Genomic DNA, 42,206 nt, shown 5'->3' with positions numbered 1-42,206 from the left:
TGAAGAAGTCCGGGCTCGGGTAGCCGTCCTGCTTGTGCCAGATCGACTTGTAGCCCGCCGTGCAGCTGTTGCGCACGAACTCGCCCGTCAGCTGCGAGACGACCCAGTCCGTCGCTTCGGTGAACCGATCGGTCGCCTCGTACACCTCCGGCGCCTCGTTCAGGATCTGCCACACCTTGGCGATCATCCACTCCGACGAGATCTTGCCGCCGTAGCGCGGCAGGAACCTCTCGCCCCGCTCCGCCGCGATCGCGTTCAGGCGATCCGCCTCGTCCTGCGCGGCATGATGCTTCCACAGCTTGACCCAGCCGTGCGGGTTGTCCTTCCACTCGGGGAGGAAGCTAAGCGGCGTGCCGCTCGCGTCCACCGGCAGCATCGTGCAAGCCGTGAAGTCGATGCCGAGGCCGATGACGTCCGCCGCCGCGACGCCGGATGCCTGCAGCACGGCCGGCACCGAGCGTCGCAGCACCTCCAGGTAATCGTCCGGGTGCTGCAGCGCCCAGTCGTGGCCGAGCTCGATGCCGGAGCCCGGCAGCCGCTCGTCGATGACGCCGTGCGGGTATGGCGTGACGTGGTCCGCGATCTCGTGCCCGTTCGACAGATCGACCAGCACCGCGCGGCCGGACTGCGTGCCGTAGTCGACGCCGATGGCGTATTTTGCGCTCATGATATGAACCTCCTCGTAGGATGGATGGCTATGAATTGCCGTCGTTACGCTTCTCTTGCCTATCGCTCAGTGCTGATCGCCGGGCTGACCGTAGTAGGCGTTCGCGCCGTGCTTGCGCAGATAATGCTTGTCGAGCAGTTCCTGCTGCATGGACGGAATGCCGGCGTTCAGCTGCCGCGTGTGGTACGCCATCTTGGCGACCTCCTCCAGCACGACGGCATTGTGCAGCGCGTTCATCGCGTTCTTGCCCCAGGCGAACGGCGCATGGCTGTACACCAGCACGCCCGGCACCTGCTGCGGGTCGATCCCGCGGAACGCCTCGACGATCACGTTGCCCGTCTCGCGCTCGTACGCGCCCTCGATCTCCGCCGGCGTCATCGCCCGCGTGCACGGGATCGTCCCGTAAAAGTAATCCGCCTGCGTCGTGCCGAGCGCCGGGATGCCCTGGCCCGCCTGCGACCAGATCGTCGCCCACGGGGAGTGCGTGTGCACGATGCCGCCGATGCCGGGGAACGCGCGGTACAGCACGAGATGCGTCGGCGTATCCGAGGATGGGCGCAGCTCGCCCTCTACGACGTTGCCGTCCAGATCCAGTACGACCATCTGCTCCGGCCGCAGCTCCTCGTAAGGCACGCCGCTCGGCTTGATGACCATGAGGCCGGCATCGCGGTCGAAGCCGCTGACGTTGCCCCAGGTGAACGTGACGAGCCCGTACTTCGGCAGCTCGGCGTTCGCTTGGCATACTTCCGCTTTTAATTGCTCGAGCATGAACGCACATCCTTTTGTATGGTGAAAATAAAATCATGGCGCGGACGCGTCCCTCGAGAAACCTCGAAAGCGCGGAACGTCCGCATCCAACGCGTTCAGTTGACTTTACGACTGCGGGTTTTGGCTCCGTTTACATTATAACTTGTACGTACATGTGTGTCGAGTGAATTAACGCCGACGGGATTAGGCGCGAACGCCTAAAAAAGGGGCCCGCATCGCTGCGGGCCAAGTCTTCCTATATTAATGAGGGGGTTGAGATCATATTACCCCCGGCGGCTTAAATTGAAATGAGCGCCGGCTGAACGCTACCTTAAAAAGCTGGGCGGCGCCGTCGAGGTCCGCTGAACGAGCTGCGGCTCGTAGACGTAGCCCGCCGTACGCCCGGCCGCGTCCTTGTCCAGCATCGCGACCAGCATGTCCGCGGCGCGCTCGCCCAGCTCGGCCTTCGGATGCGAGACCGTCGTCAGCTTGATCTCGGCGGCGGTCGCGAGGAACGAGTCGTCGAAGCCGACGATGGACAGGTCCTCCGGCACGCGCAGCCCCTCCTCGCGGATCACGTCGAGCAGCGACACGGCGAGCTGATCGTTGTAGCAGACGATCGCCGTCGGCGGCTCGGGCCGCGCGAGCAGCTCGCGCAGTGCCTCCTGCGGCCGCGTATCCCGGTTCTCCGTCCGGTAGCGGACCAGCAGGTCGGGCGGCACGGACCGGCGGCGCTCGCGGTGCGCCTGGACGAAGCCCTTCATCCGGTGCACGCCCTGCAGGTCGTCGGTCTTGAAAAACCCCGCGATCGCGCGGTGCCCCGCGGCGAGGAGATGCTCCGTCGCCAGGACGCCGCCCGCCTCATCGTCCACCTTCACGCAGGGCCAGTCCAGATCCGGATACTGCTCGTTGATCATCAGCATCGGGATGCCGTGGTACTCGAGCGCCATGAACGACTCGTAATTCGGATTGCCCTCCGCGCTCTTCGTCGGCTCGACGATGAGTCCGCACACGCCCTGCGACAGCATCGTCTCCAGGCTCTCCCGTTCCTTGTCCTTGCTGCCCTCCGTGCTGGAGAGCAGCAGCCGGTAGCCCCGCTCTTTGAGCGCGGACTCGACGCCGCGCACGATGGAAGGGAAGATGTAATCCGATATATGCGTCGTGATCAGGCCGACCATCCTGCTGGCGCCCGGCCCCCTGCGGTCGCCCTGGAGCCTGGCCACGAAGGTGCCCTTGCCCTGCTCGCGGGACAGCCAGCCTTCGCTGACCAGCTCGCCGATCGACTGCCTGACCGTCTGGCGGCTCAGGCCGAACTGCTCGGCCAGCTCGTTCTCGGACGGCAGCTTGTCGCCGGGACGGTACTTGCCGCCCGCGATCCAGGAGGCAATCTCTTCCTTCAGCCGCTGATACTTCGGGTATTGCGGATTCAACCCTGTCACCTCGCGCAAAACGTATAGCTGCTATTATAGCATAACGCCGCACTTGTACGTACATTTAAACCTGGCCCGTCGGTTAACCGTTCCACCGCGCGACCAGCATCTCCAGCTTCTGTCCGTCCAGCGTCGGCACGACGAGATCCGCCTCGGCGAAGTCCAGACCGGCCGTCATGGCGTTCGGCACGGCGATGCCGTACAGTCCCGCGGCCTTGGCGGCTCTAAGCCCGTTCAGCGAATCCTCGATGGCGACCGCTTCGCCCGGCTCCACGCCCAGAGACTGCACCGCCAGCCGGTACAGCGCGGGATCCGGCTTTACCTTCTCCACGTCGTCCGCCGTATGGATCGCGTCGAAATGACGGCGCAGATCCAGCCGCTCCAGATGGGGCTCGATCCAGGCCCGGTACGAGCTGGTGGCGAGCCCGACCGCCAGGCCGAGCCGCTTGGCTTCCTCGAGCGCGTCGAGGATGCCGGGCAGCAGCGGCACCTGATGCACCATGCCGGCGTACAGCTCCCCGAACCGGGCGTCGAACCATTCGCGGTCGATGGTCTCTCCCGTGAACGCGGACAGCTCCGCGCAGGCGTCGAAGCCGTGCAGCGTACCGATCGCCCCGGCCCATTTGTCCATCGGCAGCTCGTGCCCCCGTTCTCTGAAGATGCCGTTCATCGCCTCGTATGTCACGGTTTCCGTATCCAGTATCGTCCCGTCAAAATCGAACACGACCGCCTTGATCATCGCTATCGTCAACTCCCTTTCCGTTCTGCCCGGCCACGCCCCGCCCAACCGGCGACAAAGCGCCCCGGCCTATGCCGGAGCGCTCCGCGCTTCCTATCGGTATGGAATGGGCTGGGCTTCAGCCCGCATTCTCGCGCATAAACAACGCGCCGATAATGAGCGCGCCGAGTATGCCCCACACCGCATTGATCTTGAGATACTGTACCATGATGAAGTAAGCCGCGGCAAGCGCGAACGGCAGGAATACGACCGGTCCGCCGCTGCGCTGGAACGCGTACTTGGCGAAGTCGTAGGCCAGCATCGCGAGCATGACGAAGATGACCGGCTGCACGCCTTTGATCATGCCTTTGATATACGGATTGCCCTCGAGCCTGTGCATCAGTCCGACGAGCAGTACCATGAGCAGCGCGGTCGGCAGCACGACGGCCGTCACCGCCATCAGCGCGCCCAGCCAGCCGGCGACCTTAAACCCGATATAGGCGGCCAGCTTGGTCGCGATGGGACCCGGAAGGGCGTTGCCGAACGCCAGCGCCTTGCCGAAGTCCTCGTTGCCCATCCACTGATACCGGTTCACGACCTCGTTCTGATACAGAGGGATGATCGAAGGTCCGCCGCCGTAGCCGAGCATCGTAGATCTCCCGAACGCGATAAACAAATCCACCAATTGCTTGATCATCATGTACAGCTCCCCCGTCGACGCGCATTTCCCCTATTTTAATAGAAGGACGCGCGCGCCGCCATGCCCCGGCAGGAATCGTTGTACGTCCGGACGAATCGGCCGGGACGGATTGGGGACCGCGTACAAAAGGAAAGCCCACGATGAAGGCGTACTGCGCTTACAGCCGATCGATCAAAGGTTGAGCAAGCCCGCGATCAGCTTCGCGCCCTCGGCGCGGGTCATCTTGCCTTGCGGCTCGAACCGATGCTGCCCCCGGCCCTCGATCAGATCGAGCCGCTCCGCCGCGCTCACGGCATCTCGGGCCCAAGGGCTGATCGCCGCTCGGTCCCCGAAGGAAGCCTGCCCCTCGGCGGGGAGCTTCGCGCCCGTCTTCCATTCGTAAGCGCGAACGATCATGACAGCCATCTCTTCCCGGGTGATCCGCTCCGATGGCGCATACCGCCCGTCGCCGCGTCCCGTCACGATGCCCGCCTCGCTGGCGGCATGGACGGCATCCGCATACCATTGCGAGGCGTCTACGTCCTCGAACCCGGATTCGCCTTGGACGCTCAGACCGAGCGCTCTTGAGAGCATGGCCGCGAACTCCGCTCTCGTCATAGAGCCGGCAGGAACGAAGGTCGACTCGGTGACGCCCTCGATGATATGCTTAGCCGCCATTTGCCGAATGACTCCGCTTGCCCAATGGCTCGGACCGACGTCTTCAAACCGCTTGTCGTAAGCCAGTACGGCGTATGTGCTAAAGTGGGTAATCGCGGCCGTCATCCTCCCGTCTTGCCAGGTGCCGCCCGCATACTGCAGCGTGCCGTCCCCCGCAATAGAGTAGATGCCGAGCAAGTCGCGGTCAGCCTTCGGGTCGGCCTCGAACGTCAAGGTCAAAGGCGCCTTAAACGCCGTGACCGGAAGGCTTGCCCCGTCCTTCGCGACGATCGACAGGCCGAAGTCATAGACTTGGCTTCCGACGGTCAGCTTGAGCGACCCGCTGCCGGCGGACGCTTGAACCCGGTTCGCGGTATCCGCCTGAGAGGCCGGGGTCGCCGTAAATCGGATTCTGGCGCCGTCTCTTTGATCGGCGGGAACCAAGGCCTTCAAGCTCTCCAGGCTTGCATGCTCGAAGGTAACGGACATCTTCTGGCCGGCTATAGTCAGCGAACGACCTCCGAGGAGATCGGCGGCCGCGATCGGCAGCTGCGCGGAACTCATGCCGTCGCGGAGCTGAACCGTCACGCTCGTTCCCGCGGGCGCCGTCAGATCCGCATCCTGGACGATGAGCTCGGTTGCCGGTGCGGACGGGGTCGGCGTCGGCGTTGCTGGCGCAGGCTCAGTCGGCTCGGGCGTCGGTGTCGGTGTCGGTGTCGGTGTCGGCGTCGGCGTCGGATCGGTTGCATCTGCAGGCGCCTTGTAGATCGTGAAGATCAGATCGCGGCCGCCGTTATTTTCCGCCGTCCAGGTCTGTCCGCCGTCGGACGATACGGCCTCGTAGCCGCCTGGATACGGATTGTCGTCGGCATAGGCGAATCCGTATTTATTGTCGGTGGAGCCGTTGTCGGCCGTGCCCGGAGACCGCAGCACGGCGCCGTAGGTTTTCTCCGTATCGAGGCCCGTGAGCCGCGGATAGATCGCGTACGGCGTCGGATCGCCCGGAATATTGTTCGAGGCCAGCGATGCCGTGAAGAGCGTCTTCGCAGGCTTGCGATTCCCGTCCAGCTCCACGATATCGATGTAATAGTTATCCTCCGGTACGGCGTTCACATAGCTCTCATAGAGATATAGATCCATCTTCGGCAAGCTCGAGGACGTCACCGTGAAGGTCTGCATCCGCTGCGTCGAAGCGCGAATATCCGAATACTTCGAATACGGGCCCGAGCTGTCGTCCTGGTCGATGACGAAACCGGTGTTGCCCGGGACGTTATAGATTTCCAGCTCCTTGATCGACGGCAGGAATCGGTTCTTATTCATAGACAGCCGGATCTTGGAGGTCGAGACCGTCGGGAAGTCGATGATGCGCTTGTCTCCCAGCGTGTAGCCCTTCGTCAGATCCACATAATCCGTACCGTTCCAATACTGAAGGGCATAGGTGACGTTGGGGAAATATTGATTGCCGCCGCCGTCCTCCTTAATGACCACGCGGTTCACGTCCGTCTCGGACGCCAGGTCGATCTCCAGCCATTGGCCGTTCACCTGTCCGTCCGCCGCGCTCCAGCGCGTTCCTTCATCCCCGTCTCTTGCATTCCATGCGGCGTACCAATAGGAATCGTATTCGGAGGAGGCGGAGGCCGGCTTGCCGAGCGCGAGGTTCGCCGGAGGCGACGGCAGCGCGGAGCTTGCGGGAGAGATCCGCAGAATAACCGACTCGCCCGCCTCCTGGCGGCGGGTATAGCCGCCCGTGTACGTACCCAGATTCGTGCCGCTGTACAACTCCGTTATCGTGTACGGCTCCGAGGGACTGAGTCCGATATCGGTGAACGACACCGTGTGCTCGGCCGACCCGTTGAGGTTCCAGTTGGACATGCCGACGAGCTTGTCGCCGCTCCGGTCCGTCGAATAGATGACGGGAGGCGAATGCGCGAGCTTGTTCGTAATATTCGTCATCGACACCGGCCTGGCGGCCATGCCCTGCTTGGCGATATCGATCAGCTCCGGATTGAGATACGGGGCGAGCCGGTCCTCCGAGACGAAGGGCATATTGTCGCCGAGGATCAGGTGTCCGCCTTCCAGAAAGTCGACGGTCGATTTGAGACGGCTCTCGTTCAACGTGTACTTGTCGAAGCCGTTCGCGATGTTCTCCGGAATCGCCATATCGGGGTCGTTATATTCGTACAGCGTCCCGTTCGTCCACCAGGAAGCCGCCGCGTTGAGCGCCTGCCGCTCGATGCCCGAGTAGAGATTGTTCTGCAGCGGGATCGTCGTGTCGATCCCCGATCTTCTTCCATGCGCATAGCCGGACGGCAGGAGCGGCGCGATGGACTCGTCGATAAAGATCGGACGATCGGCGGACATCAGCGCATCCCGGGCAACCTGCATGCCGAGACGGTAAGCCTGAATCCCGTTCATGCTCGGATCGTGATGCTTGCCCTCGAACATGCCGAAGTCCAGAAAGTCCAGCTTGACGTAGTCGAAGCCCGTATTAACAAAATAGTATTCCATCATGTTACGAATGAAGGCCTGTCCGCCCGGATGGGTGGCGTCGACGATATACGTGTTCAAGTACGACTTGATCGGCACGCCGTCCTCGCCCTTCAGCGCGATATCGCCGTAAGTATATTCCGGCGCGGCCGGCACGGGCTCGGACAAGTCCCACCAGATGGCGAACGGTACCTCGTACCCGCCGGCCTTCATGCCTTTGCCGTGCACGTAGTCGGCATAGTCCTTGAAGTCGGCGCTCGTGCCCGTGCCCGACGGCCCCTTGAAGCAGCAGTCCAGATTCATGTACGTATACCCGAGGGACTTGAGATGATCGGCGAAATAATCGACCATCGCGTGCATGGACGCGTCGGTCGGCATGCTGTAGAAGGTATAGTAGGTGTTATAGCCCATCGGAACGCCGTCCGTCCACGGAAGCTTCGGGTCCCCGATCGCGTACGTGCTGCCGAATTGCTCCAGTCCGTCGCGATAATCGTCGTAGTAGCCCAGAAAAAACAAGTCGGAAACGACGGTGGTCCCGCTCTGCGTGCCGCCGGCGTTATAGACGGAGAACCCGGTCAGGGGACCGTTGGCGGCAGCGGCTTGGCTGAGGAATTGCATGCTTTTCCACTTAAAAGTGGTCGCGGCGCCCCCGATAAAGCCATGCTTGTTCGTATCGTCGAACATCGCCGCGACCCAGTAGCTCGTGCCGTTGAACGGGGACCAGGTCGTCTCTAAGCCTGCGGGACGGTCGTAGCCGTTCTCGCTGTGCCCGAAGTCGTCGACCGGGGCCACGCCGAAGTCGGTATTGTTGTTGTAGGGAGCGGTATAAATACGCTTGTCCGAGCCGTCGCCGATGTCCAGGTTATCCGCCGCGACCGGCTCCATGACGCTGATCGTCTGCTCGGTTCCGCTGTTCACGGTCAGGCTGGCGAGCGCGAAGGGCTTGCCTTCGTACAGGGACAGATGAAGCGCCATGCTCGCGCCGGAGTCGAACGTGCTCGTGAGGGTCAGCATCCGGCCGGTCCCGTAGGCATCCGTACCGTCCGTGCCGACATCGGTCCAAGACGCCGTTCTGGCGACCGCGTCATACGAATACATGCGCGTCGGCGTGCCGCCTGCAGGATCTACGACGCTGTAATCGGAATAAAAGCCGCTCATGATGCGCGTCGCGCCGGCGCTCCAGTCGCCTCTGCCCGTGGACAAATCGTAATCGATCGTAAGTATGCCATTCGTGGCGGTGACGATGTCGCCGGATTGCGCAATCGTTACGGATGCGGCGGCGTTGTCCGCCGCATGCGCCGACGGTGCGCCGAGCTGCAGCGATCCTGCCAGTAATGCGATAGCGAGAACGATGGATGTAAGCCAGCGAAAATTCAATCCTATCCCTCCAGTGTTCATATGTTAGCGCATACAAGTATGCCGCGACATCATTATAGTTCCGGCGCGAAAGGCGGAACAATTTAATAAAATGTGTAAAACATGTCCAACTTTATGGTGTGTCGACAGGGGGGTAAGGTGATGGTGCACAAGAAATGTGCACCATGGCGCGGAACGGGAGGAGAGGTGTGGCGACTAGCGCTATGGTGCACAAGAAATGTGCACCATGGCGCGGAACGGGAGGAGAGGTATGGCGCCTGGCGCTATGGTGCACAAGAAATATGCACCATGACGTGGAACGTGCATCGATGTGTGGCGTCTGGCTTCGGCTTCAACCGCTAGTTCGCGGCGGTCGCGTCCACCCGCTTGACGCGCAGCAGCCAGCTGACGTCGTCGCCGCGGAGCGCGAGCGGGACGCCCAGATGCATCAGGGTCGAGCCGTGCCGGACGAAGCCGGGCGAGCCGTCGTCGCCGCGCACCTCGTAGAGCGCGTCCGGGACGAGCCCGCGAAGGCGAAGACGGCGCTCGGTTCCTCCGAAGCTCTGCGCCTGGAGGAAGGCGAATACGACTGCTTCCCCGCCGTCCGCGTCGACATACTGATAGGCTGCGATATTGGACTCGCGCAGCGATGCCAGTCGATACTGGTCGCCCTCCGCGATCAGATGCCGGATCTCCTTGTATACGCCGACGTACCGGGCGGCAGCCTCCATCTCCTCGGCCGACCAGCGTCCGATGTCCGCGCCGATGCCGAGCCCGCCCATCATGGCGCTATGGAACCGGTAGGACAGCGGCAGGCTTCTGCCGTTGAACCCGTTCGGCGCCTCCGTCACCCAACACATCATGACCGACGGGCTGTAAGCGTAAGTAAATCCCTCCTGAATGCTAAGGCGGTCTCTCGCATCGGTATTGTCGCTGATCCACGCCTGATCGGCGTATCGCAGAATGCCCAGGTCGATCCGGGCGCCGCCGCCCGCGCAGGTCTCGAATTCGACATGCGGGAACCGCGCGCGGAGCTCCGCCCAGATCTCGTACAGATGCTCGACATGACGAATCCATACCGACGCCGTCTCGTCTGCGCCCGACTCGCCGCCGCCCGGCTCGGTGACGGTACGGTTCATGTCCCACTTGATGAAGGAAATATCGTGATTCGAGAGAAGCTCGGTCATGAACGCCAGCACGAACGCCTTCACCTCGGGCTTGCCCAGGTTGAGCAGATACTGGTTCCGCAGCTGCGTGCCATCCCGAGTAGGGAACCGGTAGATCCAGTCCGGGTGGCGGCGGAATAGCTCGCTGTCCGGATTGACGGACTCGGGCTCGACCCAGAGGCCGAATTCCATGCCCTGTTCCTTCACGGCGCCGATCAATTCCTCGAGGCCGTTCGGGAACTTCTCCGCATTTACATGCCAGTCGCCCAGGCCTGCCCGGTCGCTGTGACGCTCCCCGAACCAGCCGTCGTCGACGACGTACCGCTCGACGCCGAGCTTCGCGGCGCGCTCCGCGAGCGCCAGCTGATCGCGGACGTTGACCGCGAACTCGGTCGCCTCCCACGAATTGTACAGCACCTTCCGCGGCGCCCGGGTCGGCTGGATCTCCTCCCGCTGGTAGCGATGGAGCTTGCGGCTCATGTCGCCGAAGCCGCCAGCCGCGAAGCCGCCGACGAAGACGGGCGACGCGTACGTCTCGCCCTCGGCGAGCGCGAAGGCGCCGTCGAAGTCGTTCACGCCGCCCGCGATCCGGATGCCGCCAAACGTCGTGCGCTCGAGCGCGAGCTTCCAGTTGCCGCTCCAGGCCAGCGCGCCGAACCATACGCGGCCCGCGGTCTCGCTCGCGCTGCCGTCGTCGAGCGCGAACCAGGGATTCGCGTGCGGACCCGTGAAGCCTCTCCTCGACTCGAGCACCTTCTTGCCCTCGGTCAACGGGGCGGATCGCAACTGGTACTCGCCGGCCCAGCGCCCCGTGACGTGCGTCAGCCTGTAGTCGGGCAGGCGTCCGACCGACCAGAGGGCCGCCATGACCTGCTCGATGCGAACGGGCGACGTCTCCCCGTTCCGCAGGATCGCGCGGCGCTCGATGAGATCGTGGCGATGAATAGGCTTGTAGCGGAGCTCGACGCGCAGCGCGTATTGCGCATCCTCGAGATGCACGGCCAGTTCTTCCCCGTCTTCGTCTGCGCCCTCGATCGTATAGCCGCAGTAGATGAGCCGCACGTCGCGGACGCCGTCCGCGAACGTCGCCTTCAGGCCCGGCTCCGCGTAGCTCGCGCCGCCCCATCCCCCGTACTCCTCGGTCTCGCGGTCGACCGCAGCGTCGAAGGAGCTGTGCGACCGGCTCTTCAGCAGCTCGGCTGCCTCCTCCGCATGGATCGGCTCGCCCCAATACAGATGCTGGAGCGTGCCGGCGTCGTTGACGCCGAACAGGTAGGACGCGCGCGCGGTGCGTATCTCGAACAGTCGATGGTTTTCGTGATAAATGATCGGCATGGTTTGCTCTCCTTTGCGGTTACCCTTTGATGGCGCCGGCGGCGATCCCCTTGATGATGAACCGCTGCATGAACAGGAAGAACGCCACGATCGGGATCATGCCCATGACCGCGTAGGCGAACGCCAGATTCAGGTCGCTGCTGTATTGGCCGAAAAAGTAATATTGCTGCAGCGGGATCGTCCGGAAGTGCTTATCCTGCAGATAGAGCAGCGGCAGCAGGAAGTCGTTCCAGATGTACAGCACGTTGAGCACCGCTACGGTCGCGGTCACCGGCTTCAGCAGCGGCAGTACGATCCGGAAAAAGATGCCGGGCGTCGTACAGCCGTCGATCCGCGCCGCCTCCTCGATCTCGCGGGAGATGCCCCTGACGAAGCCGGCGAAGAACAGGACGCCCATCTGCACGCCGAAGCCGCCGTAGACAAGCGCGATGCCCCAGTGGCTGTTGATCAGGTGCAAGGACTTGCCCAGCTTGTAGAGCGGCAGCATCGTCACCTGGAAGGGAACCATCATGCCGGAGAGGAACAGCAGGAAAACGAAATTGTAGAACGGCTTGTTGCGTCTGGCGATCGCATAGCCTGCGAGGGCGGACGCGATCACGATCAGCGCCACGGAGAGCGCGGTGACGATCGCGCTGTTCAGGATCGCCTTGGGGTAATCCGAGGTCTGCCAGGCGTGCGCGAAGTTCGCGAAGTCGAGCCTCGCAGGCAGCGCATAGAACGAATCGAACGTCTCCTTGGCGGATTTGAACGCCATCAGGACCGCGACGTACAGCGGGAACAGGAATAGGACGGCCAGCAGCGTTACGATGGAGAAAGTCGCGATTCCGGCGGCTCTCATTACAAATCGACCTCCCTTCTTCTGAACAGTCCGATCTGAACGATCGTGACCAGCACCAGCACGACGAAGAAAATCATCGACAGCGCCATCCCGTAGCCGGCCTTGTAGTTGTCGAAGGAGGTCCGGTAGATATAAGTCGACATGACCTCGGTGGAAAAGGCGGGACCGCCCTTCGTCGTCACGTAGACCAGATCGAACACCTTGAGCGCGCCGGTCAGCACGAGCAGCATATTGATCGTCACCGACGGCGCCAGCAGCGGGAACGTAATATGCCTGAACGACTTCCAGACGCCCGCGCCGTCGATCTTCGCGCTCTCGGACAGTTCGCCGGGAATGCCTTGAAGACCGGCGATGTAGATGATCATCGGCGAACCGATGCCCTGCCAGACGGCGACGACGATGAGACCGAACAACGCTTGATCGGGATTGCCGAGCGGGCTGGTCACGTCGAAGCCGAAGTGGCGGAGCAGGTTCGGAAAGCCCTGACTGTAGTTGTAACCCCAGATGAAGCCCGACAGCACGATGGAGATGACGCTCGGCAGGAAGAAGATCGTGCGGAACGCGTTGCGGAATTTTAGATAAGAATCCAGCAGCAGCGCTAAGGCCAGCGACAGCACGTTAACCAGAATCGTCAAGAGGATCGCATATTTGAACGTGTGCCACAGCGCGCTCCACAAGTCGGAATCCCGCAGGGCCCTCACGTAGTTATCCCATCCAATGTAGTGCAGCTTCGGCGCTACGCCATCCCAGTCGGAGAAGGAGTAGCGCACGCCCGTCGCGAGGGGGATGACGACCGCCGTCACGAACAGGAACAATGCGGGCAACAGAAAGATTAGATACCATGCCTCGCCGCGCGCGAGGCGCCTTAAGTTCGTCATTTCGCGCCGTCCTTTCTATCGGCAGACGAACGGCACAGGCAGTTGGCCCGTGCCGTGTCGTCATGCCGCAGCTTAGTTGTGGTTCTTCGCGATCCAATCGTCCATTTCTTTGACGACTTGATCGGCGGTGGACTTTTTAAAGAACAGCTTTTGCAGCGCCTGAGTGAACGGCGTTCCCCAGTCGATCGTCGTTTTCGCCAGATACATCTGGGAGTTGTAGAGCTCGGCGTTGTCGAAGTACGGCTTCAGATCGTTCACGGCCGGCGCGATGTTCGTGTCGGTGCCCTTGACGTAGCTCAGCGTGTTGATGTTCTGAACGACCAGGTCCCCGCCTTCCTTGCTGGCGAAGAACGCCAGGAACTTCTCGGCGGCTTCCTTATGCGTCGACTTGCTGCTGACGGCCAGCGAAGCGTCCGGATTGAATTCGAGCTTGTTCAGGCTCTCATCGTTGCTGAACGGGTACGGGAAGTAGCCCATATTGTCGTAAAGCTCAGGATTTTTCTTCTGAATATCGACGAGCGGCCAGGTGCCCATGTACATCATGCCGACGTCGCCCTTGGCGAACAGGTCGACCGCGCCGTTGTAATCGACGCCGAGCTGGTCCTTGTTGCCGAGATCGAACAATTGCTGCGCGTGCTCGATCATGACCTTGGTCGCCGGATTGTCCGAGAACTTAACCGCTCCCGTCTCGAGCTTCTCGAAGAAGTCGGGCTGTCCGAAGACCAGGGCGGAGTTGCTCGGCATATCGCGGGTAAGCCACATACTGAGCGTCCATGGATCCTTCCAGCCGAGGGCGAACGGCGTCTTGCCGGCGGCTTTGATCTTCTGGGCGGCCGCGATCAGCGCATCGTATGTCCGGGGGATCTCGATGCCGAGCTCGCCGAACATCTTCTTGTTATAGAACACCGCGATCGGGTTCGCGTTCACCGGCAGGATGTAGTTCTTGCCGTCGGTCGACTGCGAGTCCAGGACGCTCTGGTCGAAGCCGGACAGGAAGTCCTTGCCGGTCAGGTCTTCGAGGTATCCGCCGTCCGCGAACAGCTTCGTCTGCGCGCCGGCGTTCAGCGTGAAGACGTCCACGACGTCCCCGCCCGCCATCTTGGTCTTGAGCAGCGTGTAGTAGTCGTCGTACTTGACCGGCTGCACGTCGACCTTGATGTTCGGGTTCTCGCTCTCGAACTGCTCGACGATCTTGGCGACGCCGTCGGTGAAGTCGCTCTTGAAGTGCATGAACGTAATCGTCACGGGCTTGCCGTCCGCAGCCGGCTCCGATGCAGAAGCGCTTGCCGATGCGCTCGCCGTTCCGGCGGGCGACGCCGCGGCGTCGGATGAGCCCTGCGCGTTCTGGGCGTTGTCGCCGCCGCCGCACGCGGACAGCGAGAGAGTGAGCAGTGCCGCGCCGATGCCTGCGCTTAACGCTTTCTTCATGTTCTGTATCCCCTTATGGTCATTTTCGAACGCAGCCGGGCTTCGGCCTGGTCCTGATCTCATGTTACAGATCGCCCGTACGTCCCGGAATCCAATAAATTGGCGGGCTCGTGTTCACTTTTTTGCCCGCCGGCAGCGACGGCGCGGCACGCAAAGAGGCATGCTTCAAGCATGCCCCAACGATTCGCGATATTCCGACGGCGTTTGCGCGGTGTACTTTTTGAACACCTGGCTGAAGTAGCGCTGGTTCTCGTAGCCGACCAGCTCGGCGATCTCGTTGATCTTCCGCTCGGGCGCAGCGAGGAGTTCGCATGCCTTCTCCATGCGTTTGCGCGTTAGATATTCGATGAAGTTCTCCTGCGTTACCGCCTTGAACAGCTTGCTCAGATAACTCGGATCGATATGGTAGCGGGTCGCGACGTCGATCAGGCTGACATCCTCGAAGTAATGCTCGTCCATATACCGGACGATGTCCTGAACCGTACGAACGGACTCGGGCGCGTCCCGACGGACGGCGGCGTAATCCTCGGCGGCCCGGGTCAGACCGTTCAAGTACGATTGCAGTCCGCTCGCCTCCATGACGCCTGCGATCGCCGGCGCTTCGAACAGCGGCGAATGCTTCGCGGGCAGCCCAGCCATCGCCGCCTTGGCGAGCTCGGCCAGCTTCGCCAGCTCCCGCTGGACGTCCCCGATCGTCGTCCCCGGGCGGTGCCCGATCTTCCGGACGAACTCGTCCAGCGTCAGGCGGACGTCGCGGGCGTTCCCCGCGCCGAAGGCATGGGAGAGCCTTCTCACGTCGAACGACGAGAGCAGCTCGGCCTGTGCCGCGGGCTCTGTCCCCGCAGGACTTATCGTCAAGCCCGTATACGCGAACGCGCAGCCGACTAACGCGGACAGGGCGGCCTGGTACGCTTCGGGCAGCGCCTCCAGGCCGGCGAACACGGGACTGAGCCCGACGGCGGCATCGCCGCCCAGCGTATGGGCGACCGCCTGCTGGTATGCGCCCAGCGCCTCGCCTGCGCGCAGGTCCGGATACGACGCATAGGGAAGAATCAGGCACAGGCGGGACCGGTCGTCCGTCTTGAACAGAAGCGTCCCTTCGTCCCGCAGCACCTCGCGCATGATGTTTTCCAGGCCGAACATGTACAGATCCGCGTTGCCCTGAAAACGGGAAGCCGAGATGATTTGAAACTGACGGATCCGGCATACGGCCACGCGATAGCCGGCGCTCTCGGAGGGCAGACCCAGCTCGCGGGCTTGCCTGCGGATATCCGCGGCGTTCGCGATGCGCCGCTCCGCCACATGCTGAAGGAACACCTCGGTCCTCAGCCTCGCCATGTCGAGCGATGATTTCTTTCCCAGCTGACGGTCCGAGAACTCGTTCACCGCCCGGATCGCCTTGCTCATGGCCTCCCGAAGCTCGTTTACGGCAACGGGCTTAAGCACGTATTCGCAGGCCTGATATTTGAGCGCCGCCTTCAGGTAATCGAACTGCGAGTAGCCGCTGATGACGATCGCCTTGATCTCCTCGTACTCCCGGTGGAGACGCTCCAGGAACTGCTGTCCGTTCATGATCGGCATATTCATGTCGGTGACGACGATATGCGGCTTGTTCATCCGGATCAGACCCAGCGCCTCTTCCCCGTTCTTCGCCTCCGCGACGACTTCGACCGGCAGCTCCAGCTGCTCGATCAGCTTGATGATCGCCTTGCGCCCCGTCGCCTCGTCGTCGACCACCATCACCCTCAGCATCGTCATCGCCTCATTTCTTGTATGGAATACGGATCCGGATGACGGTCCCGAGGCCGGGCGTACTGTCGATCTCCAGCCCGTACGCCTCCCCGTAGACGAGACGGAGCCGCTCGTGGACGTTTCTTAAGCCGATGGACACGCCCGAGAATACCTCCAGCGAACGCCTTTCCAGCCCTTGCCGGATGGCGGCCAGCTTGTCGGCCGGTATGCCCGGTCCGTCGTCGCTCCATTCAACCACCGCGGTATCCCCGTCCCTATAAGCTCTCGCGCGAATGACGAGCGTCCCGCCCTCGTTCTTATCCAGCGCGTGCACGATTACATTCTCTACGATCGGCTGCAGCACGAACCGGATGATCGTCACGTCCATGAAGCCGGCGTCTACGTCGATATCCGTCGCCAGCGATTCCTCGAACCTCAGCTTCTGGATATAGAGGTAATTGTTCACGTGCACCAGCTCTTGTCCGATCGTCGACTCCGTATTCCCTTCGTAGAAGCTGTAGCGGAACATATCGGCGAGCGCCCGGCACATCTCGTGAATCTCGTACTCTCCGATCAGGACGGCCTTGCCGCCGATCGTCTGCAGCGTATTGTACAGAAAATGCGGGTTGATCTGCATCTGGAGCGCCAGCAGCTGCGCCTCCTTGTTCCGGAGCTGCATCTGGTACTCCAGCTCGATCAGCTCGCGGATCTTGTCGGTCATGAAGTTGAAGTTCCGCATCAGCTCGGATAGATCGTCCCGGTAGCTCCGGGGCCGCAGCGTGACCTGGAAGTTGCCGCCGCGCACGGACTTCATGGCGTTGCCCAGCAATTGAATGGGCTTCGTAATCGACCTTTGAACCATATACGAGCACACGACGATGACGAGCATCACGAGCAGGATCGCCCCCACGATCAGCCGGAGCGTATTCCGACGGTTCTCCTGAAGCTCGGAGGCCGGATAAAGGATCGTCATGCCAATGTTGGCGTTATCGAGCGTAGAGGTGCTGACCAGAAGGCTGGGAGGGGTCGCGAACTTCACGGAGCGAACCTGCTCCGCGGGCGGCGACTCGGGCCTGCTGTACTTGGCTTCCGAATGCGGGTAAGCGTCGTTCGTCCGATAGAACGTTTCCCCGCTCGCATTCTGCAGCGCGATAATGTTCGGGGCCCGGTTCACCGCCTCGATCTCCTTCGCCAGGTCCTTTTCCCGCAAGAAGAATACGAGCGTGCCGAACTTCTTGCGGTAAAACGGGTCGTAGATGCCGATCGCGTAGGCGAACAGCTCTTCATGGATCGCGGGATCCCGGTAGGCGAACATCAGCGTATGCTGAAAAGGCAAATCGAGCAGTTCCGGGTAATGCGGCTTGCCCTCGCCCAAGCGGATGGCGTCGTAGCTGGTCGCGCGGGACCACGAATCCTTCAGCTTGTTATCCGCGCCGTATACCATGATCTTAATGATGTCTTTGTTCTTGTTAATGACGAGCGAGTAGTAATTCGCCAATGTCTCCCGCAGATACAGAATCTCGCCGTCGTTGTAATCCGCACCGTGGGCCATGAGATTCAGGACGCGGCTGAAGCTGTTCCCGTAGAGCTGCAGGGCCGAGGCCGTGAAGTTGTGAAAATATTCGTCGAGCGAGCCGTACATGTAATCGGCGTTCTGCTCGGAGCTTCTGACCAGCGTCTGCTCCAGCGATCGCGCGCTCGACCGGTAGAACAAAAAAGACAGGATCAGCATGGGAATCAGCGAGATTACGGCGCTGCTCCATACGATCTTGGTCCGAATGCTGCGGTTCACGAACAGCCATCTCAGCATGAATGTCTCGCTCCTGTCGTCGTCCGTCGGTAGCCGCGCGTGCAATACTGTAGCATGCCGGCGCACCCTGCACAATTCAATCGTTGGTGCGATGCATGTTCAATCTTTTGTGTTCCGACGCTCGCAGTTCCCGTTCCATGCCCTTCATTAAAGCACAAAACCCGCAAGACGGGCACTCTTTTCGAGCGTCCGCCTTGCGGGTCTTCTTTCCAATCCGGATTACAGCTGTTTGTACACCCGGTACAGCATAGCCGCCGTCTCGGCTCTCGTCGCGGAAGCGCCCGGATTCAGCGATCCGCCGCTGCCTTGAACGATACCCGCATGGACCATGGCCGCCATCGCGTCCGCGGCGTAGCCGGCGATGGCGTCCCGGTCGCGGAAGGCGCCGAGGTCGCCCGGCGATCCGGACAGGCTGAGCTTGCCGGTCTTCTCGAGGGCTCTGGCCAGCATGACCGTCATGTCCTCGCGGGAGATCGTCTGCTTCGGATCGAACTTGCCGCCGCCGGTGCCGGTCGCGATGCCCAGCGCCTTGGCGATGCCGAGCGTCCGATAGTAATAGTCGGTCGGCTTGACGTCGGAGAAGTTCGTATCGAAGTCGGCGTCCAGCTTCAGCATCCGCACGAGCAGCGTCATGAAGTCGGCCCTCGTGATCGCCTTGTCCGGCCCGAACGTCCCCTCGGAGACGCCTTGGATGATACCGGCCGAAGCGAGCGTGCCGATCGCATCGTCCGCCCACGCGTACTTGTCGCCGACGTCCTGGAACAGGGCCGCGCCCGATTGCGGCGTCGGCGTCGGGGACGGCGACGGTGTCGGCGATGGCGATGCCGATGGCGTCGGAGATGGCGTCGGCGTTCCGGGTGCAGGCGTCGGCGTCGGCGAATCCGATGGAGACGGCGACTGTGACGGTGACGGCGATGGTGACGGCGATGGAGACGGCGACGGTGACGGTGACGGCGATGGTGTCGGCGTTCCAGGCGTCGCCGCGTTGGCCGTGAAGCTCCAGATGTCGGAGCGCGCGCTGCCGCTGTTGGCGTCCTCCGCTACCGCGTACCATTGATAATAGCCGCCTTGTACGGCGCCCGGCCAGGTTACCGCAGCCACCTCGCCGCTCGCAACGTCCTGGGTCGCGCCGAGCTGCTGATCGGTATACACCTTGATGCCGAAGTAATCCGTCGCGACCTGCTTCGTCATCGGCTGCAGATCGACGTCGAGATCGAATTCATCCTTGCCCGGATAAGTAGTCGGATCGTAGTAGTTATAATCGTCCAGGTAAGGCGAGTACGTCTTCACGTGAATCTTGTTGTTCTTGATATCGAACTGGAGCAGGCGGATGTAGCCGAGACCGCCCTTTTCCGCGCCCTGATAGTCGGCTAACAGCTGGTATACCTTGCGGTCCGGCTTGCCGTCGCCGTCGTCGTCGATCTCGTCGACCAGCTTTTCCGCGTCATGATAGTGCCCGCTGAGCACGGCGATGACGTTCTTATTCGGTACGACGACCCGTTCGTAGATCTTGTCCGAGATCGGCGCCCGGTTCGCGGACACGAGCAGATACTCGTGGAAGTCGAGGATCGCCTTGCGGTCCGGATACGCCTTGACGACTTCGTCCATCCAGGCGATATCCTGATCGCGGATGTCCCATCCCATGTAGATGACGACGAAGTCGTTGCCGCCCGCGGAGATGAGATCGTAGTGTCCGCGGTTGTTCTCGTGCGAGCCGCCGTAGGTCGGCTGCGACTTGAAGCGGTCTTCGCCGAAGTACTGATAGAACTTGCCGTAGTCGGCGTATTGATGGGAGACGTCATGGTTCCCGGCCAGCACGCCGTACGGCACCCCGCCTTCCTCCAGCACCTTCATGTCCTTGCTGGCTTCCTGCCACTGGTACTCCTTGTCCGCCTCGTCGACGATATCGCCGGTGTGAATGACGTACTTGATCTTCATGTCGTCCTTGTGGTCGACGATCCACTTCACGTTGCCTTCGTAGATCTCGGGATAGCTCTCCGAGTAATACTGCGTATCGGACATCCAGACGAACGAGAAGTCGTACGGATCCTGGCTGACGGGCACCTCGTCCTGGACGATGACGTGGATGGCGCCGTTGTCGTCGTAGTCGCCTGCCGGCACTTCCGCAGCGAGCGTGAAGTCCGCGCCGCCGGCGACTGCTCCGGTGAGCTTCTTCCACTGCTGGGCGGACGGACTCCAGGCATACATCGATACTTGGCGGCCCTCGAGCGACTTGCCCTGCCAGTCGATCTCGACCCTGTCGGTCGCCTTGACCGACGGATCGAGCGTGACGTCAAAGCGATGATACGGGAACTTGTCGTCCGAATCGTTGCTCAAGTATTGGCCGTCGGCTGCCGCGATCTTGCCGTAATCCTGCTCGGCGAACGCAGTCTCCCCCGCAGGCTTCAGCTCGGTCGGCGGCTCATACTCCGTCGCGTTCTTGAAGGCTGCGAGCCCGGTACGGTGGGCCGCGTCAAACAGGTAGCCTTTGTAAAAACCGACCTTCAGCGCATCGGCTGTCGGATCGGTCGCGCGGACGGACAGCGTAGGGGCTGCCGTCTGGTCGTTCGCAGGCGTGACGAGCTCAGGCCTCAGCGGATTCTCGTCCGGCACCTCGAACGCGATATCCTTCACGGATTCGTTGCCCACCGCGTCCGCGGCCTGAATCTTGAAGCGGTGCGTGCCGGGGCTGAGCTTGGCGGACGACGTCTCATACGGCATCTCGATCTTCCGGCCGTCGAGCGTCGCCTCGGCCGTCTTCACGCCGGCGATCGCGTCCGTCACGCTGGCATCCAGCGCGAAGGAGCCGCGATACGTCTTGCCGTCTTCGATCGTCGGTACGATGGCCGGCGCCGTATTGTCCACCTGGACGCGCGCCTTGACCTGTCCGTATTCGGCGCTGTCGACCAGCACCTCGTGCTCGCCGTCCGCCACCGCGGTCGTATCCCAGTCGTAAGCGCGGGACTTCAGCAGATTCGGGGGAATCTGGAAGGAGAAGTCCACGACCGGATTTTTCCCCGCGCTGTCGCCCATCTTGATCTCCTTGACAGGGTCCGCATAACGGGCGTCGTAGACGGACGACCCGTCCGAGAGGACGAGACGGACGTTCTTGACGGTAAAGTCGTCCTTGTTCTCCTCCGGCCTGTCGTCGAACGGAGAAGACTTGGTGCCCGCGCGGATCGAGACGACGTTGGCGCCTTCCTTCAGCCGCTTCGCCTCGATCGGCACGGTCAGCGTCGTATATTCGTTGATCGGATCCATGAACGTGTACAGGATCTCCTGGCCGATCGTGACGCCGTTCTTGAAGTAATAATTGACCGAGTTCGCCTCGAACGCGAAGGACGCATTCGACTCGAGCGCCCGGTAGGCGTCCGCGGTCACGTCCTTGCCGTCGATGCCGAGGCTCAGCGTGTCGGCGTCCGCTTTTTCCGCCGTCCCCTTCAGCGCCTGCGTGCCGTTCACGATATCGCCGTCCTTCAAGTTCAGACGCAGATCCGAGCGGTCCTGCCCGCCGGTGATCGCGACCTTCGTCTTGGGCGAATCGATCGCGTGGACGCCGTCGGACACTTGATAGTAATACTCGACGTACGCCTTGCCGATCAGATCCGGCGAATAGATCGTGTGGTGGTACATCGCGTCGTTGTAATCCCGGTACAGGTAACGGCTCGCGAATTCGGCCTGCATGTCCGTCCGGTAGAAGAGCTTAACCGACTTGACGCCGACATCGTCCGTCGCGTCGCCGACGATCGCGAGGTCCTTCGATTGATCCAGGCTCTCCGTGCCAGTCATGTCGCGGATCGCCGGCGGCTCGGCGTCATCGGCCGTATGGACGGCGATCGACGGAACCTGCGCCTCGTCGGCCGATCCCGGCGTCGGCTTCGCGCTGCCCGCGCTCAGCTTGAGCATCGTCGTGCTGCCGTTGGTCGGGAACTTGTAGACGAGGGACTTGTTCTCGGCCGTTTCCCCGGCGATCGTGCCGTCGTACTGGGCGGAGGAGAGGTCTACGTGCGTGTTGGTGCCGATGACGACGGCGCGCTTGGCCGAGTTGGACATGCCGTCGGCGTACACCCTGAACAGGTCCCGGCCTTCGGTCAGCGACGTGCCGAACTGCGCGTTGAAGTCCGCGTCCGTCTTCGCGCCGTTGGCGCTGTTGATGACCCAGAATACCAGCGTCTTGCCCGCCTCGATCGTGAGGTCCTCGTTGTCGGTCGGCCACACGATATCGGCGTCCGGACCCGAATCCGGGTAGCGGTAATAGAGCTTGTAATCCTTCAGCCGAATCGCTTTGTCGGTATTGTTGTAAAGCTCGATGAACTCGTAGCCGTCGGCGCCGCCTACGTTCGTACTGTTCGGCAGCAGCTCCGTGACGAGCAGGGTCGGCACCTTCGACGGATCGAAGTCGGGCACGTTGACGTTCACCGTATACGTGTCCGTGCGCACCGTGTTTTTAGCATCCTTGACTTCAATGTAGTATTGGAGCTTCGCCTCGGTCAGCTCGGACCGCGGGATATCCGCCAGGTATGTATGGCCGGACGTAACCGCCATGACAGCTGGGGTATAAGCGGTCTGCGACGCCGTCTTGTAGAAGACGACCGCCGTGATCGGGTCGATCTGGTTCGCTTCGCTCTCCTTGTTCGTGATCTCCGCCTGAATCTTCAGGTTCACGTTGGGCTCGGCCGCGGTTACCGGCGTATGGACGATGACCGGCGGCTCGTTAGCGCCGTCCTCCGGCAGGTCGACCGGCACCTTCGGCACTTGGCCGGCATCGATGGCGCCCGGGGTCGCCGCGCGCACGCCCGCGCTGTCCAGGATCATCTCGGTCGTGCCGTCGTCCGGATATTTATAGAAGATCGGCTTATCCTCGATGCTCTTCACCTGCGCCTCGTAGTGGGCGGAGATGATCTGCGCGTCGGCCGCATTGCGGATCACGATGCTCCGGGCCCCGCCGTTGGCCATGCCGCTATCGCTCGCGATCCTGAACAGATCGACGCCCATCGTCAGCTGCGAGCCGAACAGCGCGTTGAAGTCTGCCGCGGTCTTGTCGACGTTCGTGCCGTTGTCGATCCAGAGCACGACGGATTTCTGCGAGGGGATCGGCACGCTTCCGGTCTCCCACATGGTCTCCGTGTTGGGAGTCTTATCCGTATACCGGTACATCAGCTTATAATCCTTGAGGTCGACGACCCGGCTCGTGTTGTTGTAAATCTCGATGAACTCGTAGCCGTCGCCGGACTTCGTGACATTCTTGCTGTCCGTATAGGACGTATTGGAAGAATTCGGATTAAGCTCCGTAACGAGCAGCGCCGGCACGTACGCATAGTTGAAGCTCGGGCGCACGTTCACGGTGTAGACGTCCGTAGCCTTCTTCGCCGTGCCGTCGGACGCCTCGACGTAGTAGTTCAGCTTGCTCTCCGTGAGCCGCTCGTGCGGTATGGCCGCCTCGAACGCCTCGGCATCCGCGGTCGCCCGGTCCGGATTGACCGTCATCGGCACGCGGTCGTAGTTCGTCTCGGACGCGAGTTTATAGTAGACGGCCGCCGACACGCTGGCGGCGCCTCCGCCGATCATCGCGGCGAGCTCGATGTCGCTGTCGTCGATCGCTTCGGTGATAGGCGTGTGCGCGATGGCGAGCGTCGGCTGACCCGGCGTCGGGTCCGTCTCGTCCGATGCCAAAGCGGGAATCAGCGCGGACTCGACCGTACCAGGCGTCGCCGCTCTGGTCGCGGGAGCGAGTTCGCCGCTGGCGACCATCGTCATGTCTATGCCGCCATCGGTCGGATAGGAGAAGTACATTCCTTTATTCGCCTTCACCGTACTGGCGCTGCCCGAGTAAGCTGCTTTTACGACCGCTTGACCCTCGGCATCATTAATCGTAATCGATCGATCCCCGCTGTTGGCCATGCCGTTATTGGAAGCCTTATACTGGACAACGCGTACGGCGGGCGGATTTGCAGGATAATAATTGGCAATAAACTGATCGAAGGTCTCCAAGCCGTTGTCGTCGTTTTTCAGCCAGAGCACGATCGGCTGCTTCGCCGGGACGTTCAAGTCCGCCGCAGCGTCGGAGGACGTAAATTCGTAGGTCTGCGTCCCATTATAGTAGTTGACATGGTAATCCTCGAGGTTAATCGTCTGGGTCGAATTATTATACATCTCGATAAATTCATACCCGTCCAAGGCGCCTACGTTCTTCGAATCTTGCACCAGCTCCGTGATCAGCAGCTTCGGCACCTTGGCATAGTCGAGATCTGCCGCCTCCGCCCGATTCGCCTGCCCGCCGAACGGCGCGACCATCCCCAGCAGCAAGCTGCCGATCGACAGCTTGACCGCCATATTTCCGATTCTTTTCTTTAACAATGCAAGCACTCCCGTCTTCGTTCTGTCCCCGGTCCATGATGTCTGCGCCGAAGATACAGGACTAATCTTAACGGCCAAGCATTAGCAGGAAATTAATGCCGCGTCATCCGGGCGTTAAGGGAACGTAAACATTGAAGAGCGCGACGGCGAGTACCGGGCTGCACATTTGCGCACGACTCCGCGTTATTGCGCATAATGTGCCTATGCCGGCGAATTGACGACGCATCGCGGAAAGGTGTATCGTGGCCGTAGAGTAGAGAGGAGCAGGTACGCATGTTGACGCTTAAAACTCCGCAAGAGATCGAGCATATCCGAGCGGCGGGAGCCGTCGTGGCCGCCTGTCACAAGGAAATACGCAAGATGATCCGCCCTGGCGTAACGACGATGCAGATCGAAAAGCTCGTCGAGGACGTCATGGCCAACTACGGCGCCAGGCCGTTTACGAAGACATACAAGGACTATAAATTCGCCACCTGCGCTTCGGTGAACGATGTCATCGCGCACGGTTTTCCCAATGATACGCCGCTTCAAAACGGAGATATCGTCACGATCGACACGGTGGCGGAGCTGAACGGCTGGCTGGGGGATTCGGCTTGGACCTACGCCATCGGCGAGCTGTCGCCCGCGGCCGACAAGCTCATGCGCGTCACGAAGGAATGCCTGGATATCGGCATCCGCCACGCCGTCGTCGGCAACCGGATCGGAGACGCGATGTACCCGCTGCATAAGCATGCGGAAGCGAACGGCTTCTCCTGCGTCCGCGAGCTGGCCGCGCACGGCATCGGCAGGGAGCTGCACGAGGAGCCGAACTTCATACACGTCGGGATACCGGGCAAGGGATTCCGCTTCAAGGAAGGCATGGTCATCACGATCGAGCCGATGATCAACGAGGGGACGTGGCGGATGACGATCGACGAGGACGGCTGGACCGCGCGCACGATGGACGGCAAGCTGTCCGCGCAGTTCGAGCATACGATCGCGATCACCAAGGACGGCCCGGTCATTCTGACCTCGCAGGACGACGAATAGCGGAAATGAAAAGCCTTCGGCATAACCGCTCGCGCGGTTGGGCCGAAGGCTTTGATGGTGGGGCGGAGGGGTCAATCAATCCCGGACGGTCAGCAGCAAGCCGTTGGACGAGGGATCGGAGACGAGATATCCTGACCCGCGCGATTCTGTCGGAATGCCTTGCTCGCGCAGCGCGGAGATGATCCGCTCCAGCTCTGATGCATCAGGCAGCCGGACGGTGAAGTGAATCAACCCCGGCGAATTCGCGGGGGGCGGCGGCGCGCCCACGCCGGCCCACGTGTTCATGCCGACATGGTGGTGATATCCGCCCGCGGACACGAACAGCGCCTGGCCTCCGTAGTTCGCGACGATATCGAAGCCGAGCGTATCGACATAGAACCGCTTGGCCTCCTGCAGATCCCTGACGTGCAGATGCACGTGACCCATGATCGTGCCGGCAGGCAGCCCCGTCCACGGCTTGTCGCCGGCCAAGGCGAGCAAGCCCTCGACGTCGACCGGATCGGTCGCCATGACGACTTCTCCCTGCGGCGTGTAGGACCAGGTATCCCGGGGACGATCGGCGTATACCTCGATGCCGTTGTCGTCGGGATCGCTCAGATAGATCGCCTCGCTGACGAGGTGATCCCCCTGGCCGACGGGAACGCGGCGCTGCAAAAAGTTGCGGACCGCCAGCCCCAGCGCCTCGCGCGTCGGTACGAGGATCGCGAAGTGATAGAGGCCGGTGCGGCGCCTCGGCGCCGGAACCGCGCCCTCGGACAGCTGCTCGAGCTGCAGCAGCGCGGCAGTCCCTTCTGTGCCCATGCGAGCCGTGGCGCCCTCGAGGGAGATGAGCTTGAGGCCGATGACCTCTTCGTAGAAGCGGATGGATCGGTCAAGCTCCGAGACCTTCAGATATACGGTGCCGAGGTCGGTATCGGGATGGATGGAACGCGTCATAAGGACCGTCCTCTCTATATAGCATATTTATTAAGTAAATTACTTTTGGTAAGTTTACTTTATCTGATTCGGCACCGGCTGTCAAGCAAAGGCAAGCAAGACGCAGCGAACTAGCACTACGCCTCGGTGCTGCGTTTTAACGGTATCCCTTTCAGTCAGGACGGCCTGGCATAGTGGATTTCAAGGCGTTTTAACGATATCCCCTTCGGTCAGGAATGAATGATAATCGGTTCCTCGCTACGTTTTAACAGTATCCCCTATAGTCAGGGAAATCTAGGCGCTCTGAATCAAGACTGCCATGACGCAGCGAAGTCTAATCTCCGGTTAGCCGCGGCAGTCCGCGGATGAGCAGTCCTGATCAAGGGGGATATCGTTAAAACGGAAGAAAGGGCGGGACGCGCTCCGATTCCTACGCTTGCTTAGAGCCCCGTGTCTCCCTGCTCCCTCAACGCTTTGACCCCGGCAATAAACGTATCCACCAGCAGGCGAAACGTTACGTCCAGATCGAGCGGCATGCCGAAGCCTCCCTGCCGCTCGATCGAGACGAAGCCGTGGAGGACGCTGCGAATGCCGCGCACGGCATGGATGGCCGCGTCGCCGCGCAGGCCGTAAGTCTCGATCACGCGGACGACCAGTCCCACGACTGCAGCTCCTGCCTCGCTTAATTCGCAGTCTTCCGGATCGGGTGCGCGCTGCACCGCTTCGTACAGGCCCGGGTGCTGCCGGGCGAACGCGAGATAGGCGCGGCTGAAGGCGCGCAGGGCTTCGTCGCCCGATGCTTCGGTCAATACGGCTTCGAAGCGGGACGCCATCTTGGCGAGGCCGGACAGCGACAGCTCCCGACGCAGATCCGGCAATCCGTTCACGTGATTATAAAGGGATGGCGAACGAATCTTCAGTCTCTGCGCGAGGGAGGCCAGCGTCACGGACTCCAGGCCGTGCTCGTCTGCCATCTCCGTGGCCGCCTGCAGCAGCGTCGCGCGGTCAAGGCCGATTCGCGGTGACATGGCTGGCCCTCCCTTTGCTCTCGGATTGCAAGCTCCGCTCCGCTGCTTGAATCGCCGCAGTCATCGCTTCGCACGGATCGTCGAGCATCCGGCCGTGTCCGACGGCAAGCAGCGTTGGCTTCAGTTCAAGCAACCGACTCGCGGAACGAAGCGCTTCGGCTGGACTCCAGGTCGCCATCGCCGGAAAAGGGAACAGCGGCTGCACCTTACCCGACACGGCCATGCCGCCCCGTACCTGAAAAGCATCTCCCGCAATCAGCGCACCCGTGCGCGTATCGAGAAAGGACATCGAGCCGGGCGTGTGGCCTGGCGTCGCCACCGCTAGCAGCGATCCTACGCGGTCGCCGTCGACGAGCAGCGTATCGGGCCGGGCGCGAACGGCGCCGGGCTTGGGCACGCTGCCTCGAATCGGCGATTGGGGCTCGCCGGGATCCAAAGACTTGTCGCCGGAGAGCAGTCTGGCATCCCGCGCGGAGACGATGACTTCGGCTCCGGGCAGCGCCGTCTTGAGCGCGTCGAGCGCGCCGATATGATCGCCGTGCGCGTGCGTCAGCAGGATGCGTGGGATCGGCTTGCCGATTCGGGCCGCAGCGGCAAGTATCCCCTTGGCGCTATAGGGAAGCGCTGCGTCGATCAACGTCAAGCCGTCCTTTTCCTCGACGAAGTATGCATTTACCGGAAAGAGGCGCGGCATAAAGGATAGCTGGTGCACGTTACCGCTTGTCGTCATACGCATGTTCATAACCTCCGCTTAATAAAACTAATCTTATTAGTTTCACTATAACTAATTACATTAGTTTTTGCAACCTCTTCTTTAACATAGTAGGAACTTCGTCGAAGGCATCTCCAGCGGTTCGATCAAGATGTAATCTCGGACAGTAAATGCCATTGGCCCAAGCTATTGCGGCGGTGGGTAGGATTGACAAGGAATCTAACGAACAATCCGGAGATACCGGGCGCGCAAATATAGTATAATCCCCTTATGTGCCCGGCTTCGGGCGCATTTCGCTCCTACAACATGGCCGGAGGTACGAGATGCGTTTTAAGAAGGCTTCAATTCTTGTTCTATTCATCATTGCGGTTGCCTTTCTTGTAGCGTATTTATATTCGAAGACGTTAGAAGAACCGCCTCAAGCATCCATGACCGCCAATCCGATCAATGACCGGCGTCCGGCTTCCCTCCGGATTATCGCCGACAATATTTATAAGCCGTATATCGAGAAAATCGGCTTCGAATTCGAAAAAGAATTCGGCATCAAAGTGGAAGTTTTGGCTGCACCCGCAAACGGGCTGTACGATGAGATCGTCAAACGCGTGGACACCGAGATTTCCGATATCGATCTGATTCAGGTCAAATCCGAATGGACGCCGGAATTTGCCAACTCCGGGTTTCTTGAGCCGTTGAACAAATTCGTCACGGCCGAGCTTAAAGGCAATACAATACCGCTCGCGTACGACCAGCTGGTTTTGAACAATGATTTGTACACGCTTCCGGAGTTATACGCCTTCCCCATAAGCATGGAAGCCCGGTTCCTGTTTTACAATCAGGATCTGCTTCGCAAAGTCGGTACGTATGCCCCCCCCTCCACTTGGCAGGAGATTACGAACACGGTAGCTTTTTTGAAAGAAAAGAATCTGGTGGAACACGGGGTCATCTGGGGATGGAACGATTCCGAAAGTCTGGTAAACGATTATACCCTTCTTCTGAACGCTATGGGCGGCCAATACAAAGACGTGAACGGCAAATGGATATTCAACAAAGACGCGGGCCTTCATGCATTGGAGTTCATGGTGGACTCCTTGTACGTCAATTCACTGACCGATCCTCTATCCATTAACGCGGATGAAGCCAAAGCGGCCGAGGAATTTGCCAAAGGCCGTGTCCCGTTCATGATTGCCGGTTCGTATGCCGCCCACAAGCTGAAGAATTATTCCAACATCAAGCTGGCGCTCATTCCCGGCTTCGACAAGTCCCTCAAGAGCTCTAGCGTCGCCGGCGGCAGCGCCCTCGGCTTGGTGCGCAACTCCCGCAACAAGGATTGGGGCTGGAAGTTCGTCGAAATGATGAGCGTCAAGCGAAACGATATTATTGTGACCGACTACACCGGAGGTCTGCCCGTGTGGAGCGACATGATCGATCTTGCCACCCTGAAGCAGACCTATCCTTCGATCGAACAGATGAAGCAGCAATTCGAGTATGCGATCAACCTGCCCCGGACGGCTTCGTATCACTCATGGGCAGAGACGATGCACTCGTCCATCTATCTGGCTCTACAACAAAAAAGCACGCCAAAAGGCGCGCTGGATCAGGCGGTTTGGCGCGTGGAACGGCAATAATTTAACGATTAGCCGTTTTTCTGCTGCTTGTATTCGGACGGCGTGGATCCGTAGTATTTCTTGAATACCTGTCCAAAATATTTGGCGTCCGTGAAGCCTACCCGGCCCGCCACGGCGGTGACGGTGAGGCGCTGATCCCGGTCGAGCAGCTCCTTGGCTTTGTCCACGCGTTTCTTAATGAGATATTCGCTGAAGGTGGCCCCCGTCTCCTTCTTGAACAGTCGGCTCAGATGCCCGTCGCTGACATGATAGTTCTCGGCGATAAACTGCAGGCTGAGGTCCGGATCCTGATAATGGCTGTCGATATAGTTCAGCGTACGCTGTCCCAGCGATGCCGCCATGTCTTCCAGATCGCGTTTGGCTTGCCGGCACACCGTTTCCATCGTTCGCGTCAGCGCAGCCTGATAATCCTTGAAGGTCCGGATCGAAGGGATCTCCGTTATAGTCCTCGTGATAAGGGCCTTCATGTCTTTGTCGGATAGATGGCGGGTTAAACCAACCAGGAAATCCATGAAGCCGTTTAATGCGCAGGTCTTGTTCTTGGACCCTCTGATTTCATGCAGAAATCGGTCCAGGAACCGTCGGGAATCCTCCTCGTTTCCTTCGCTCACCGCCTCCAGCCAACGGGCGTCGACCGAAACGAAGGCATCTTGGCGGGTAGCCTGGTCCGGCTGCCTGAATGTATCGTGGATGCCCCAAAACAGGTTGTCTTCCAGCATGGCGCTGGCGCTCCGATACGAGGCATGGAGCCCCTGAATCCCGTCAAATATTTTTCCGAATCCGATATTCACATTCCGTTTCAAATATAGACCGATATTGGTATTGCACATTTCCGTGGCTTCCAGGACCCTTCGTTCGAACACGACCGGCTGAATGTCGGGATTGTACTTGATGACCGCCACATTCTGCCCCTCATGGTTAAAAACCGTGGCCCGTATATTGAGATTGTCGTAGGTCTCGCTGACGATATTCTGAATGGCATACTGGAACAAGGACGCGGATACGGGGTCGTCCGTCCGCTCGTAACGCTCAAAAACGACTGTCTGCCCCTTGCGCAGCTGCAAGCCCATCTCGTTCATTTTTTTATCCAAAATCCCGATGTCCTTGTTGCCGTTCACAATAATATTGAGCAGGATGCCGGACTCCGCCAGCGCTGTCCGTTTCTCCGCTGCTTCCTGATCCCATTCTCCCTTTTTCCGGACGGCTCCGATGCCGGCCAGATGTTTTTTTGCTTTGTGGATACAGTTCTTCAGATCTTCGAGATCGACGGGTTTGAGCAAGTAATCGAATACCTGATGGCGTACGGCTGTCCGGGCATAATCGAATTCCGTATAGCCGCTCAGCAGAATCGTGACGCTCTCCGGGTAACGCTCCTTTACGTACTGGGCCAGATCCAAGCCGTTCATGCCGGGCATTTTGATGTCTGTAATGACAATATCGGGATGATGCTGATCAATGAGAGATTTGCCTTCGAGGCCGTTGCTGCCGATGCCGACTACGTTGCATTCGAGCTGCCGCCAATCGACCTTCTCGCTTAGTCCCCTGCTGACGATCATTTCATCGTCCACGATCACGACGTTATGCATGCTAGCCCCCTCCTTGCACGATGGCGGTAACCGGCTGTTCCTGCTTGGCGGGCAACGACACCTCAACGATCGTACCCGTACCGTTGCCGCTGTGAATCGATAATCCATAGGATTCGCCGAATAGCGCGCGAACCCGCTCTTGCACGTTGTTGATCCCGCTGCCTGAGCCCGTCTTGCTTGTTATCCCCGCGGCTTTGCTTCCGGAGAGCAGCGCGGCGGCCGTCTCCTCGTCCATTCCGACCCCGTCGTCAATGATGCGTATCGTAACTCCGCCCGCCCCGAGAGAGCCCTGGATCACCAGGTTCCCCGCCCCCATCTTCGGCTCCAGTCCATGAATGAAGGCGTTTTCTATGATCGGCTGGAGGACGAAACGGGGGATGAGCATGTCCATGATTCGCTCGTCCATATGGATGGTAACGCTGATGCGATGCTCGAAACGGTTCATCTGTATGGCCAGGTATGCGTCGATAAACGCCATTTCCTTCCGGATCGGCACCATATCCTTGCTCTCCGTCAGACTGCCTTTCAGTATCTGGGCCAGCGATACCGCCACCTTCTCCACCCGCTCCGTTTCTCCATACATGGCAAGCCACCGGATGGTATCGAGCGTGTTATATAGAAAATGTGGGTTGATCTGGGCCTTTAGCGCCTTATATTCGGACTCTTTTTGGGCGATTTCCTTCTGGTAAACTTCGGATATCAAGTGATTGATTTTACGCATCATATGATTGAAACTGCGGCCCAAACGGCCGAATTCATCCCGTCTGCGGATGTCCGCCGGCTGCTGATAATTGTCGATATCCGCCAAATCCATCAGCTTCTTCAGATCATGGAGCGGCGCGATCAGGCGGCTCGTGCTGTACCAGAAAATCGCGATCCCCGAGAGCGCGCCCAGAATGCCGATAATGGCGATCCACAGGCCGATAAGCTCAGGCCCTCTTGCGATCTCCTTGACGGGGACGACGGAAACGACCCGCCATTTCCCATATTTCGAAAGGTGTGTGGTCAGCAGCATGTTTTTGTACGGCGGAATTCCGACCACGATAGGGACGCCGTTCATTTCCAGCTTCGCCCTGGCGAACAATTCTTCCGTGTTGAGCCCCCGGTCCTCCTGGCTACCTACCAGAATGCCGCCGTTTTCATCATAGACATACGTAAAACGATTGCCCTCGGATTGAAGGCGATTTTTCAGGTAAGCCTTGTTGACTTCCATGCTGATATAGCCGATCGTTCGAAGGGATTCGCGCTGCCGAAGCATTTTCTCCGCGAATACGGTGCCGTCGTCGATCCGCCATGTCGTTCTGCCAATCGTATCGTAACGATATTTATTCAGGTTCAGCCGCTCCCGGCTGCCTTCGTGATCGCCTAATTTCAACTGGAACAGCCGTTCTTTCGTATCGAACAAATAAATGGAATCGAACATTTCGGAAGTATACATGATCTTGGACAGAAACAGGTTCTCCAGTTGTTCTACTTCGAAAAAGCCCGGTTTTTCCGGCTTGTCCATAAGCGCCTGAATCTCCGTGTCCTGGGTGAGGCTGTCCATCAAACGCGTAATGCTGATAACCGTTTCATCTATATTATCGCTGATGAAACGGACTTTGGAGGCATCGCTTGCCTTGGCGTCGTTCATTTGCAGATGTATGGAAACCTTGTAGGTGAACACAACGATCGCACCCACCACTAAAACCATGGTCGCAGAAATCAGCACCATCATTTTCCGTTTGACACTGGAGAAGAGATAATCATTTAAGTTATGCAGCAGCTGTTTCATTGTGAGCAACCCCTCAAACGCCCTCTCCCCTGTGCCAGGTTTAACGATTACATGTCATTTTATTCCCAAAAAAACTTCCGGACAAGCATCAATTATCGCCATGTCCGGAAGGATTCGGAACGCTTGTCAGGCCGCTTCAGCCGCCGTCTTCTTCTTTGTGAAAGAACGGGAGATCAATAGCGCCGCGATAATGATGATTAAACCGCGAACGATCGGTTGAACATAGGCCGACACGTCCATCAGGTTCATCAGGTTCAGGATGACGGCGAAAATCATGGCGCCGATAAAGGTGCCGCCGATCGTGCCGCGTCCGCCGAGCAGGTACGTGCCGCCTACGATAACGATGGCGATCGCCGTCAATTCGAAGTTAAAGCCCGAACGCGGCTCGCCCATGCCGATGCGCGCGGTGATCAAAGCGCCGGCCAGCGCGGCCAGCATGCCGCTGAGCGTATACACCATCAGCTTAACTCTCTCCACCTTGACGCCGAACAGCCTGGCGGTCTCTTCGCCGCCGCCGACTGCCATTACGTGGCGTCCGAAAGGCAAACGTCTCAGCAGGATGAAACCGAGAATGAAAACGGCGACCAAATAAATCGCCGGCAGCGGAACGCCGAGCACTTCGCCCGCAAGCGCCTGGTAACTGGCCGAAACGGGCTTCAGCACCGGCCCGCCGTTGGTGATCCACAGGGTGACGGCCCTGACGATCGCCATCATCGCGAGCGTGGCCATAAACGGTTCGACCCTCGCCTTGGTAATGACAAGGCCGTTGACGAACCCGATCAGAGCGCCGAGAACGACGCACAGTACAAGTACGCCGCCCACGCCAAGGCCCTGCGTGCTCGCCGCGATGACGGCCGCGAGCGCCACGGTGGAGCCGACCGACAGGTCGATGCCGCCGGTGAAGATGACAAAAGCCATGCCGACCGCGATGATGCCCGTCTCGGCGGCGAATTGAATCAGATTGATCAGGTTATTCACGGACAGAAAGCTGTCCGACAGGAAAGATCCCACGATAATCAGGATGATGAGCGTGATCAACGGAAGCTGGTTATTTAGTCTTTTCATCTCTCTCACCTCGGAAAAGCGTATTCCATGATTTTTTCTTCCGTTGCCTCATCGCGACTCAGCTCCGCGGTCATCTTGCCTTCGGAGAATACAAGGATGCGGTCGCACATGCCGAGCAGCTCCGGAAGCTCCGACGACACCATGAGGATCGCCAAGTCCTGTTCCAGCAGCTTGTTGATCTCTTGGTAAATATCCATCTTCGCGCCGACGTCGACGCCGCGGGTCGGTTCTTCAAGAATGAGAATTTTGTACTTGTCGATCAGCCAGCGGCCGATCAGCGCTTTCTGCTGGTTGCCGCCGCTCAGGTTGCCGACGTGCTTGTACGGATCCTGCGGGCGGACTGAGAGCTGCGTAATGAGGCCTTGCGCCTTGCGGAGCTCTTTTTTCTTGCTGATCAAACCTCCGCTCAGGAAGTTCTTCGCGAGGGCGGTGATGGACATGTTGTCCTTCACGCTCTGGTTGAGGAACAGCCCCTGCGTCTTGCGGTCTTCCGGCACGAACGAGATGCCGGCATTCATACTCTGGCGCGGGGAGTGCGGGAGGAACGGACGGCCGTCGAGCACCATGTTTCCCGTATACCCTTTGATCAAGCCGAACAGGATTTTCGTGACGAGCTCCTGACCTGAACCTGCCAAGCCTGCAAGTCCGACGATCTCGCGTTTCCGCAGCTGGAAGCTGACGTTCCGCAGCTCGCCATCGGAAAGGCCGAGATTATTTACGTCGAGCAGCACGCTGCCGCTCTCCACCGTCTTTGCCGGATAATACTCCTCCAATTGGCGGCCGATCATGGAAGTGACAAGCGCGGCCTCATTCGTGTCCGCGATGTCGATCGTCTGGATGTGTTTGCCGTCCCGGAGCACCGTTACCCGGTCCGCCATGGCGAAAATTTCCCTCAGTCGGTGCGAAATGTACACGATGGTTACATTCTGCTTGCGAAGCAGCGCAATGGTATCGAACAAAATCTTGAGCTCGTCCTCGTTCAAATTCGCAGAGGGTTCATCCATGATGATCAGCTCCGCATGGATCGATACCGCGCGGGCGATCTCGACCATTTTCCGCTCGGAGATCCGCAGGTCTTCCATCTTCGCCTGCGAATCGATCTTGATGTTCAGGCTGCGAAGCAGATCTTCCGCTTCCTTGTACAGGTCCGACCACTTCATAAAGCCCATGGACTTCGGCTCGCGGCCGAGAAAAATGTTTTCCGCCACGGACAGCGCCGGTATTTCCTGAATTTCTTGGAACAGCGTGCTGATACCCTGGCTCTGAGCCGCATGGGGAGAAGCCAGCTTTACCGCATTGCCTTTCCAGTAAATTTCGCCTTCGTCCGGAAGGTGCACGCCGGAGAGCATTTTGATCAGGGTCGACTTGCCGGCCCCGTTCTCGCCGACGATCGCGTGAAATTCTCCTTGCTTGAGCTGCACGTTGATATTCTGATTGGCATAAGCGGGACCGAATTTTTTGGAGATCCCTTTCAGTTCGAGAATCGCGTTCTTCATATCTATCCCTCTTTACTTCTTCAGGTTGGCGATCAACGCTTTCTGCGTTTGGAAGCGGAGAAGATGACCGCGGCCAGCACGATGGCACCCAAGACAAACTGCTGGATATACGGGTTGAGGTCCAGGAAGACGAGCAGGTTGAACAGCAGGCCGGAGAGCAGCGCGCCGAGGAAAGCCCCTCCGATCGTGCCTTTGCCGCCGGCCAGGCTCGCACCGCCGACGACGACCGCCGCGATGGCGTTCAGCTCCATGCCCCCGGCACCGCCGCCGACCGTGATCGGTTGGAAAGCGCCGGTTCTGGCTGCCACGAGCAGTCCGGCGATCGCGGCGAACAAACCGGACAACATATAGACGAGAAGTTGAATTTTTTTCACATGGATGCCGGAGTTATGCGCAGCCAGCTGGTTCGAACCGACGGCGTAAATCTGTCTGCCGAAAACCGTGCGGTTGAGCACGACGGAACCGAGGAATATCAGCACGAACATGATGATGACGGGAATCGGCACCGAGCCGACATGTCCCGCCCCGATCTCCAAAAAGCTGTCCGGAGCGTTACCGCTTACGCCTTTACCGTCGGAAATGACAAGCGTCGAGCCATCTATGATGATCTTGGTTCCCAGCGTCACGATGAAGGGTTGGAGCAGTCCGTATACGATAAGCGAACCGTTTATAAGCCCTAACGCCATCCCGATCAGGAGCACGACGATGACTACCAACCAGACGGGCATATCATTCTGAATGAGCAAAATCGAGGACAGACCCACCGCCTGCATGATCGATCCGACAGACAGATCGATGCCGCCGATCAGGATCGTGAGCAGCATGCCGATGGATACGATGGCGGTATAAGAGATTTGTCGAAGCAAATTATACAGATTGTATTCCGTAAAAAAATCGGGCGAAAAAATGGGGGAGATCGCGATGATGATCACGATGAGCAGTGTGAGCAGCGATTCCTCTTGATGGCTCTTGATCATAAACCCAAGTCTGTTTCTCCATCCCAGTTTCAGTTCCATCTCGGAAGTTCCCCTTCATCACTAAAAATTTCCGGTCTTCAAGTCGTGTTTTGGGTAAAAAAAAGGCTTCGCAAGCGCATGTAAGAAGGGACGCATGGATGCGCCCGCCTCTTGCAACAAGCGGTGCAAAGCCTTTTGGTCGTCATGAACCCGCCGATTCCCGGATTAGTCCTGGTACCAGTAGCAGCTGTGCGGGAAGTTGGTCAGCGACTCGGCGCCGTCCTTGCGGATGACAACCGTGTCTTCTACGCGCGTACCGCCAACGCCAGGAACCATCAGCGTGATTTCGAACGCGATCGTTTGGTTTTCAACCAGAACGTCCTGGCTGTCCGGTCCGATGACCGGAATTTCTTCCTCCGGATCCATACCGGTAGAATGCGCGCAGCCGCGGCCTTCGCCGGCCATGTGCGGATATCCGTAGTCATGAAGCACTTCGTTCGCAGCGACATCGGCTTCCGCGCCGGTCATGCCTGGGCGGATGGCCTTCATGCCGGCCGTCCATGCTTCGAGGCAAGCGTCAAGCATGCGGCGCTTGTCGTCGGACACGTTGCCGTAGCCTACGCCGCGGGCCATATCGGAGGAATATCCATTGAAGCGGCAGCCGATATCGATGAGGATCGTTTCGCCTTTGACGACTTTCTTGTCGCGCGGACGTGCCAGGAAGAAGTCGGAGGAGTTGGAGCCAGACTGCACCATGATGTCGAAGGAAACCGTATCGGCGCCCGCTTGGAACATGGCGGCGTAAGCTTGGCGGACCAGTTCGCGCTCGGACAAGCCTTCCGTTGCGAGCAGCTCGTGGATTTTTTCGAGACCGATATCAGCCAGACGGCCTGCAACCTTCATGTTGCGGATTTCGTTCTCGCTCTTGATCGATTTCAAGTACTCGATGATGTTCGTTTTCTTCAGCTGCGCAGGATCGTTCAGGGCGCCCATGATTTGCTCGTAGAATTCGAGAGCCAGGTACTTGGAGCCGCTGAGGCCGATTTTGGCGTTCGGCTTGCTGCGCAGGAAGTCCTTGATGCTGTTGCCAAGCTCTTGACGGATGCCGCGGGTATCGCTGAACCAGGTTTCGTCAGCTGCGTAGGATACCATCGAACCTTCTGCGAACAAGGTAGGCTCGCCTTCCAGCGGAAGGAATACCATGGCCGGGTAAGGGAATACGCCGTCGAATGCGCGATAGTCGGCGAGCCAGCGCACATTGGACATGCGGGCGGCATCGGACCATACGAGCAGGCCGTCGAGGCCTTCTTTTTCCATGGCTTGACGGGCTTTCACCACTCGGCCTTGATATTCGGAAAGCGGGATATCCTGCATGACGTCTTCATAGCGGAAGTTTAGGTTAGACATGTAATGGTGACCTCCAATTGGCTTAGTTGTAAATGATCATTTGGCTGTGATGTCGGCTTAGAAAATGGAGTTCGGGTCGTAGTATTGGTCGATGTTCGTCTTGTCGATGACGGGTGCCTCCAGTACGACGCGTTTCTCGATCGGCTTGCCGCGGACAGCATCTACAGCCAACTTCAATGCAGTGTCGGAAGACCATTCATTTTTAACGGACATGACGTAGTTGTCTCCGTTTTTAATCAGCTCGAGCGCTTCTTTCTGAGCATCCATGCCGATGACTTTGATTTCTTTTTCGCGGCCGGCTTTTTTAATGGCTTCCATTGCGCCGAAGCCCATTTCGTCGTTTTGAGCCAGTACGACGTCGATCTTGTCATTGGCTTGCAGGATGTTCGTCATCACTTGCATAGCCGGCAGGCGGAGCCAGTCGCCCGATTGGTGAGCGACAACTTTGATGTCGGCGAATTTCTCGATTTCAGGCATGAAACCTTGACGGCGGAGCTCAGAGTTCGTGGATTCCGGCACGCCGTCGATGACGACGATGTTCCCTTTGTTGTTCAACATTTTTGCGATGTATTGCGCTGCTTGCTGACCCATCTGTACCTCATCCGTAGCGACATAGCTGACGTAAGGGATGTTTTCGTCATCCGGCACGCCCGAAGCTGCGATGATCAGCGGGATTTTTGCTTCTGCAACTTGCTTGTAAGCCGGGTAGATCGCTTTGCCGGAAAGACTGGATACAACGATAGCGTCAACTTTGCGGGCGATCAGGGACTCGATGTTGGAGATTTCTTTGTTTACGTCGCCTTGGCCGTCGGTTACGATCAGCTCGATGCCGAGCTCGGCGGCAGACTTCTTGGCGGATTCAACCATTGCGATACGGAACGGGTGGTTCATGACCGCTTGCGAGAAACCGATCTTGATATCGCCTTCCGCTTTCGTTTTATATTCGTAAGATCCGGCTGCAGGTGCTGCGCCGCCGCTGGCTGCCGGACTTGCGCTGCCGCCGGAAGCAGGTGCTGCGCTGGAAGCAGAAGAATCGTTGCTGGATTTACCGCAGCCCGTAACGACAAGCGCGAATGCAAGCACACTGGTGAAGACGATCGACAAACTTTTCTTTTTCATCGTGTTTGCTGACTCCCTTTCGTGACTGTTATGGATGGACCTGATGCTACCGCTTGACTTTGACTTGCTTCAGGTCAAGGTCTCAACCTGCCTGCATTGGCTGGGGCAAGCTTGTCGGCATCCCTTCTCAAGCAGTTTCTCCTTCCCCCTCCTTCCCGAACCTAAAGCCTCTTAGATGACGTGTCTTGTTGGTTACGAGTTGATTATATAACGCGCTTTCGCACCCTTTAGGTCGAAAAGAATGACAAACAGGTTAAATGATATGATCTCTTTCCAGAACCGACCGATTGAAAGAAGCCAGGGCCCCGTGGAGGTCATGGAATAACGAAGGTTCTTCGCCGGTAAGTCCTTCACGCTGGTATGGGAATGCCGCTCCGCAAGCTTATAATGGAAACATCGTATGACGACTCGCGTAACAGAGAAAAATAGAGGTATTGATAGCGTAGAAAACGAGCGGGTGCAGGGAGACGACCGGCGGCGGATAACCGGCCTCCACCCACCGGATAGGCGTAACGAAGGAATGAAAGGGCAACGCCCCGTCGAGATATGGCTCTGGAAAAGTGAATAAGATAAAGAAATTCTTAGGCGCATCAAATACGAAAAGCCAAAAGAGGATACTCAGGAGGCTATTGCCACCATAATTTTGTCAATCATAGTTGTCGTCCTTTCCGAGGCAGCTGCCAAAGATCTCCATGGGCTTCGCTATTGCCGGTTGCGAGGACGCGAAAAAGTACAAGAGCGAGCGCTCATCACCGCGGCCGCCCAGAAGATAAAGAAGATCGCCCTCCACTTGGCCAAGAAGGCCTTGCGGAATGGGGCGATCTTTTTTCTCCCGTATCGGATGTTTTTCCGAACATCAACGGTCCAATAATCTTCCTTTCACGAGCAAGTAATTCACGTCTTCGCCGATTGCCTCGTTCTTGATGCTTTCCGTGACGATACCGTCCTTTTTGACGGCCGGCCGTTCCCGTTTCGGGTTCAGGAATTGAGCGCCCGCATCGGTGAGAATGTATGCAGTCACGTCCGCCTCTCCGGCAGGTACGTCTGCGCCCGTGATGTTTTTGGCTTTGATCGTGAAGTTGTCTTTTGTATCGTCGTACGTATAGGAGACGGTCGCGAAGGCGTTGTTGCTCGCGATCTTGCCCGGCGGCGCGATCATCGCGCCGGTCTCGGCGTCTTCGAGCGCGTATTTAATCATATCCGTCTTCATCAGGTTATCGCCCGTCATCGAACAGATCTTGTTCCAATACCGGCACGGTATCCATCTGAGCGGTGCTGCCGTCTACAATCACCGTTTTGGAGCCGATCGTAAATTGGACCGGCTTGCCGTTCAAGCTGATCGTCGCCGTCTTGGACTTGGCATCATAGCTAACCTTCGCCCCCAGCAGCGGCCAGTCCGAACGTTGCAAGCTTCATTTTCTTTATCATGTCATTAGCTCCCAATTATGATTTTTACTATAAATCCATTTGCCGGCTCGCATACCACTTCTCCACGCACGCTTTGATCTGCTCCGGATCGTCCAGCTCCAGAACGACCTTCAATAGTTCTTGGGATTCGCGCCTACCGATCCGTGAGATCCGTTCGCGCGTGGCTAATACGGAACCTCCGCCCACGCTGAATTTTTGCAGCCCCATCCCGAGCAATAGCGGGATCGCCAACGGCTGCCCCGCCATTTCCCCGCACATGCCCACTTGGATTCGCTCGGCGACGGCGGCTTGAATGACGTTATGGATCAGCTTTAATACGGCCGGCTCCAACCCATTATTCATGTGCATGACCTTCGTGTTCATGCGATCGGCGGCCATCGTATATTGAACGAGATCGTTCGTCCCGATACTGAAAAAATCGACTTCCTTGGCAAAACGGTCGGCCATGATCGCCGCCGCCGGCACCTCGATCATGATTCCGATCCGAATGGCGCGGTTAAACGGCAAGCCTGCTTCCGCGAGCTCCGCCTTTGAAGCCTCCACCGCCTCTATCGCGCGGCGCAGCTCCTGCATGGTCGAGATCATGGGAAACATAATGCTAATATTCCCCATGGCGCTTGCGCGCAAAATGGCGCGAAGCTGCGTTTTGAAAAGATCCGTCTTCTCCAAACTGATCCGTATGGCTCGGAACCCGAGAAACGGATTTTGTTCCTGGGGCAAATTCAGCGCAGGCAGTTCCTTGTCCCCGCCGATATCCATCGTCCGAATAACGACGGGGGCCTCGGGGCCGATCGCCTGTACGACGTCCCGGTAGACCCGATACTGCTCTTCTTCGTCCGGCAGATCATTTCTCTCCATGAACAGGAACTCGGTCCTAAATAAGCCAATTCCTTCTGCGCCCTGATCTGCGGCGGACAAAGCCTCTTTGACCGATCCGATATTGGCCGTCAATTCGACGAGGTGGTCATCGCTCGTTCGCGTAGGGCGGTCCTTATACGATCGCAACGTATTCATTCGGCGAAGATGCTGTTCGCTTAACTCGCCATACCTCGCAAGATCGCCTTCGGAAGGTTCGAGTATCACGGTTCCTGCGACGGCGTCAAGGATAATCGTTTGGCCGTCCTTCACTTGTTCAAGACTCGCGCCCGCGCCGATCACGGCGGGCAGTCCCAAAGACCGGGCGATAATCGCGGTGTGCGACGTTGCCCCCCCGAACGATGTGGCGAAGCCGATTACGGCGGCTTCATCCAGCTGCGCGATATAGGTTGGCAATAAATCCTCCGCGATCAGGATCTCCCGCTCGTTGTTCGACTCCGTCCGCTCAACCGGTTTATTCGATAAACAACGGCAGATCCGATCGCCGATATCCCGAATATCGGCACTGCGCAATTGTAGATACGGGTCGTCCAATTCGCTCAATCTGGATGCGATGGCTTCCGCAGCCTCGCCAACGGCAAACTCCGCTTGCAAAAGCTCGTCCGTAATCTTGGTCCGAACCAAAGATAGCAGCTCTTCATCTCGGATCAGAAACAAATGCCCCTCGAATATCTCCGCTTCTTGTTCCCTATTGTCGCGAATCCACTTCGCATGCAATCGGGAAAGCTCATCCGCAGCGCGAGTTAGCGCCGCTTCGAGCCGTTCAAGCTCCTTCGTCACGCCCGATGGAGCTATTCTGACAACCGGCTGGCGCGAGTGGTCCTTCTTGCGAATGACTCGCGCCTTGCCGATCGCATAGCCGGCGGAAGCGGGGACGCCTTGCAAGATCATGGCTGCTGCACCTTC

The 42,206-nt window shown here is 59.2% G+C and carries 28 protein-coding genes and 1 pseudogene; 3 read left to right on the top strand and 26 right to left on the bottom strand.

Annotated features, from left to right (window positions below; translation table 11 throughout):
- The 13 genes from PQG80_RS27615 to PQG80_RS27555 all read right to left on the bottom strand — a co-directional run.
- Nucleotides 1–667: FGGY family carbohydrate kinase (locus PQG80_RS27615; RefSeq protein ID WP_271755045.1), on the bottom strand; the 667-nt coding region annotated here is incomplete at its 3' end.
- Between the two features lie 66 nt (nucleotides 668–733).
- Nucleotides 734–1,435 (bottom strand): L-ribulose-5-phosphate 4-epimerase, encoded by a 702-nt coding sequence (araD, locus tag PQG80_RS27610; RefSeq protein WP_271755043.1) that lies wholly within the window; start codon nucleotides 1,433–1,435, stop codon nucleotides 734–736.
- A gap of 305 nt (nucleotides 1,436–1,740) precedes the next feature.
- Nucleotides 1,741–2,844, bottom strand: a complete 1,104-nt coding sequence (locus PQG80_RS27605; RefSeq protein WP_271755041.1) for a GntR family transcriptional regulator — start codon at nucleotides 2,842–2,844, stop codon at nucleotides 1,741–1,743.
- An 82-nt stretch (nucleotides 2,845–2,926) separates the two neighbouring features.
- Nucleotides 2,927–3,583 carry an HAD family hydrolase gene (locus PQG80_RS27600; protein WP_271755039.1) on the bottom strand — a complete coding sequence of 219 codons (657 nt, stop codon included), beginning with the start codon at nucleotides 3,581–3,583 and terminating at the stop codon, nucleotides 2,927–2,929.
- Between the two features lie 118 nt (nucleotides 3,584–3,701).
- Entirely contained in the window at nucleotides 3,702–4,259 is a 558-nt protein-coding gene (locus PQG80_RS27595; protein ID WP_271755037.1) for a chromate transporter, read from the bottom strand.
- A 174-nt stretch (nucleotides 4,260–4,433) separates the two neighbouring features.
- A complete protein-coding gene (locus tag PQG80_RS27590) occupies nucleotides 4,434–8,762 on the bottom strand; it encodes an S-layer homology domain-containing protein (protein WP_271755036.1) in 4,329 nt (1,442 codons plus the stop codon).
- A 338-nt stretch (nucleotides 8,763–9,100) separates the two neighbouring features.
- Complete coding sequence (locus PQG80_RS27585; protein ID WP_271755035.1) at nucleotides 9,101–11,242, bottom strand: alpha-galactosidase; 2,142 nt, start codon at nucleotides 11,240–11,242, stop codon at nucleotides 9,101–9,103.
- A 19-nt stretch (nucleotides 11,243–11,261) separates the two neighbouring features.
- A complete protein-coding gene (locus PQG80_RS27580; RefSeq protein WP_271755033.1) occupies nucleotides 11,262–12,080 on the bottom strand; it encodes a carbohydrate ABC transporter permease in 819 nt (272 codons plus the stop codon).
- Nucleotides 12,080–12,958, bottom strand: coding sequence for a carbohydrate ABC transporter permease (locus PQG80_RS27575; RefSeq protein WP_271755031.1), 879 nt, complete (start codon nucleotides 12,956–12,958; stop codon nucleotides 12,080–12,082). The genes PQG80_RS27580 and PQG80_RS27575 overlap by 1 nt, the downstream gene beginning before the upstream one ends.
- 72 nt (nucleotides 12,959–13,030) lie before the next feature.
- Nucleotides 13,031–14,386, bottom strand: coding sequence for an ABC transporter substrate-binding protein (locus PQG80_RS27570; protein WP_271755030.1), 1,356 nt, complete (start codon nucleotides 14,384–14,386; stop codon nucleotides 13,031–13,033).
- A 165-nt stretch (nucleotides 14,387–14,551) separates the two neighbouring features.
- On the bottom strand, nucleotides 14,552–16,138 hold the full coding sequence (locus PQG80_RS27565) for a response regulator (RefSeq protein WP_271755029.1): 1,587 nt from the start codon (nucleotides 16,136–16,138) through the stop codon (nucleotides 14,552–14,554).
- A 10-nt stretch (nucleotides 16,139–16,148) separates the two neighbouring features.
- Nucleotides 16,149–17,927, bottom strand: coding sequence for a sensor histidine kinase (locus tag PQG80_RS27560; protein ID WP_271755028.1), 1,779 nt, complete (start codon nucleotides 17,925–17,927; stop codon nucleotides 16,149–16,151).
- 219 nt (nucleotides 17,928–18,146) lie between these two features.
- On the bottom strand, nucleotides 18,147–24,284 hold the full coding sequence (locus tag PQG80_RS27555; RefSeq protein WP_271755027.1) for a lamin tail domain-containing protein: 6,138 nt from the start codon (nucleotides 24,282–24,284) through the stop codon (nucleotides 18,147–18,149).
- Between the two features lie 273 nt (nucleotides 24,285–24,557).
- Between PQG80_RS27555 and map the strand changes: the two genes are divergently transcribed.
- Nucleotides 24,558–25,313: a type I methionyl aminopeptidase gene (gene map / locus PQG80_RS27550; protein ID WP_271755026.1), complete on the top strand. Its 756-nt coding sequence runs from the start codon at nucleotides 24,558–24,560 to the stop codon at nucleotides 25,311–25,313.
- A gap of 75 nt (nucleotides 25,314–25,388) precedes the next feature.
- Here map and PQG80_RS27545 read toward each other — a convergent pair whose 3' ends face one another.
- The 3 genes from PQG80_RS27545 to PQG80_RS27535 all read right to left on the bottom strand — a co-directional run bounded on the left by PQG80_RS27545 (nucleotide 25,389) and on the right by PQG80_RS27535 (nucleotide 27,992).
- The gene (locus PQG80_RS27545; protein WP_271755025.1) at nucleotides 25,389–26,249 is read right to left on the bottom strand and encodes a VOC family protein; all 861 of its coding nucleotides are present in this window, start codon (nucleotides 26,247–26,249) and stop codon (nucleotides 25,389–25,391) included.
- Between the two features lie 419 nt (nucleotides 26,250–26,668).
- Complete coding sequence (locus PQG80_RS27540) at nucleotides 26,669–27,256, bottom strand: TetR/AcrR family transcriptional regulator (RefSeq protein ID WP_271755024.1); 588 nt, start codon at nucleotides 27,254–27,256, stop codon at nucleotides 26,669–26,671.
- Nucleotides 27,234–27,992 carry an MBL fold metallo-hydrolase gene (locus PQG80_RS27535; protein WP_271755023.1) on the bottom strand — a complete coding sequence of 253 codons (759 nt, stop codon included), beginning with the start codon at nucleotides 27,990–27,992 and terminating at the stop codon, nucleotides 27,234–27,236. Before PQG80_RS27535 ends, PQG80_RS27540 begins: the two co-directional genes overlap by 23 nt.
- Before the next feature lie 299 nt (nucleotides 27,993–28,291).
- On the opposite strand from PQG80_RS27535, the gene PQG80_RS27530 reads away from it, so the two are divergent.
- Nucleotides 28,292–29,593 carry an extracellular solute-binding protein gene (locus tag PQG80_RS27530; protein WP_271755022.1) on the top strand — a complete coding sequence of 434 codons (1,302 nt, stop codon included), beginning with the start codon at nucleotides 28,292–28,294 and terminating at the stop codon, nucleotides 29,591–29,593.
- Between the two features lie 8 nt (nucleotides 29,594–29,601).
- Here the strand turns inward: PQG80_RS27530 and PQG80_RS27525 are convergent, their stop codons facing one another.
- From PQG80_RS27525 to PQG80_RS27495, 7 genes are all read right to left on the bottom strand, one after another.
- A complete protein-coding gene (locus tag PQG80_RS27525) occupies nucleotides 29,602–31,179 on the bottom strand; it encodes a helix-turn-helix domain-containing protein (protein WP_271755021.1) in 1,578 nt (525 codons plus the stop codon).
- 1 nt (nucleotide 31,180) lies between these two features.
- Nucleotides 31,181–32,953 carry a sensor histidine kinase gene (locus PQG80_RS27520; protein ID WP_271755020.1) on the bottom strand — a complete coding sequence of 591 codons (1,773 nt, stop codon included), beginning with the start codon at nucleotides 32,951–32,953 and terminating at the stop codon, nucleotides 31,181–31,183.
- Between the two features lie 126 nt (nucleotides 32,954–33,079).
- On the bottom strand, nucleotides 33,080–34,018 hold the full coding sequence (locus PQG80_RS27515; protein WP_271755019.1) for an ABC transporter permease: 939 nt from the start codon (nucleotides 34,016–34,018) through the stop codon (nucleotides 33,080–33,082).
- A gap of 5 nt (nucleotides 34,019–34,023) precedes the next feature.
- Nucleotides 34,024–35,514, bottom strand: a complete 1,491-nt coding sequence (locus PQG80_RS27510; protein ID WP_271755018.1) for a sugar ABC transporter ATP-binding protein — start codon at nucleotides 35,512–35,514, stop codon at nucleotides 34,024–34,026.
- Between the two features lie 32 nt (nucleotides 35,515–35,546).
- Nucleotides 35,547–36,530, bottom strand: a complete 984-nt coding sequence (locus PQG80_RS27505) for an ABC transporter permease (protein ID WP_271755017.1) — start codon at nucleotides 36,528–36,530, stop codon at nucleotides 35,547–35,549.
- Nucleotides 36,531–36,695: 165 nt separating this feature from the next.
- Nucleotides 36,696–37,877: a M24 family metallopeptidase gene (locus tag PQG80_RS27500; RefSeq protein WP_271755015.1), complete on the bottom strand. Its 1,182-nt coding sequence runs from the start codon at nucleotides 37,875–37,877 to the stop codon at nucleotides 36,696–36,698.
- A 57-nt stretch (nucleotides 37,878–37,934) separates the two neighbouring features.
- Nucleotides 37,935–38,996 carry a substrate-binding domain-containing protein gene (locus PQG80_RS27495; RefSeq protein ID WP_271755014.1) on the bottom strand — a complete coding sequence of 354 codons (1,062 nt, stop codon included), beginning with the start codon at nucleotides 38,994–38,996 and terminating at the stop codon, nucleotides 37,935–37,937.
- Nucleotides 38,997–39,663: 667 nt separating this feature from the next.
- Here PQG80_RS27495 and PQG80_RS27490 point away from each other — a divergent pair.
- Nucleotides 39,664–39,801: pseudogene (locus tag PQG80_RS27490) on the top strand (IS5/IS1182 family transposase); the annotation flags it as partial.
- Nucleotides 39,802–39,852: 51 nt separating this feature from the next.
- On the opposite strand, the gene PQG80_RS27485 reads toward PQG80_RS27490, so the two are convergent.
- From PQG80_RS27485 to ptsP, 3 genes are all read right to left on the bottom strand, one after another.
- Nucleotides 39,853–40,224, bottom strand: coding sequence for a hypothetical protein (locus PQG80_RS27485; RefSeq protein WP_271755013.1), 372 nt, complete (start codon nucleotides 40,222–40,224; stop codon nucleotides 39,853–39,855).
- On the bottom strand, nucleotides 40,211–40,405 hold the full coding sequence (locus PQG80_RS27480) for a copper amine oxidase N-terminal domain-containing protein (protein ID WP_271755012.1): 195 nt from the start codon (nucleotides 40,403–40,405) through the stop codon (nucleotides 40,211–40,213). Before PQG80_RS27480 ends, PQG80_RS27485 begins: the two co-directional genes overlap by 14 nt.
- Before the next feature lie 46 nt (nucleotides 40,406–40,451).
- Nucleotides 40,452–42,206, bottom strand: a 1,755-nt coding sequence (gene ptsP / locus PQG80_RS27475) for a phosphoenolpyruvate--protein phosphotransferase (RefSeq protein WP_334219854.1), incomplete at its 5' end; no start/stop codon positions are given.

Source organism: Cohnella rhizoplanae, from assembly GCF_948329515.1.
GTDB lineage: Bacteria > Bacillota > Bacilli > Paenibacillales > Paenibacillaceae > Cohnella > Cohnella rhizoplanae.
This window is presented reverse-complemented; position numbering and strand designations above follow the sequence as displayed.

Bases quoted from the DNA above. Each gene is read 5' to 3' on its own strand.
- araD (WP_271755043.1), bottom strand. From the start codon at position 1,435: ATGCTCGAGCAATTAAAAGCGGAAGTATGCCAAGCGAACGCCGAGCTG.
- PQG80_RS27600 (WP_271755039.1), bottom strand. From the start codon at position 3,583: ATGATCAAGGCGGTCGTGTTCGATTTTGACGGGACGATACTGGATACG.
- PQG80_RS27595 (WP_271755037.1), bottom strand. From the start codon at position 4,259: ATGATCAAGCAATTGGTGGATTTGTTTATCGCGTTCGGGAGATCTACG.
- PQG80_RS27585 (WP_271755035.1), bottom strand. From the start codon at position 11,242: ATGCCGATCATTTATCACGAAAACCATCGACTGTTCGAGATACGCACC.
- PQG80_RS27580 (WP_271755033.1), bottom strand. From the start codon at position 12,080: ATGAGAGCCGCCGGAATCGCGACTTTCTCCATCGTAACGCTGCTGGCC.
- PQG80_RS27575 (WP_271755031.1), bottom strand. From the start codon at position 12,958: ATGACGAACTTAAGGCGCCTCGCGCGCGGCGAGGCATGGTATCTAATC.
- PQG80_RS27570 (WP_271755030.1), bottom strand. From the start codon at position 14,386: ATGAAGAAAGCGTTAAGCGCAGGCATCGGCGCGGCACTGCTCACTCTC.
- PQG80_RS27565 (WP_271755029.1), bottom strand. From the start codon at position 16,138: ATGCTGAGGGTGATGGTGGTCGACGACGAGGCGACGGGGCGCAAGGCG.
- PQG80_RS27560 (WP_271755028.1), bottom strand. From the start codon at position 17,927: ATGCTGAGATGGCTGTTCGTGAACCGCAGCATTCGGACCAAGATCGTA.
- map (WP_271755026.1), top strand. From the start codon at position 24,558: ATGTTGACGCTTAAAACTCCGCAAGAGATCGAGCATATCCGAGCGGCG.
- PQG80_RS27545 (WP_271755025.1), bottom strand. From the start codon at position 26,249: ATGACGCGTTCCATCCATCCCGATACCGACCTCGGCACCGTATATCTG.
- PQG80_RS27540 (WP_271755024.1), bottom strand. From the start codon at position 27,256: ATGTCACCGCGAATCGGCCTTGACCGCGCGACGCTGCTGCAGGCGGCC.
- PQG80_RS27535 (WP_271755023.1), bottom strand. From the start codon at position 27,992: ATGCGTATGACGACAAGCGGTAACGTGCACCAGCTATCCTTTATGCCG.
- PQG80_RS27530 (WP_271755022.1), top strand. From the start codon at position 28,292: ATGCGTTTTAAGAAGGCTTCAATTCTTGTTCTATTCATCATTGCGGTT.
- PQG80_RS27525 (WP_271755021.1), bottom strand. From the start codon at position 31,179: ATGCATAACGTCGTGATCGTGGACGATGAAATGATCGTCAGCAGGGGA.
- PQG80_RS27520 (WP_271755020.1), bottom strand. From the start codon at position 32,953: ATGAAACAGCTGCTGCATAACTTAAATGATTATCTCTTCTCCAGTGTC.
- PQG80_RS27515 (WP_271755019.1), bottom strand. From the start codon at position 34,018: ATGAAAAGACTAAATAACCAGCTTCCGTTGATCACGCTCATCATCCTG.
- PQG80_RS27510 (WP_271755018.1), bottom strand. From the start codon at position 35,514: ATGAAGAACGCGATTCTCGAACTGAAAGGGATCTCCAAAAAATTCGGT.
- PQG80_RS27505 (WP_271755017.1), bottom strand. From the start codon at position 36,530: ATGGAACTGAAACTGGGATGGAGAAACAGACTTGGGTTTATGATCAAG.
- PQG80_RS27500 (WP_271755015.1), bottom strand. From the start codon at position 37,877: ATGTCTAACCTAAACTTCCGCTATGAAGACGTCATGCAGGATATCCCG.
- PQG80_RS27495 (WP_271755014.1), bottom strand. From the start codon at position 38,996: ATGAAAAAGAAAAGTTTGTCGATCGTCTTCACCAGTGTGCTTGCATTC.
- PQG80_RS27485 (WP_271755013.1), bottom strand. From the start codon at position 40,224: ATGACGGGCGATAACCTGATGAAGACGGATATGATTAAATACGCGCTC.